Consider the following 57,671-nt stretch of genomic DNA (forward strand, 5'->3'; position numbering starts at 1 on the left):
TCTCCGGCCTCGCATGGGGCATCTCCAACTATGTGCCGCAGCTCGTCACCCAGGGCCGGGACATGATCAATACGATCATCCGCTTCCTCAACTCCACCGAGGGCAACGACATCTCGAAGCGCCTGTCGGAGGAGCTGGAGAAGATCGACTACAAGACGTATGTCGACCAGGCGTTCCTGTATCTCGGCAAGATCGGCAAGATGCTGGAGCTCGTGCTGATCGTCATCCTGCTCAGCTTCTTCTTCCTGCTGCAAAAGGCCAAGATCCGCGCGTTCACGCAAAAGTTCCAGAAGAGCAAGATCGGCTGGGTCTACGACGAGATCGCCTATTTCTCCGAGCGCTTCGTCTCCTCGTTCGGCAAGGTCATCGAGGTCCAGCTCGTCATCGCCCTGTTCAACACCGTGTTCACGATGCTCGGCCTCTGGATCATGGGCTATCCGTACCTGTTCGCGCTGACGATCATCGTGTTCCTGCTGAGCCTCGTTCCGGTGGCGGGCGTCATCATCTCGTTCGTGCCGATCAGCATCATCGGCTACCAGGCGGGAGGCATCACGCTCGTGTTCTGGGTCATCGTCATGATCCTGCTCATCCACGCGCTGGAGGCGTACGTCCTCAATCCGAGGCTGATGGCGTCCAAGACGAAGCTGCCGATGTTCTATACGTTCGTCATCCTCGTTTTCTCGCAGCATTACTTCGGCATCTGGGGGCTCATCATCGGCATCCCGGTCTTCATGTTCGTGCTGGATATCCTGCATGTTCCGCTTGGGGAGGAGAAGAACAAAGAAGCGTGACGGTCGGAACAAGCGGCTTCTCGCAAGCTCGGCCGATTGGAATGGAAAGCCTGTCCGACTTCGTTCGGATGGGCTTTTTTTCGACGTTTAGATCAAGAGAGGAAAGGAAATCAAGAGGCAGGACTGCATTCGGCGGGGGAAATATCTTATCGCAAAAGGGGGAGATTTTTCCTCCTTTATTTCATTTTTCGCAATCTTTTGATACTTTCCCACTTTTTCTGATAGATACGCGCTGACTCTAGGAATAGGGAAGGAAATGGCAGAAAAAGATGCGAAAATGAACCTCGTAATCAGCTCGAGAGACAAGGGAGGGACAGGCACGGGCAAAGCGTAGATAGGCAAGTCGCGAATTCATTCTTCCCCCAATCTTCCGCAGAGGTGATCGAGGTTGAACAGACGATGGAAACAGAACGTTGCCGCAAAGCTAGCCTCTCTTTTATGCTTGACCTTGCTCGCAGGGCTCATCTCCCTGCCGGCATCCGCAACCGCGGCGGAAGGCCCGCCTCCGCCGCCGACGAATCTGCAGGTGTCGGAAATTACAGGACGGACCGCCATGCTGACCTGGGATCTCAACGACCGGCATGACCCGGACAAAGGCTATGACATCTATGTCACGAAGGACAAGACAAGGCCGGACGGCAGCTTCGGCTACCAAGGCTGGTTCGCAGCTCCGCCGGTCAAGCTCGGCGGACTGGAGCCGCAGACGGAGTACACGTTCTACATCCGTCAGGCAAGCGTTTCCGGCTCCAGCGTGCCGAGCGAGCGGATCACCTTCACGACGGCAGCCGATACGGCGACCGCTCCGCCTGCTCCGCTCAAAAAGCCCCATCAGCCGAGAGTGACGGAAGTCACGTACGAGTCGCTGACGGTTAAGTTTGAAAACGTTCCCGGAGCGGACGGATATGACGTCTACAGCCGTACGAGCTGGCTGGGAGGCATCTGGAACGGCTCCGGCACCTACAAGCTGGACGCCTCGACGCTGACGGTCGGGCAAGAAGTCTATTTGCAGGTCGCCGCGCAGGATTCGACGAAAGCTCGGCCGAACTCGCCGAAAAGCGATCCGGTTCGATTGATCTGGGGCCAGCTGGACGCTCCGAAGGACGTGCAGGTCGTCACGGCGACGAAGTCCGAGGTCACGCTTGGATGGGCGACCGTTACAGGCGCGACGTATTATGAAATTTACGAAGGCGGCAACCTTCTCGGCACCTCGGCGGAGCCGCGCTATCTGGCGACGGGGCTGAAGACGAGCCAGCCGTACTCCTTCACGGTCGTGGCCAAAAATGATCTGTGGACTTCTCCGACGAGCGCGCAAGTCAAGGCGACGCCGGGCCACAACTACAATCTCGTCTACTACTATGCTTCGTGGGCTCGCGGCGAAAGCGGCCGCAACTTCCAGCCATCCGACATCGACACGAGCCAGCTGACGCATATCAATTACGCGTTCGCGGACGTCTGCTGGGGCGGATACGGCGAAAGCGGCAGGGAATGCCGGAATCCGGAAATCGCCGACCAATCCGGCTATGTGTTCGACGGCAGCATGGTGCTCGGCGCGCCGGCCGACGACATGCCGAACTTCGCCGAACTCAGGACGATGAAGCAGCAGAACCCGGACTTCAAGCTGATGGTTTCCGCCGGCGGCTGGAGCTGGTCCAAGTATTTCTCCAAGCTCGCCGCTACGGAAGAGACCCGTCTGACGTTCGCTCAAACCGCGCTGCAATACCTGCGCAGCTACGGCTTCGACGGACTCGACATCGACTGGGAATACCCGGTCGAGGGCGGGGAGGACGACAACTACCGCAGCCCGGATGATCCCCAGAACTTCACGCTGCTCATGAAGACGCTGCGCGAGACGCTGGACGCCGCCGGGCAGAAGGACGGCAAGTACTATCTGCTGACCATCGCCTCGGGACAAGGCGACAACTTCACGCGCAACGCCGACTTCACGAATTCCGTGCGCTACCTCGACTTCGTCAACATCATGGCCTACGACTACAGCGGCGGCTGGCACAGCTCCGCCTACCACAACGCGCCGCTCTACTATGATCCGGCCAACAAGCAATCGACCGCTCCGCGCAACAATGTGGCGGGCGGAATATCCGGACATTTGAACAACGGCGTGCCGAACTACAAGCTCGTCATGGGCGTGCCGTCCTACGGCAACGGCTGGATCGGCTGTGCAGGCGAGTACGGAGCATGCACATCTCCATCCACGGACGGCACATGGGAAGCGGGCAAGTTCGACTTCACCGATCTGGAAGAGAACTACGTAACCAAGTCCACCTACAAGCGGCATTGGAACGACAAGGCCAAAGTGCCTTATCTGTTCAACGAAGAAACAGGCGCATTCATCTCCTATGACGATGAGGAATCCATCACGTACAAGGCGATCCATGTGCGGACGCAAAACCTGGCCGGCATGATGAACTGGGAGATATCCGGCGACCGCAACCGGACGCTGACGACACGGATCTTCGAGGAGCTGCCGATCTACGGCAATCCGAGCCAGGCTCATCCGGAGCCGACGCCGACGCCAACGCCGACGCCGACGCCAACGCCGACGCCTGAGCCAACGTCGACCGCGACGCCGACGCCTGAGCCAACGTCGACCGCGACGCCGACACCTGAGCCAACGTCGACCGCGACGCCGACACCTGAGCCAACGTCGACCACGACACCGACGCCAACGTCGACCACGACACCGACGCCAACGTCGACCGCGACGCCGACGCCAGAGCCAACGTCGACCACGACGCCGACGCCTGAGCCAACGTCGACCACGACGCCGACACCGACGCCAACGTCGACCACGACTCCAGCGCCGCCGATTTACTGGACGCCGACGCCGACGCCGTCGTCTTCGCCGAGCGCAACTCCAGCTCCAAGCGCGACGCCAGCACCGAGCGCGACGCCGTCTCCGACGCCAGCCGTCGAGACGCCTAACGATGCCGTCGGCCACTGGGCACAGAACGACATCGTCAAAGCCATCCAGCTCGGCATCTTCCAGGGCTACCCGGACGGAACGTTCCAGCCGGACGGAAAGACGACCCGAGGCATGCTGGCCGTCATGCTGAGCCGATTGCTATCTCCTCCAAGCGCAGCCGCGCCTGCGACGTTCAAGGACGCCGCGTCCTTCCCGGCCTGGTCGGCCGATGCGATCGCCCAGATCAAGGCGCTCGGCCTGATTCAAGGCTATGAGGACGGGACGTTCCGTCCGAATCGAGAGGTTACGAGAGCGGAGCTGCTGACGCTGCTCGCTCGTGCCGCGGACCTGAAAGCGGCAGCGGCAAGCAAGACCTCCTTCGCGGACGACAGCCTGATTCCGATGTGGGCCAAGCCGGCCGTCCAAGCCGCAGCCGAACATGGCCTGCTGACCGGACGGGACGGCAACAAGTTCGATCCGAACGCCGTCGCGACGCGCGCGGAAACGGCCGCGCTCGTGCTCCGGTTCCTGAGCGAGCTGACGAAATAAGGTCATGAACGGGAAAGGGACGAGGCCTCGACAGGGGCTCTCGTCCTTTTCGCTCTACCAAGCGGGTTCCAGGCGGCGAAGCGGCCGCCTGCCGCCTTTTTTTCCTCCGTGACGCCGATAAATTTCCCCTTGCGCCCGGCTTGCCTTTCCTGCCACTGTGGAAGAGATCGAATCCGCTTGGAACTGCGTCTTTTGAGGGTGTCGCAAGCGGTTCCGGTATGCTAATCTTGTACTAGTCATGCAGCCAGGAGAGGATGGTAGGACGATTTGAAGCTTACATACATACGCCCGGCATTGGCGATCCTGCTGGTCGCCGTCATGGCGCTGGCCGGACGTCCGGCAGCCTTTGCGGCGACGGAGCTCGTCGTCAACGGCGGCTTCGAGACGTCCCAGGACGGATTGCCGCAAGGCTGGACCAAAGACGGCTACAAGCTGGACGAATCCGTGACGTCCTGGACGCTGGAGCAAGGGAGCGGAACCGATCCCGCGCAGTTCGTCCGGGTCGCGAGCCAGCAGCCGAACGACGCCCGCTGGCTGCAGAAGGTCGCGGTCGAGCCGGACACGCTGTACAAGCTCAGCGGCATGATCCGCGCCTCCGGCGTGCCTTCCGGATCGGCAGGGGCGAACCTGTCGGTGCTCGGCGTGCTGGATGCGTCCGCCCCGATCTTCGACACCGCCGGCGCGTGGCAGCCGGTCGAGCTGTACGGACGGACCGGACCCGAGCAAAAGGAGCTCGACATCGCCCTCCGCCTCGGCGGCTACGGCAGCGAGACGACCGGCACCGCGGACTTCGCGGCGGTGTCGCTCGTCGAGGTCGAGGGAGAAGCGGCGGCGAACGCCGTCTCGTTCGATCCGTCGACCGTCGCCGCCGGCTCGGGCGGCGGCTCCTCCGCCGGAGCCGGCGCGCCGGGCTTCCTCATGCCGCTGTCGATCGCGGGCGGCATCGCTTTCGCAGCGGCCATGTACTTGGCCTGGAGCGCGATCTTCGGCCGCAGCGCCTCCGCTGGCCTAGCGGCGGAGCTGCGGCGGCAGCCGGAGCCGGGCCGCTCCGGACGGGCGATCTGGCTCGTGCTCGGAGCCGGCCTGCTGCTGCGGCTGGTGCTCGCGCCGACGATGCAGGGCCATCCCGTCGACTATACCGACTTCAGCCTGTGGGCGCAGCGGGCTTATGAGACGGGACTGAACGGCTTCTTCGAAGACGGCGTGTTCGCGGACTATCCGCCGGGCTACATCTACGTGCTCTGGGTGCTCGGCATGCTCAAGAGCGCGCTGGGGCTCGGCTTCGGGGCAGGGCCGGAGATCCTGCTCGTCAAGCTGCCGGCGCTGCTCGCGGACCTCGCCGCCGGCTGGCTGCTGTACGATCTGGCTCGCGGCCGTTTCGGCACGAGGCTGAGCGCGTTCCTGGCGGCGCTCTACGTCTTCAGCCCGGCCGTCTGGCTCGATTCCGCGCTTTGGGCGCAGGTCGACTCCGTCATGACGCTGCTCGTGCTGCTGGCCGTGCGGGCGCTGACGCAGAGCCGCTACGCTTCTGGCGCGGCCTGGCTCGCCGTCGCCGTGCTCGTCAAGCCGCAGGCGGTGCTGTTCCTGCCGCTGCTGCTGTTCGCCCTGCTTCGCAGCCGCAAGCCGGCCGACTGGCTCAAGGCCGCCGGCGCCGGCATCGGCACCGCGCTGCTGCTGCTCCTGCCGTTCGCGATCGGCAGGGAGCCGAGCTGGATCATCGAGCATTACAAGAACATGTTCGCCTCTTATCCGTACGCGACGCTCAACGCCTTCAACCTGTACGGCCTGCTCGGCTACAACGGGATCGAGACGACCCGCACGTGGCTCGGCCTGGAGCTGTCGACATGGGGCAACCTCGGCGCGCTCGCCGCGCTCGTGGCGATGGGGCTGATCTGTTGGAAAAAAGGCCGCGAAGGACTCTATCTCGCGGCGTTCGCCGGAGCATCTCTCGTCTTCCTGCTGAAAACCGGCATGCATGAGCGGTATCTGTACCCCGCGCTCGCCTTCGCGCTGGCGGCGTTCATCGTCTCCGGCAGCAAGCGGCTGCTCGCGCTGTATGGGGCGCTGACGCTCACCGTGCTCGCGAACACGGCGCCGGTGCTGCGGGATGCGATCGAGCAGAACTTCTACCGGGCCAACGGCGACGGCCTCATGGTGACGGTCTCGCTGCTCCAGCTGCTCGCCGGAGCGGCGCTCGTCCATCTGGTCGTCCAGCTCGTCCGCGGCCGCGCCTACGGCTCGCTGGCGCTGGCCGCCGGCGGCGCGTGGAAGCTGCCGGAAGCGCCTGCGCAGCCATCCGGACCTTCCGGTGCGGCTTCCGGATCGAGGCAAGAGCAGCCGGCCGGACCTGAGCCGTACGAGGATTCGTCCCGCGTATCCAGGCGCAAGGAATGGCTCCCGATCGCGGGCCTGGTCGCGGTCTACGCCGTCATGATGTTCTGGCAGCTCGGCGACGCCAAGGCGCCGTCGACGCCTTGGACGCCGACGCAGGAGAGCCAGGAAGTGACCGTGCAGCTGCAGGGAGGGCCGCAGCCGGCCGACCATGTCATGCTGTATGCCGGCATCGGCAGCGGCACGGTGCAGGTCTCCCTGTCGGCGGACGGCACGACGTTCGGCGCCCCGGCGGAGCAGAAGGTCGACGGCGGCACGGTGTTCCAGTGGAAGTCGATCGGAGTCGGCGGCCAGACGATCCAGGCGGTGCGCATCACCGGCACGCCGGGCGTCGTCCTGTACGAAGCCGGGGTCATCGACGCCGAAGGCCGCTCGATGCCGCTGGCGGACACGGGCGGATCGCCGCTGTTCGACGAACCTTCGCTCGTGCCGGCGCAGCCTTCGTACAAGAACAGCATGTATTTTGACGAAATCTATCACGCGCGCACGGCGTTCGAGCATCTGCACCGGATCGAGCCGTACGAGACGACGCATCCGCCGCTCGGCAAGGTCATCATTATGGCGGGCGTCTCGATCTTCGGCATGAATCCGTTCGGCTGGCGGGTGATGGGCGGACTGGCGGGCCTGCTGCTCATCCCGGCGATGTACGTGCTGGCGCGGGGACTGTTCAACTCGCGCAAGGCGGGCCTGCTGGCCGCCTCGCTCATCCTGCTCGACTTCATGCCGCTCGTGCAGTCGCGGATCGGCACGGTCGATACGTATGCCGTCCTGTTCATCATCCTCAGCTACCACTTCATGAACCGGTTCCTGCAGCGCAACGTGCGCGGAGCGAGGCTGGGGCCGGCGCTGCAGGCGTTCGCTCTGTCCGGAGTCTTCTTCGGGCTCGGAGCATCGGTCAAATGGGTCGGCGTCTACTCCGGCGCAGGCCTCGCCGTCCTGTTCTTCGGCTCGATGTACCGGCGTTGGAAAGCCTCGCGCGAGGCGGCCGGAGCGGCGCGCGGATCGGACGAAGCGGCTGCGGAAAGCCGCGTGCCGGCCAAGCTTGTCGGCGCAGGCTTCCTGTTCTTCGTCGCCGTGCCCGCCGTCATCTACGTCCTGACGTACATTCCGTTCCTGCTCGTGCCGGGACCGGGCCACGGCCTGCGCAACGTCGTCGAGTTCCAGAAGTTCATGTACGACTACCATTCCAAGCTCGTCGCGACGCATCCGTTCGCCTCGACCTGGTGGGAATGGCCGATCATCCGCCGGCCGATCTGGTACTACGGCGGCTCCGGCCTCGCTCAAGGCCAGATCTCCAGCATCATGAGCATGGGCAATCCGCTCATCTGGTGGGCCGGCATCCCGTGCGCGATCGCGGCCTTCGCGGCAGCCTGGAAAAGACGCAGCCGCGCCATGCTCGTCATCACGATCGGACTGCTGTCGCAGTACCTGCCGTGGGTCGGCATTCCGCGCCTGACGTTCATCTATCATTACTACGCGACGGTGCCGTTCCTCATCCTGTGCATCGTGTACGTGCTCATCCGCCTGCCGGAAAAGATGGGCCGCAGCTCGGCCAAGCTCGCGACGGGGCTTTATGTCGGCGGCGCGGCCGTGCTGATGGCGATGTTCTATCCGGTGCTGACAGGCCTGACGGTCAGCCGCAGCTATGCGGAGCAATTCCTCAAATGGTTCGGCAGCTGGACGTTCTTCTCCTGACGGGGAAAGGACGAGGCCGACAAGGCAAAAGGACGAAGCGCCTGCCGCTTCGTCCTTTTTTTGCTGCCGCAGAGACGCATGCCTTTCTCGACAAAGCCGCCGTCTTCGCTTATCCTAAACTACGCCTTCGCCCGCGCGCAGCCGCGGCGCGAATGGAATCAGAAAGGAAGGAACTGCCTTGACCAAGCCGCTCGCTACAGCTCTTGTCCTGCTCAGCCTCATCTGGGGCGGTTCGTTCTTCTTCATCAAGCTCCTGCTGGAGGAAGCCGGTCCGTGGATGATCGCCTTCCTCCGCTCGGGCGCCGGCCTCATCGCCATCACCGCCGTCATGCTGGCGCTGCGCCAGCCGTTCTCGCTGCGCTTGCTGCCGTGGCTGCCGATCGCTGTCATGGCGACGTTCAACACGACGGTGCCGTGGGCGCTCATCCCGCTCAGCGAGACGAGGCTGACGAGCAGCGTCGCTTCGGTGCTCAACGCGACGACGCCGCTCTGGACGCTCGTCATCGGGGCGCTCTTCTTCGCCGGCAAGCCGGGTCCGAAGCAGTGGGGAGGCATCCTGATCTCGCTCGTCGGCATTCTCGTCCTGCTCGGCGTCAATCCGGCGACGATCATTTCGGTGGACGGCTTCGGCTTCCTCTGCATGATGGGCGCGACGCTCTGCTACGGCATCGGCTCGCAGCTGTCCAAGCGGCTGAGCGGATTGACGATGTACCAGTCCACCTTCGGCACGCTGCTCGTCGCGACCGTCTCCTGCGGCGCCGTCGCGCTCGCGCGCGATCCGCTGCCGGTCGAGGCGTTCGCATCGGGTCCGTTCCTCGGCGCGATCGTCGGGCTCGGCGTATTCGGCTCCGGCATCGCCTACATCCTGTTCTACTATCTGATTCAAAAAGGAAGTCCGGAGCTCGCCACGATGGTCACCTATCTGGTGCCCGCGACGGCGATCCTATGGGGCTTCCTGCTGCTCGGCGAGGAGCTGTATTGGAATCTGCTTGCCGGCCTGGCTGTCATTCTCGCCGGGGTGTTCCTGGCTACGAGGCCGTCTCGCCCGGCGTCAGCGGCGGCTCGGGGCGGAGGCGACGGGGCTTAACCAGGGCAGCCGGAGTATCCGAAGGCAAGCCCGATCGAGAGCGAGGGAGCGGTTCCGACGTCCGACGGGCGATGGAGCCGCTCTTTTTTTGATGCCATATGGAGGAGAGGGTCGATCCTACGCGCGGAAAAACCGTGCCTAGTGCTCGCAGCCGCCGTGCAAAAAAGGCCTGCGCAAGCGTGCGCAGGCCTTTCGTCTAGCCTTACTGCGACGACAGCTTCACCGGCACCCAGATCTCGGTCACGGCATCCGAATCGGGACCGCCGTCCTCCAGGTACAGCTCCAGCTCCAGACCGCCGGCGTGCTCGTAGCCGGTGGAGGGGAACCACTCCGAATAGATGCGCAGGCTGACGCTCTGCACGGACTCCGGCAGCGGCCCGACCGCCGTGAAGACGGCCCAAGTGGAAGCGGGCACCTCGCGCTCGACGAACTCGGCGCCCTCGTGCTCGAACGGCTCCGGCACGGTACCGGTCGGAGCCTCTACGGCGATCATGTAGCGGAAGCGCTCCGACTCGTCCTTTTCGCCAACGATGCGGAAGTCCGTGCAGGCGCCGATCAGCGGCTGGCCAGGACACAGCTCCAGCACGCGCCCGATGGTGCCGTTCTGCCCGCTTTCCTGCCAGAACTGCGGGATGCGGCGAAAGTTCTCCCCGTTCTCGCAGCTGACGACGATGGAGGCTCCGGCGATCGTGAAGCGATCTCGTTTTTCGATCCGATAGTTCATTTCCTCTTCTCCCTTCAGCGATAGATGGAAGCGCAGCTTCGGGAAGGCGACGAGGCGGCAGCCGGGCTGGCGCGCCATCGTCGGCGTGACGCCATGCGTCTTGCGGAACGCCTTGGCGAACGCCTCGGGCGACTCGTAGCCGTACTTGAGCGCGACGTCGACGACCTTGATCGAGCTCGCCGCCAGCTCCTGGGCCGCTCGCGTCAGCCTGCGCCGCCGCACGTACTCGCCGAGCGGATAGCCGGTCAGAGCATGGAACATGCGCTGAAAGTGGAACGGCGACGAGTAGGCCTCCCGCGCCAGCGCCTCCACGTCGGGGCGTCCGTCCAGCTGCTGCTCGATCCGGTCGAGCGTATCGTTCATTCGGGTCAGCCAATCCAATGCCTTGCGCCTCCTTCCTTGCCGATTGTACCGGGATCCGGCGCTGTCCGCCTGTCTTCTCCTGCTCTCTGCGGACAGATGCTCACAGCCCGAGCAGCCGGCGGTACAGCTTGATGACGCTCAGGTGCAGCCCTTCGTGGTAAAGGCCGAGCGACAGGTACTCCCGTGGAGTCGACAGCAGGATGCCGGTCGTGGTCGTGTACGGCTCGACGTCTTCGTCGAGCCGCCCGTCAAGCGCTTCGCGCACGCGGCCGGGCTGGTCCCGCAGCAGCTCCAGCAGCTCCTCGAGCGTCGGTACGGGCTCTTCCTGATCCATCCACGAAGCCGGAGAGCTGCCGAAGTCGAACTGCGTCCGGAACGACGGCGGCAGCGGCGACGGAATTCCCGGCGCCTTGAACGCGAAGCGCTCCAGCACGGCGACGAGATGGCCGGCATTCCAGCGGATGGAGTTGCGGAAGCCGGACGGGATGAGGTCGGCCTGCAGCGGCGTCAGATCGTCGAGCTGACGGAGGGTGAGCGAGCGCACGGCCTCAAGCTGGCCGAAGATCGCGGAGTCGGGTCGGGTCATGGATATCGTCTCCTTTTCGGAACATGAGTCGGTTGCGGCGAGCGGCGGCATGGCGCGGCAAAGGGCTAGATCGGCAAGGTCCACTCCCGTACGAAGACGGCGGACCCGGAAATCTCCACCTCGCGCTCGCTGCCGCGCGGCACGACGGTCACATGCACCTTGCCGTCGCGGCCGACCTCCTGGCCTTGCTCGACCGTCAGGCGCAGCCCTTCCGGCGGCGCCGCTTCGATGAAGCGGTCCCAGTACGCGCCGAGCACGCCGGAGGCGGTGCCGGTGACAGGGTCCTCGATCGTGCCGGAATAGGGCGAGGAAAAATGGCGGGCGTGAAGGCGAGCATCCGCATGGACGGTCTCCAGGCAGAACGGATGGAGAGAGGCGCGCGGGAGCTCGGCCAGCAGCTCGGGGAAACGTCTGTTGTCGGGACGCATGCGGGCGCAGGCGTCGAGTCCGCGCACGGGCACGCACAGCGTCCAGATGCCCGTGCTGCCGTAGACGATCGGCAGGTCGGGATGCAGGTCCTGCTCCTGCAGCCCGAGGGCGTCGGCCAGCTCCGCGCGCGAGCCGCCGAACGGCAGGAAGCGCGGCGAGGCTTGGCGCATGACGAAGCTTGCCTTGCCGCTGCCGGCATCGCGCGAGATGCGGATCGGGAGCACGCCGGCAAGCGTCTCGATCGTGAGCCGGTCCAGCCCGTCCAGCCGGCCGGCGGTCTCCAGAGCGGCGAGGCAGGCGATCGTGCCGTGGCCGCACAGGTCCATCTCATGGCCCGGCGTGAAGTAGCGGATGCGGAAGCCGGCTTGCTCCGAAGGCAGCACGAAGCAGGTTTCGTTGAAGCCGACTCGCGCGGCGAGCTCGAGCATCTGGCCGTCGGCCAAGTCCTCGGCATGCAGCACGACGCCTCCGGGATTGCCTTGGCCGGGTTCGCCCGCAAAAGCATCGTAATGAAGAATAGTCGTTTCGGCTCTCATGCGGCTCCTCCTTTTTCCGCATTATAGCATGGCGTCTGTCAGAGGAAGGAAGATTCGTAGAAAAACACCTGCTTGCCATAAAAGCGCACCTCGATCATGGAAGCGGTTGCACCCTACACTGAAAGGGAAATGGTGGATAAATCGAGGGGGTCAATCGATGAAGCGAATCAGGTGGAAGCCGCTCGCGGCGGCGCTGCTCGCGGTGCTGCTCTGGATCGGCAGCCTGCCGGCGCTGGCGGGAGCCGCGGTGGCGGCGGACAGCGCGCAGCCGGAGCTGCCGCAAGGCAAGGTCCGGATCAAGAACCTGTGGAAGAGCAACTATCTGTACGAGGCGTCCGACGGCAAGGTACGCTACGGCAAGACGAATCCCGCAGACGAGTCGTCGCACTGGACGATCGAATGGCAGGAGGGCGGCGCGTTGCTGCGCAATGTCCGCACCGGCCATGTCGTGACGGCGGCAGGTGCCGGCGAGCTCGGCGCGGCCCTTCAGGCGAAGGAAGCCGGCGCGCCGGGGGCGGAGGAGCGCTGGCGCATCGTGCCGACGGCGACGCGGGACTACTACAATATCGTCAGCGCGGCCGACCCGGCGGGCAAGCGGGCGATCCACGAGGAGCGCCAGCTCGGCTGGGCCGAGCTCGGCTCCGACGTGAACCTCGGCTTCGACAGCCCGAAGTGGGCGTTCGTGCCGCTGGACGCGCCGCAGCCGGTGCAGCTGGAATCCCGCTATCATCCGGGACAGGTGATGGTCGAATATACGGCGAAGGACGGGGAGCCGACGGTCGGCTTCGCGGCTCGGCCGGCCACGGACCGGGCCTCCCAGTGGATGCTGGAGCCGGACGCGGCCAGCGGCTCGCTCGCGATCCGCAATGTCGGCTCCGGCCGCTACATCGTGCAGCGCGACCCGGACTGGGCGGCCGTGCGGACGGGCGAGCGGGACGCCGCGTCGCCCGGACGGACGCTGTGGAAGCGGGAAGCCGCGGACGGAGGCTGGTTCACGCTGGAGAACGCGGGGGCGCCCGGCAGCCTGCTGAACGCACAGTTTCCGGACGACACGGACGTGCGCTCGAACGGCTGGCCGGGCGGCAAGACGAATCCGACGGCGCATTGGCGGGCCATGCCGATCAGCGAGATCAAGCCCGTGCGCATCGCCGCGTATACGGACGCGCAGCGGCCGACGGACTTCATCTATGAGCAGGGCAGCGAGCTGAAGCATGGAGCCGTATCGGAGGCGCTCGGCAACGAGGCCGCCTCGCTGTGGCTCGTGGAGGACTATGATGGAGCGAAGCGGCTGCGGAGCGCGGCCAGCGGACGGTACATCGCTCGCGGCGGCGATGGCGAACCGGCGCTTGCGCTGCAGGCGTCCGCCGGAGACGGCTCGACGTGGACGTTCACCGAATCGGATGAGTACGACGATTACTTGACCATCGGCAGCGCTGCGGGCGAGGCGTCCTATGTAGCCGGCGCGGCGGACGGGACGGCCGGTCTCAGCGGCGATGCCGCGTCGCTCGGCTCGCAGTGGCAGCTGGCCGACCCGGACACGCTGCCTGCGGGCGACGGACCGGTCTACCTCCGCATCCAGAACGCCTGGGGGCCGGACAATGCCTTTTACCTGTACGAGTCGGAGGACGGGCTGCTCAAGTACGGCAACGCGCGCACGGACGGCCGGGACCAGTGGGTCATCCATAAGTTCGAGGGGCGCAAGCTGATCGAGAATCGGGCGACGGGCCACCATGTCCGGCTCGGCTCCGAGTACGGCGGCCGGATCGGGCTGGCGGCGCTGGCGGCAGGCGAGGAGCGCTCCGGCGGCTTCGTCTGGACGATCCGCAACGCCGGCGAAGGCGACATGCTGGTGAGCAGCGTGCGGGACAAGCATCCCGGCCGGCAGCCGCTGAAGTACGTCTCCATCCAGAATCTGACCAAGTACGCCGAGTATGGCGTCATTAATCCGGGCTGGTCGAGCCCGCGCTGGCGCTTCGTGCCGGTCGTGCCGGACAAGCAGCGGCTGTTCCGGTTCCGCATCGCCGGCACGGACGATCAGTATCTGCTCGACGTCCAGGACGGGGCGGATGCGACGGTCGGCATGGCGACGTACGGATCGGCGGATGCCTCCGATCCGGCCTCGGTCTGGTACCTTGAGGATGCCGGCGCCACAGGCGTCGTGCGGCTCAAGAACCAGGGCAGCGGCCGCTATGCGGCGCTGGAGAACATCGCGGGCCATGAGGCCGACGACGAGCCGGCGGAGTCGCCGCAGACGCTCGCTTCCGTCGGCTCCGACTGGGCCAGCGTCAAGTGGGCGGTCGGCACGGTGGCCGATACCGTCTACTCGACGATCCAGAGCCGCTGGGCCGGGCACTATCTGCTGGCCGGACAGGCGGCCGACGGCTCGCCGGCGATCCGGCTGAGCAAGGCGGCGGGCGCGGCCGAGCGGGAGGCGGCGCGCTTCATCGCCGAACCGGCGACGAGCGGGCCGAAGGCGCCGCCGCAGGAGCCGGTGCGCATCCGCTCCGCGTCCGGCCAAGGCTGGCTGTACGAGAATCCGTCCGGCATCGTGCTGTACGGCAGTCCCGGCGAGCGGGACGGCTCGTCCCACTGGACGCTCGAGCGCTTGGACAGCGGCGGCTGGAGCCTCCGCAACCGGGCGAGCGGCCATCTGCTCCGCCTGAACGCCGACTATCCGTTCCTGGAAAGCCTGGCCGAAGGGAAGGCGGCTCCGGGAGCGGCGGCCTGGGCGGTCGAGCCGACGGCCGACGGCGGGGCGTGGCTGCTGCGCAGCCTGGACGGCGAATTCAGCGATGAATTCGTCCACATCGGCAGCGGAGCCGGCTATGCGGAGCATGGACTGGCGCTCGCCACGGCAGCGACGGCGCGCTGGCAGCTCGAGCCGGCGCCGGCGGAGATGGACGCGCCTGCGGCCGCAGAGCCGCGCCGCGCGGACACGTCGACGCCGATGCTGGAGGCGGCGAACGCGGTCACGATCGCGCCGTCCGGCGCGCCCGGCCTGAAGCTCGCCGATCGCGGCGGCAAGCCGCAGCTCCTGGCTGCGGACGAGGAGGATGCCTCGGCGCGCTGGCGGCAGGTGGACACGAACGGCCGCCAGCTGCTGCGCAACGAGGCGACCGGCTCGTATCTGGCGATGACGGCGGCGGGCGTGCCGGAGCTGCTGCCTGCCGGCGGCCTGCGCACGGCGGCGGGCGGACTCGCTGCGGAAGCGCAGTGGAGCGTGGAGGAGCGGCTCGGCTACCGCATCCTGCGCTCGATCCAGGGGGAGGGCTATCTGGCCGCTGCGGGCGGGGCTTCGCTCGCCCGATCCGGCGAGGCCGGCGACGCCGCTGTGCGGTGGAGGCTGGAGCCGGCGCGGGCGGATATCGTCTATCCCGCCGAAAAGGCGTTCAAGGCGGACGGCATGTATCGGTTCGCCGTGACGGCTCCAGAGGCAGGCGCGTATGCGATCCGCCTCGCGTGGGACGGAGCGGCGCCTGCCGCCGCCGAGCTGAAGGCGGCGGTGAACGGCTTGCCGGCTGCGGGCATCGCTGCCCGGGCGGGCTGGACGGCCGAGCTGCGTCGCGGCGTCAACGTCATCTCCGTGGCGGACGCAGGCAAGCTCCGCTCGCTGGTCGTGTCGGACAGCATCGCGCCGGACGATCGCGGCGCGACGGCGGCCTACGTCTCCTATGAAGCGGAGCACATGGATGTGAAAGGGGAGCGGATCGGCCCGTCGCGGCTGCATCGCACGCTCGCCTCGGAGGCTTCCGGCCGCGAGGCCGTGCAGCTCCGCCAGCAAGGCGACTATGTCGAGTTCGCCGCCGCAGAGGCGGCCGACGCGCTCGTGCTGCGTTATTCCATTCCGGATACGCTGGACGGCTCCGAGCAGGAGCGCACGCTGTCCTTGTACGTGGACGGCCAGTTCCGGCAGAAGCTGACGCTGACGAACCGGAACTCCTGGGTGTACGGCAGCTATCCGTGGTCGAACGATCCTGCGCAGGGCAGCGGCCACCGCTTCTATGACGATGTCCGCGCCTGGATCGGCGACGTTGCGGCCGGCTCGGTCATCCGGCTGCAAAAGGATGGCGGCGACGACGCGGCGTCCTACACGCTGGACGTCGTCGACCTGGAGCGGGCGGACGAGGCCTACGCCAAGCTGGACGGCTTCGTATCCGTGACGGATTACGGCGCGGTGTCCGGCGACGGGCAGGACGATACGGCGGCGCTCAAAGCCGCCCTGCAAGCGGCCGGAGGCGCGGACGGCGGCGTCTGGTTCCCGGCGGGAAGCTTTGATTTTACGGAGGAGGTGCTGGATCTCGGGAACGCGGTCATCCGCGGAGCGGGAGTCTGGCATACGGAGCTGAACGGCGCGCGCTTCTACGGCCACGGCGGCAAGGTCGGCGTCTATGACCTGTTCATCGACGGCAACGTGGCGGATCGCGACGACGAGGCGTTCGACAATGCGTTCCACGGCGCGTTCGGTCCCGGCTCGGTCATTCAGAACGTCTGGGTCGAGCATGCCAAGGCGGGGCTCTGGCTGACCCAGCCGATCGGCGAGAAGGTCCGCACGAAAGGGCTGTACATGGCCGGGCTGAGGCTGCGCAACCTGCTGGCGGACGGCATCAACTTCGCGGTCGGCACCTCGGACAGCCTGATGGAGCAGAGCGAGGTCCGCTATCCGGGCGACGACGGCATCGCGATGTGGTCGTTCACCGATCCCAAGCTGGCCGAACCGAACGGAGCGGAGCGTACGCCGAGCGTGAACAACGCGGCTCGCTTCAATACGGTGTCGCTGCCGTGGCTGGCGGACAACATCGCGGTGTTCGGCGGCGGGGGCAACCGGATCCAGGACAACCTGCTCCGGGATACGGTCGCGAACGGAGCGGGCATCGCCGTCTCCACTCGCTTCGCGGCGGAGCCGTTCGCCGGGGAGACGATCGTCGAGCGCAATACGCTCGTGCGCACCGGCAGCTACGACACCGGCTACGGCATTCCGCTGGGGGCGATCTGGCTGTTCGCCGGAGAGTCCGACCTGGCCGGCGGCGGGGGCAGCGTCGTCGTGCGCGGCAACGTGGCGCTGGACAGCGCGTATGCGGGCATCACGGTCCACGGCTCGCATGAGCTGGGCTCCGTGCTGCTGCAGGACAACGTGCTGGACGGCATGGGGACGAACGGCCTGGAAGCGGCGAAGACGAAGACGGACAACGAGCAGGGCTATCCGACCGGCAGCATGCGGATCGACAACCTGATCGTGCGCGGCGAGCGGATGAAGGACGCCTTCGCCGGTCCGCCGGCAAGGCTGACGTTCGAGGAATGGAACGAAGGCTTCGCTTCGCGCGTCAAGCCGTTCTCGGTCAGGCTGGAGGACGGACAGGATTCGCGGTTCGTCCTGACGGCCGGAGCATCATCGGCTCTGGCCGTGCGGGATGCGGCCGGGACGGACCGGACGGCCGATGCGGCCGTCACCGTCCAGCCGCCGGCCGCAGCCTCGTACGAGGACGGTCGCCTGACCGCGCTGGCGGCCGGTCAAGCGGCGGTGACGATCCGTCTCGGCGGCGCCGAGCGGAAGTACACGCTGACCGTGAGGGAGGCGGACGCTGCAGCGACGCCGACGCCGGATACGGGAGCGACGCCGACGCCGGATACGGGAGCGGGTCCGTCCGCGACGCCGACGCCGAGCGCGACGCCGACGCCGACGTCGGCACCGGCGCATGCGGCGGAGCAGGCGCTGCTCGCCGCCATCGCGGACGGCAAGGCGGAGGTGCTGCTGCCGCTCGGCGCGGACGGCAGCCTGCGGCTGAGCCTGGACGCGCTGTCCCGCGCGGCCGGGGCCAAGCCGCAGCCGCAGCTGCTCGTGCAGGCGGGAGGCGCCGAGCTGCGCCTGCAGCCGGACGCTCTGCTGCGCGCGCTGCGCACGACGGCGGCGGTAGCGGGCGCGAAGCCGGAGCTGGAGCTGCGGCTCGGCGCGGCGGATGAAGCCGCTGCGGCGGCGCTCCGCCGCGCCGCGCTGGCGGCCGGGTTCCGCCTGGCGGGCACGGCGGTGGAGGCGAGCATCGACGCCGTCTGGGCAGGCGGCTCGCAGCCGCTGGCGTTCCGCCCGGCCGACCGGCCGCGGCTGAGCATCGGCGCGGAGGCTGGCGCGAGCGCGCTGCTGCGGCTCGCCTCGGCGGACGGCGCAGCGGCGGGGCTGCCGGCCCGCTTCGCAGGCGGCAAGGCGTCGGCGGCTCCGGCCGGCGGAGGCGCGTTCGCCGCCGCCGCCCGCTCGGCCGCGGCGTTCGCCGACACGGCCGGCCACTGGGCTGCGGCCGACATCGCCCGCCTGGCCGGGCTCGGCCTGGCGCAAGGCGCGGGCGGCCGCTATGAGCCGGCGCGCGCCATTACGCGCGCGGAGCTGACGGCGCTGCTCGTCCGCGCGCTGCAGCTGCCGGCCGGCGACAGCGAGCGCGCGCCGCGCGACGTAGCGGCAGGCGCCTGGCATGCCGAGGCAATGCGCGCGGCGCTGGCCGCCGGCCTCGCGCAGGGCGATGCGGACGGACGCTTCCGTCCGAGCGCGCCGGTGAGCCGCCAGGAGCTGGCGGCGCTCGCCTCGCGGGCTGCAAGCCAGCTTGGCGTGGCGGCTAAGGCTGCGGGCGCGGCATCGGCGGCTTATGCCGACGCGGGCGCCATCGCGCGCTGGGCGACGGAGCCGGTCGCCGACGCGGCCCGCCTCGGCCTGATGGCCGGCGATGGCGGTCGGTTCGAGCCGGCCCGCGCCGTCACCCGCGCAGAAGCGGCGGCGGTGCTCGTCCGCCTGCTGCGGCTGGCGGAGCTGATCTAGCTCGGCGCCGGGCTTGCGCCCGGCCCGCAGCGAGCGCAAGCAAAAACGGGATCAAGCGGAGAACATGCCGCTTGATCCCGTTTTGCTTGCCGATGCGAAGCTTTATACTGAAGATCACGACATTTCGAACAAAGGAGGGAACGCCATGATGCCGATCAAGCTACCGCTGGAGCAGAAAAAGGAGCTGGCGGAAAGCCTGCAGGACTTCGCGGACCGCGAGCTCGACTTGCCGCTCGGAAGCATCGCCGCGGAGGCGCTGCTCGACCATATGATCGCCGCGCTGGCTCCGCATCTGTACAACAAGGGCGTCGACGACGCGATGAAGCTGCTCGGACAGCGGATGCTGCAGGTCGAGGACGACCTGCATGCGCTCAAGCGGACGATCCGCTGAGCGGCCGGCTGCGGGAATCCGCAGGCATGCTCGGACGAACGCTCGAACGAACGCCATCCGCAGCTCGAACCAGCCGCGAGCATGCCGAAAAGGGACCCGACAGCCTGAGCTGCCGCGTCCCTTTTTGGCATGCGTCTTGTTGTCGGAGACTCATGAGCCGATCCGGCCGGACCGGCTCATGAGCACGCAGGCGGCGTCTCAAGCTCCGCTTGCGGACTGCTCGAATTCCGCTTCCCCTCAAGCTCCGCTTGCGCACCGCTCGAATTCCGCTTCTCCTCCAGCTCCGCACGCGTACCGCTCCGAGTTCCGCTTTCGGATCAAGCTCCGCTCGCGCTCCGCTTCCGATCTGCTTGCAGTCAGCCCGGCATGCGGGCCAGCTTCGTCCGGAGCATCGGCGCATAGTAGGCTTTGAGCGACTCGAACTCGGGCATGATGCGCGCCAGATGCTGGACGGTGCCCATACCGGCATGGCGGCGGTACAGCGTGAGCGGCTCGTTCAGGTAGTGCATGCCGACGTCATGCAGCGCGATCCGCGCCCACAGGTCGTAGTCATGCGCGTAGGGCAGGCCGGGGTTGAACCATCCGACGTTCTGAATCAGGCTTCGCAGCATCATGACGGTGCAGCCGTTGACCGGGCAGAAGTCGAGCATGGAGGCGATGAACGCTTTTTCCGTCGGGAACTTGACCATGCTGCACAGCTGCGTGATCTGTCCGGTCTCGTTGATCGTATTGAAGTCCGTGAAGCAGAACTGGGCGCGCTTCTCCAGCATGTAGGACACCTGGTTCAGCACCTTGTCGCGGGTGAACAGATCGTCGGAGCTGAGCCAGGCGACGTACTGGCCGGTCGCGCATTGCATGCCGTAGTTGAGCGCGGTGGCCGTTCCGCCGTTGGCCTTGCTCAGATAGACGATGCGATGGCGGTACGGATCGAGCAGATGCTGGTTCGAGGTCGAGCCGTCGTCGACGACGATGATCTCGATCGACGGGTAGGACTGATCGAGCACGCTCTGGATCGCTTGCGGAATGTACGGGCAGTTGTAGAACGGTATGACAACCGTGACTAACGGCAGCATAGCGGGCATCACCTCATCGGATAAGCTGTCACCTCTATCCTATGAGCCTCGCGGCGCCGGCGATAGGGACAGCTGACGCGAGGCGGCAGCCCAAGTTGCCGTTGTTTCCCATCGGCCGCTTGAAGGAAGTCTCGGCCCCGTCGACGCGCCCTCCTATAACCGCCGCGCCTGATGCCGACGCAGGAGAGGAAGGCCTGCTTGGCTACAGCGTCCAGCGGAGCAGCAGCCCCGCCTGCGTGAGCCCGCCGCCGAAGCCGTACAGCAGCACGAGCTGGCCCGGCTGCAGCCTTCCGTCGGCGGCCGCTTCGCGGAGCGCGATCGGGATGGACGCGGCGGAGGTGTTGCCGGTGCGCGCGAGCGTCGTGACCGTCCGCTCCAGCGGAATGCCGGTGCGCCCGCTCATCGCCTCCAGGATGCGCATGTTCGGGTTGTGCGGCACGAACCAGTCGATCTCCTCCGGCGACACGCCCGCTTCGTCCAGGAAGGCTCCGATCTCCTCCGGCACGCGGGAGACCGCCCAGCGGTAGACGGCCCGGCCGTTCTGCACGAGCTTGCCGCCGATGTCCACGGCCTGCCCGCCGATCCGATCGGCGGTCGCCGCGCGGTACAGCTGATGGCCGTCCAGGCCGTCGGTGGCGGCGTGGGCGGCGAGCCAGCTGCGCTCCTCGTCCGGCTCGCCGGCCTCGACGAGCACGGCGCCCGCGCCGTCGCCGAACAGGATGCAGGTCGTGCGGTCGGTATAGTCCGTGATGCGGGACAGCGTCTCCGCCCCGAGCACGAGAATCTTGCGGAAGGCCCCGCCGGCGATGAGTCCGCCCGCCATATGGAGCGCCGACACGAAGCCGGCGCAGGCGGCCGACAGGTCCGCCGTTCCGGCTCTCCGCATGCCGAACTCCGCCTGCACGAGCGCGGCTGTCGAAGGGAAGCTCATGTCCGGCGTCGCCGTAGCGACGAGGATGTAGTCCACATCGTCGATCGCCCTCGGATAGCGCCGCAGCAGATCGCGCACGGCCTCGATGCAGAGCGAGCTCGTGAACTGGCCGTCGGCGGCGATGCGCCTCTCGGAGATGCCGGTGCGCTGCACGATCCATTCGTCGTTCGTATCGACCATGCGCTCCAGATCGGCGTTGCTCAGCACCTGATCGGGGACGTAAGAGCCGATGGCGGTAATCCTTGCGGGGGTGGACAGCGCGCCGGCTGGACGGGTTCGATTCATGAGAGTGCCTCCTTTGAGTGATGAATGCCAATCAATATTAGTATCTGGTACTAGTACCTACCATAACTTCATCGGCGGCATCCGTCAAGGAGCGTCTCTTCTTGCAAAAGCTTGCGTTCCTCAGGCTGCCCTTGACTTCGCCTCTCGTTTACGTCCGCATGCTTGTCCGTTAGAATAGACAGAATAAAAAATGGAGAACCGTAGAAAGGGTGCGTCGGCTTGAGCGAACTGACCTGCAACGTATTGATCGTGGATGACGAGCTGCTGGCCCGTCAGGGCATCAAGCATCTGCTCGACTGGGAAAGCGAGGGATTCCGCATCGTCGGCGAGGCGTCCAACGGCAAGGAGGCGCTGGAGCTGATCGAGCGGCTGTCCCCGCATATCCTCATCACCGATATCGTCATGCCAGTCATGGACGGGGAGGAGCTGGCCCGGGAAGTGCGGATCCGCCATCCGGAGATCCGCATGATCGTGCTCAGCAGCTTCAGCGAGTTCGACTACGTGCGCTCGACGTTCCAGAGCGGCGTGCAGGACTACATCCTCAAGCCCAAGCTCGATGCCCAGAAGCTGCTGGCCGCGCTCAAGAAAATGGCCGCCGGCATTCCCGAGCTGCGCGGCATGCGGATGGGCGGCCCCAAGCAGCAGTCGCTTCGCGCCTTGCTCGACAAGGCGGCCGCCGGCTTTCCGCTCGGCGACGGCGCCGACGGAGCGAGGCTGCTGCAGGAGCAGCTGCCGCATCCCGCCTTCGCGGTGTTCGGCGCCAGGCTCGATGCCGACAGCCCTGCCTCCGGCACGTCGGCGGCGTGGAAGGAGCGGCTCGAAGCCCAGCTCGCCGAGCTGCCTGAGGCCGGCCGTTTCGCGGCCGCAGCGGAGCTCGGGGCGGGCCGGGACCTGGTCCGGGCGCTGCTCAACTTCGACCCGGCGGACCTGCCGCTGCTGGAGGCATGGCTGGAGCGGCTCGAAGCGTCCGCAGCGGAAGCCGGCTGGCCCGTGCTCGGCGCGCTCGCCGGGCCGTTCGACTCCCTGAGCGGACTGCATGCGGCGATCGAGCGGCTGCCGGACCTGATGGAGCGCCGCTTCTTCCACCCGGAGCGGCGGTTTTTCGCGACGCTTCCTTCCAGCGCCGGAGCGGATGCCGGCGCTCCGTTCGATGCGTCCGCCTTCGAGGCGGAGCTCGGCGGCCAGCAGTTCGAGGCGGCGTTCGCCCGGCTGCGCGTGCTCGCCGCGTCGCTGGACGGTTTTCAAGGCATGCGCGTCCAGGAGCTCAAGTCCTTCATCGGCCATCATCTGTTCCACGTCATCGTCGCGCTGCTCCGCCATCAGTACCCGGCGGCCGCTCTCGACGAGCGCAAGTACGCCTATTTCCGCGACATCCATGAAGCCCGCTCCGCTCAGGAGGCCGGGCAGACGATGCTGCGCTTCCTGGAGGAAGCCGAGAGCTGCGTCGCCGCGCGCCAGCGGCCGGGCGGAAGCCAGGCGATGCAGAAGCTGCTCGCCTACATCCAGGAGCATTATGCCGAGCCGCTCCATCTGGCGGACGTAGCCCAGCATTTCCACTTCAGCCCGTCGTACCTGTCCAATTACTTCGCCAGCCACAACAAGGAAGGCTTCAGCGAGCACGTGAACCGCGTGCGCATCGAGCAGGCATGCCGGCTGCTCGCGGATACCGACGGCACGATCGCGGACATCGCCACCCGAGTCGGCTATGCGGACAACAGCTACTTCACCAAGGTGTTCCGCAAGTACATGGACCAGTCCCCGAGCCAGTACCGCAGGTCGGCCCAGGAAGGAAGGGACATCCGATGAAGGAAGCCGGCAGCCGGCTGTCCCGGATCGGCCTGTTCGGCAAGATGTTCCTCATCATGGTCGTCAGCACGATCGCCGTCGGAGGGATGACCTCGTGGGTGACGGTGCATGTGTCGCAGCAGCTGTTCCTGGACACGTTCAGCCTGACCAACGCCAAGGTCGTCAGCCAGATCAAGCGCAACTTCGAGGCGTTCCACTACTCCATCCTGAGCGCTTCGAACGAGGCGGCGCAGAGCAGCACGATCCGCAGCTTCCTGACGCAGAAGGAAGGCAATTCGCTGAACGAGCACAAGGCCTACTACTCCATGACCGCGCAGATGACCCGGATCGCCGCCGGCCTCGATCAGAACGAGGTCGGCACCGTCATCCTCGGCGAAGGCGCGCGCAGCTTCTTCAGCGAGCGGTCCTACTGGACGAAATCGGCCGCCGCGCTGAAGCGGCAGGCGCTGGCCGAAGCTCAGCCGGAGAACGCCAGCCGGCTGACGTACCGGCTGCTGCTGGAGCAGGACGGGACGGCGGGCGAGCCGGTGCTCACGGCGACGCGCAAGCTGATCTCCCGCACGACCGGCAAGCCGTACGGGACGATCTATTTCATGCTGCCCGAGCGCGAGTTCAGCCGCTTCTACAGCACGTTCGCGAGCACCGGCAACGACCTGCTCGTGCTCGACCGCGACGGCACGATCGTCTCGAGCAACTTGACCGGCCGCATCGGAGGCCGCGACGCGCAGCTGCTCGCCGGAGCGGAGCGGATCCGCGTGGAGGGGCTGGACTCGCTCTCCATCGGAAGCGGGGAGGGCAGCCGGCTGATGGTGTCGCAGCATCTGCCCGAGTACGACTTCTACATCGTCAATCTCGTCGACAAGCAGCTCATCCGCGACATGCTGCCGGTGACGCAGATCGTGCTCATCGGCGCCGCCATCGTGTCCGCGGCGCTGCTCATCCTGCTGCTCATCTCGCGCCGTCTCACCCGCTCGCTGCGCCTGCTCGTGCGGCAGATGTCGAGCGTGACGAAGCGCAACTTCCACAACTACATGCCCGTCAGCGGCAGCTACGAGACGCGCCAGCTCGGGACGGCGTTCAACTACATGCTCGACGAGCTGAATGCCTACATCATGCAGCTCGTCCAGACCCAGCGCGAGCAGCGCAACGCCGAGCTCGCCGCGCTGCAGCGGCAGATCAATCCGCATTTCCTGTACAACACGCTCGCCTCCGTCAACATCCTCGTCCAGCGGGAGGACAAGCAGAAGGCGACCGAGACGATCCATGCGCTCATCTCGCTGCTGCAAAACTCCATCAGCCACGTGGAGGAGACGATCACGGTGGAGCAGGAGGTGCAGAACCTGAAGGACTACGCCTTCATCAACGGCATCCGCTACGGCAGCGGCATCGCGGTCGACTACTTCATCTCGCCGGACTGCCTCGGCGCCGAGGTGCCGAAGCTGATCCTGCAGCCGTTCATGGAGAACGCGTTCTTCCACGCGTTCAAGGAGAGGGAGAGCGGCTACATCTACGTCATCGTCGCCCGCGAAGGCGGGACGATGCTGTGCGAGATCGTCGACAACGGCGACGGCATGGACCTGCAGGGAGGGCAGGACAGCCTGCCGGACTCCCAGAGCAACCGCCAGCTGTTCAGCGGCATCGGCATCCGCAACGTCCATGCCCGCATCCTGCTGCTCTACGGCAAGGACTACGGCGTCACGATCCGCAGCAAGCCGGGCGAGGGGACGCGCGTGCAGGTCCGGCTGCCGTTTACGGAAAAATCCGGGGCCGGGCCTGGCGAAAGCGAAACATAATCCAAAAAGCCAAAAAAAAGACCAATCGCAACCGCCCCTTCCGGGGCGGTTTGCTCTAAAACCACCAAACTCCATAGAGATCGTCCTAACGGCGGAATTCCGGTTTTTGATAAGATTTTTGGTGAAGGCAAGCGCTTTCCTAAAGCATGAGAAGGGGGATCTGCACGATGAAGAAACAGATGGCATTCGCCATGCTCGCCGGCGTCATGGCGCTCACGGCTTGCTCCAGCGGCAACAATGGCGATCAGGAGGGCCAAAGCCCGGACGGCGGCGACAACATCACGGTCTGGGCATGGGATCCGAACTTCAACATCGCGGCGATGAAGCTGGCGAAGGAAGCTTACGCGGCTGAAAATCCGGACGTGAACGTCGACATCATCGAATACGCCCAGGCGGACATCATCCAGAAGCTGAACACGGGCCTCAACTCCGGAACGACGAGCGGCCTGCCGAACGTCGTGCTGATCGAAGACTACCGGGCGCAAAGCTTCCTGCAAGCCTATCCCGATTCGTTCTACAAGATGTCCGATTTGATTCAATCGGATGACTTCGCGGAGTACAAGATCGCCTCGACGAGCCTCGACGGCGAGCAGTACGGCGTGCCGTTCGACACCGGCGTGACCGGCCTGTACGTGCGCAAGGACCTGATGGAGCAGGCCGGCTACTCGGTCGATGACCTGCAGAACATCGATTGGGACCAGTTCATCGAGATCGGCAAGGCCGTCAAGGAAAAGACCGGCAAGGCGATGCTCACGCAGGACCCGAACGACCTCGGGCTCATCCGCATGATGATCCAGTCGGCGGGAGCCTGGTACACGGCCGAGGACGGCACGACGCCGAGCCTGAAGGACAACGCGGCGCTGAAGGACGCGTTCGCGACCTACAAGAAGCTGATGGAGTCCGACACCGTCAAGATGATCTCCGACTGGAGCCAGTTCCTGGCCGGATTCAACACCGGCGACGTCGCGACCGTGCCGACCGGCAACTGGATCACGCCGTCGGTCAAGGCGGAGGCTTCCCAGTCCGGGCAATGGGCCGTCGTTCCGATGCCGAAGCTGAAGAACACCGCTTCCTCGGTCAACGCCTCCAACCTGGGCGGCAGCTCGTGGTACGTGCTCAACGTCGACGGCAAGGAGAAGGCGGCCGAATTCCTGGCCCAGACGCTCGGCTCGGACGCGGACCTGTACCAGAAGCTCGTCACCGACGTCGGCGTCATCGGCACGCTGAAGGCGGCGACCGAAGGCGAAGCGTACAACCAGGAGGATGCGTACTTCGGCGGACAGAAGGTCGTCAGCGACTTCGCGGCCTGGACGCAGAACATTCCTCAAGTCAACTACGGCATGCATACGTATGCGATCGAGGACATCCTCGTGACCGCGATGCAGGCTTACCTGGGCGGCGCGGACCTCGACAAGGCGCTGAGCGATGCCCAATCCCAAGCGGAGTCCCAGCTGGGCTAATCCAACCGTCAGGCAAGCAGGCCGTCCGCGAGGACGGCTTGCTTCGTCACGGTCCATTTTCCTCCTAGAAAGGAGCCGATCGAATGAAACAGACGGCTATCGTCCGCAATCGACTTCAGCCGAGATGGACGGGATGGATGTTCGTCTCCGTCGCGGTGCTGATGATCTTCCTCTTCTACTTCTACCCGATGCTGCAGGCGCTGCTGCTGTCGTTCAAATCCGGCACCGGAGCGCGGATCGACTGGACCGGCTTGGACAACTACAAGCGGCTGGCGAGCGATCCGGTGTTCTGGACGGCGCTTAAAAATACGTCCCTGTACCTGATCGTGCAGGTTCCGGTCATGATCCTGCTGGCGATGTTCATCTCCGTGCTGCTCAACGACAGCAAGCTGCGCTTCAAGGGCTTCTTCCGCACGGCGATCTTCCTGCCCGCCATCACCTCGCTCGTCGCGTACTCGGTCGTATTCAAGTACCTGTTCGGCGCGGAAGGGCTCGTCAACCAGGCGCTGCTGAAGCTCCATCTGATCGACGCGCCGCTGCAATGGATCACCGATCCCGTGCTGGCCAAGATCACGATCATCATCGCCATCACCTGGCGCTGGACCGGCTACAACATGATCTTCTACCTGTCCGCGCTGCAGAACATCGACCCGTCCATCTACGAGGCGGCCCGCATCGACGGAGCATCTCCGGTGCGCCAGTTCTTCTCCATCACGACGCCGATGCTCAAGCCGATCATCCTGTTCACCTCCATCACGTCGACGATCGGCACGCTGCAGCTGTTCGACGAGATCATGAACATCACCAAGGGCGGGCCGGGCAACGCCACGATGACGATCTCCCAGTACATCTACAACCTGAGCTTCAAGTACACCCCGGACTTCGGCTATGCGGCTACCGTCTCCTACACGATCGTAGTGCTGATCGTGCTGCTTTCCATCCTTCAGTTCAAAGCGGCAGGTGATAAGAAATGAAATCGCTCAAACGAACGCCGATCTACCTGTTCCTGACCCTCGCGGCCGGCATCTCGATCTTCCCGTTCCTCTGGATCCTCTCCAGCGCGACGAACAAGTCGATCGATGTGTCCAACGGCCGCCTGCTGCCGGGCTCGAGCCTGCTGGACAACTTCCGCAACCTGACGGAGCAGGTCGAGCTCGGACAGGCGCTTTGGAACTCCGCCAAGATTTCCGTGACGACGACGCTGCTGGCGCTGCTGATCGCCTCGCTCGCCGGCTACGGCTTCGAGATCTACCGCAGCAAGGCGAAGGACATCGTGTTCAACATCCTGCTCGTCTCGATGATGATTCCGTTCGCCGCGATCATGGTGCCGCTGTTCCAGATGTTCGCGGGCATCTCGGGGTTCTTGCCGGCCATCGGCATCAACACGATCGCCTCGGTCATCCTGCCGACGTTCACGACGGCGTTCCTGATCTTCTATTTCCGCCAGAGCTCTAAGATGTTCCCCAAGGACATGCTCGAAGCGGGCCGGGTGGACGGACTGAGCGAGCTGGGCCTGTTCTTCCGGATCTACGTGCCGACGATGAAGACCAGCTACGCCGCAGGCGCCATCATCACGTTCATGTCGAGCTGGAACAACTATCTGTGGCCGCTCGTCGTGCTGCAGACGCCCGACAAGCGCACGATCCCGCTGCTGATCTCGAATCTGGGCTCGAGCTATTCCCCGGACTACGGCATCATCATGATGGCGATCGTCGTCTCGACCTTGCCGACCGCGCTCGTGTTCTTCCTGATGCAGAAGCATTTCGTCGCCGGGATGGTCGGGTCCGTCAAGTAAACCGCAAAGGAGAATCGTACGATGTCAGATCGACAAGCAACGCTGGACTGGCTGGGCGACCCCGCCGTCTTCAAGGTGAACCGGCTGGACGCCCATTCGGACCATCGCTACTACGCCACCGTGGAGGAGGCGGAGGCAGGCGCGCCGATGAAGATGCGCCACAGCCTGAACGGAAGCTGGTCGTTCCACTATGCGGCCAATCCGTCGTCCCGTCCGGCCGATTTCCATGCCGAGGGCTTCTCGACCGCCGGCTGGAGCACGATCCAGGTGCCGGGCCACATCCAGCTCCAGGGCTGGGGACAGACGCAGTATGTCAATACGATGTACCCTTGGGACGGCGTGGAGGCGCTCCGTCCGCCGCAGCTGCCGGAGCATAATCCGGTCGGCAGCTACGTCAAGGAGTTCGACCTCCCCGCATCGATGGACGGCCGTCCGGTCCATGTGTCCTTCCAGGGCGTGGAGACGGCCTTCTACGTGTGGCTGAACGGACAGTTCATCGGCTATGCCGAGGACAGCTTCACGCCGTCGGAGTTCGACCTGACGCCGCATGTCCGCAGCGGGACGAACCGCCTCACCGTCGCCGTCTACCAGCGGAGCACGGGCAGCTGGCTGGAGGATCAGGACTTCTGGCGCTTCTCGGGCATCTTCCGCGACGTCTATCTGTACACGACGCCGGACATCCACGCGTATGACCTCGAGGTCCGCGCCGACCTCGACGAGACGTACCGCCTCGGCACGCTGTCGGCCTCGCTGCGGCTGGCGGCCGAAGCTCCCGCCGGCAGCTACGCGCGGCTGCGGCTGCGCGATCCGCAAGGAGCCGTCGTGGCGGAAAGCGCCGCGCTGCCGCTGGACGGAGCGCGCGCTTCGGCCGTGCTCGACGCAGGCGAGGTGCAGCCATGGAGCGCCGAGCTGCCGCGCCTCTATTCGCTGCTCGTGACGATCCACGCGCCCGGCGGCGAGCTGGTCGAGGCGATCGTGCAGAAGGCCGGCTTCCGCCGGTTCGAGCTCAAGGACAAGCTGATGCTCCTCAACGGCAAGCGCATCGTCTTCCGCGGCGTCAACCGCCATGAGTTCAACTCCCGCACGGGCCGCGCGATCGGCAAGGAGGACATGCTCCGCGACATCCGCATCCTCAAGCAGAACAACATGAACGCCGTCCGCACGTCCCATTACCCGAACCAGACGCTCTGGTACGAGCTTTGCGACGAGTACGGGCTATACGTCATCGACGAGATGAACCTGGAGACGCATGGCTCCTGGCAGAAGATGGGCGCGGTCGAGCCGTCGTGGAACGTGCCGGGCAGCCTTCCCGAGTGGCGGGACATCGTCCTCGACCGGGCGGCCAGCATGGTGGAGCGGGACAAGAACCATCCGTCCATCGTCATCTGGTCCTGCGGCAACGAATCGTACGCGGGCGAAGTCATCCGCAGCGTGGCGACCTATTTCCGCGAGCGCGATCCGAGCCGCCTCGTCCATTACGAGGGCGTGTTCCACGACCGCGAGTTCGACGACGCGAGCGACATGGAGAGCCGCATGTACGCCAAGCCGGCCGACATCGAGGCGTATCTGAGCGACGATCCGCAGAAGCCGTACATCAGCTGCGAGTACATGCACGCGATGGGCAATTCCGTCGGGGGCATGCACCTGTACACCGAGCTCGAGGACAAGCATCCGCTCTATCAGGGCGGCTTCATCTGGGACTACATGGACCAGGCGCTCGTCCGCAAGGACCGGTACGGACGCGAGCATCTCGCCTACGGCGGCGACTTCGGCGACCGCCCGACGGACTACAGCTTCTGCGGCAACGGCATCGTGCATGCCGACGGCACCGTCTCGCCCAAGATGCAGGAGGTCAAGTTCCTGTATCGGAGCTACCGCCTGACGCCGTCGCGCGAGTCCGTCGCGATCCGCAGCGTGGCGCTGTTCGCGGGCACCGGCCATCTGGAGCTGGTGAGCCGCCTGCTGCGGGACGGGGTCATCCTCCATGAGGAATCGGCGGGGCTCGACATCGGACCGGGCGAGGAAGCCTCCGTGCCGATCGGGCTGCCGGAGGGCAGCATGGACGCGCCGGGCGAATACGTCATCGAGGCGTCGCTGCGGCTGCGGGACGATCAGCTCTGGGCCGATGCCGGCCATGAGGTGGCGTTCGGCCAGACGATCATCCGCGTCGAGCCTGCGGACGCCGCCGAGCCTTCGCTCCCCGCCGGCGAAGTCTCCGTCGTGGAGGGCGACGTGAACATCGGCGTCTATGGCCGAGGCTGGCAGGCGCTGTTCTCCAAGCAGGCGCATAGCCTCGTCTCGCTGCGCTACGGCGGCCGGGAGCTCGTCGAGACGCCGCCGATGCCGCTGTTCTGGCGCGCGTCGACCGACAACGACAAGGGCACGGGCATGCCGTTCACGCACGGCGCCTGGCTGGCCGCCAGCATGGCGCGCCGCTGCGCCGTCTGGGAGCTGACGCAGGAAGCCGGCACGGCCACGGTCGCGTATCGCTACGTCTTCAGCACGGCGCCGGGCGTAGAGCTATCCGTCGCCTACACGGTCCGCGCGGACGGCACGATCCGCGTGCGGACCGCGTACAAAGGCGCCGCCGGCCTGCCGGACCTGCCGATTCTGGCGCTTGCGTTCAAGACGTCGGCGGACCTGGGAGAGACGCGCTGGCTGGCGCTCGGTCCGGAGGAGAACTACTCCGACCGCAGCCATGGAGCGCGCCTCGGCACGTTCAGCCGCGCGGTCGCGGACCTTCCGTCCCGCTACCTCGTGCCGCAGGAGTCGGGCAACCGCACCGGCGTGCGCCGTCTGGACGTCCTGGACGCCGAGGGCAAAGGCTTCGCCGTCTCGGCGGCCTCCGAGCCGCTGGAGTGCAACGTCTCGCCGCACAGCGCGATGGAGCTGGAGAACGCCGCCCATGTCTGGGAGCTTCCTCCCGTCCATTTCACGAACGTGACGATCGCGGCCCGGCAGCTCGGCGTCGGCGGCGACGACAGCTGGGGAGCCCCGGTCCATCCGCAGTTCCGCATTCCGTCCGATCAGGACTACGCCTTCGAGTTCATCCTCGGGCCAAGCCAGGACTGACGGCCAGCAGCAGCCCTCCGCTCATGGAGGGCTTTTTTTCGTTGCCGGCAGCCGGCTGCTTTCCTGCCAGCGATTGTTCCGCATACGGCCGCCTGCCCGGGGCGACACTACTACAGCCGTTCCCGCGAGCGGAGCGGACGCCCATGACATGGAGGTTTTCGAATGAAGCATCCCTGGAAAGTGCTTGCGGCCGGCGTCGTCCTGACTACAGCTCTGGCGGGCTGCGGCACGCATCATGGCGAGCTCGGCAACAAGAACATCCGGAACAGCAACATCGGCAACTACCGCCTGCTGGACAAGCGCTTCGCCGACGACAACATGAACGAGATGAACCGCGTCGACGGCCGCCAGCTCAACGGCAACAACATCATCGGCAATCATCGCAACTATCATCTGAAGTCCAATCGTCAGATCGCCGGAACGGTCAAGAAGATCGACGGCGTGCGCGACGCCTACGTCATGACGACCAACGACAACGCTTATGTCGCGATCGGGCTCAAGGGCGAGAGCATCGTCGGCAGCACCAATACCCGCTCGGGAACCCAGATGGGCTATTCCAGCTCCAACACGGGCCCGATCGCCTCGAACGATGGCCGGATGACGGCCAAAAGCGGCGGCATGGGTATGAAGAGCGGCATGAGCATGGAGAGCGGCAAGAGCCGTCTGAACGGCAGCATGGACCGCATGAGCGAGCGGCTGGGCCAAGGCATGGGCCAGGCATTCGACAACACGATCGACCAATACGGCCGGATGGGCGAGAAGCGCGAGAACAACGGGTACAGCTCGCGGTCCAACGGCTCCAACGGCTACGGAGGCGCCTCGGCGACGAACCGTCGCGGGCATAGGATGGACGGCCTCGCCGACAACAACAACATCTACATGGCCCGGAGCCTGAACGATGGGTTCAAGACGCAAGTCGCCAATGCGGTCCGCAAGAGCATGCCGAGCATCGACAAGGTGTTCGTCTCCTCCAACCCGGACTTCTTCAGCCGCATGCAAGGTTACGACAATGACGCGAAGCAGGGCCATCCGATCCAGCCGTACCTGGCGGAGTTCAATGCCATGGTGGAGCGGGTGTTTCCGAACGTGGACGACGGCAGCGCCGGTACGCAGAAGAAGCTCAGCGGCCTGGACGCGCATATTTTCAAATAAAAGCAGCGAAAGCGGCCGCAGCCGATGCGCCAAGCGCCTTCAGTCGCCCCCGAGAAGGGCGGCTTTTTTTTGCAGCATTGACAAAAACGGGCGGCGCGATCACTATGTGTACATATTCGATCAAGCAGCAGGAGGCGCCAGACATGTACAAGCTGATTCTGGCGGATGACGAACCGATCGTCCGCGAAGGGCTGATGAATACGATCGACTGGGCCAGCCATGGCTTCGAGCTCGCAGGCGATTACGCCAACGGCCGGGACGCGCTGGAGGCGGTCGAGCGCATCCGGCCCGATCTGGTGCTCACCGACATCAACATGCCGTTCATGGACGGCCTCGAGCTGAGCGCGCGCATCTCGGCCAGCCATCCGGCCGTCAAGATCATCATCCTGACGGGCTACGACCAGTTCGATTACGCCCAGCAGGCGCTCCGCATGAAGGTATACGACTTCATCCTCAAGCCGATCACCGCGAGCGAGACGCGGGAGCTGCTCGATCGGCTGCGCGCGGAGCTCGACGAGGAGAAGCGGCGCAAGGAAGATGTGGACAGGCTGCGCAGCCAGCTGATCCAAAGCCTGCCGCTGCTGCGGGAGCGGTATTTGGACCGGCTTGCCGCCACCGGTGCCGGCTCCCAGGACGCGGAGGAGCGGCTGGCTTATTTCGGCCTGCCGCCGCTGCAGCCGCCGCTGGTCGCGCTGCTGCTCGACTACGACGGCGGTCCGACCGGCGGCACGGAGCCGGATCGGGAGCTGCTGCGCTTCGCCGGCTACAACATCGCCGAGGAGATCGCCGCCCTTGAAGGAGCGATCTGCTTCCGCACCCGCGAAGAAAGGATCGCCGTGCTGCTGTCGGGCAAGCCGCCGGCAGAGCTGTACGAGCAGGCCTCGCGCATCGCCTGGTCGATCCGCAGGGAGGTCGAGCACTATCTCGGCTACGCGATGTCGGCCGCGTTCGGCCGGGCTGCGGACCGCCTCGCGGAGCTGCCGGAGGCGTACCGAAGCGCGCTTGCGGCGCTCGACTACCGCTTCCATTATGGCCGCGACCGGGTGCTCAGCATCGTCGAGCTCGAGGGCGCATCGGCTCCGCCGGCCGCCAGCGAGGACTGGTCCGGCAGTCTCGGAGCGGCGCTGCGGACCGGCTCGCCGGCCGAGCTGCGCCAGCTTTTCGGCGATTTTGCGGAGCGGCTCAAGCAGTCCCGGGCGCCGTTCGTCTCCTGCCAGCTGGAGATCCAGCGTGCGCTCGTCACGATGCTCAGCGTCCTGCAGGAGATGGGCGTCGACGAAAGCGGCCTGGGCGACAGTCCCGGCAGCCTGTTCGCCGAGGCGCATCGGCTCCCGACGCTGGATGAAGTCGGCGAATGGCTGACGGCGCTCGCGGTGCGGGGCGCCAAAGCCGCTGCGGACGGCCGCAGCCGGCTCGGGCGCAGCCAGATCGGGCAAGCGCTGCTGTACATCGAGCAGAATTTCGCCGACGAGCGGCTCAGCCTGTCGGATATTTCGCGGCAGGCGCTGATGAGCACGAGCTATTTCAGCCAGATGTTCAAGCAGGAGACCGGCGAGACGTTCGTGGAATATCTGACGCGAATCCGCATGGCCAAAGCCAAGGAGCTGCTGGAGAACACGCCGCTGAAGCTGTACGAGATCGCCGCGCGGGTCGGCTACTCCGATCCGAACTACTTCAGCCTCGCCTTCAAGAAGCATGCCGGCCTGTCGCCGCGCGAATACCGCGAGCAGGCGAGGGGGCAGGCATGACGAGGCTGCGGCCTCCCGACTGGCTGAAGCGCGGGCTGCGGCCGCTCCGCACGATCCACGGCACGATCTCGGCCGCATTCTCGATCCTGATCCTCGCGGCGATCGGCATCACGAGCCTCAACAGCTACAAGCTGTCGGAAGAGGCGGTGCTGAGCAATTCCCAGGCTTACCTGGGCGAGGTCATCCAGCAGGTCGGCCAGAACATCCAGTCGTATATCGACAACATGGAGAACATCTCGCTGCTTATCTTCACCAACAAGGACGTCAAGTATTATCTGTCGGACAATCCCTTCCTCAGCCGGGAGGAGATCCGCACCTACGAGAAAAGCATCTCCGACCTGTTCCAATCGCTGCTGTACACCCGCAAGGACATCGCCTCGATCATGGTGTTCGGCTATAACGGCCGCAACGTGTCCGACCGCAGGCTGACGACGCTCAATCCGTACGTGCAGCTGCGCGAGCAGGATTGGTATGTCAAAGCGGCGCGCGCCGGCGGACGCTCGGTCATCTCGGCGCCGCATGTGCAGAACGTCGTCTCCGGCGATTACGAATGGGTCGTCTCGCTCAGCCGCGAGCTGAAGAACAGCAACGGAATGACCGGCCAAGGCATCGCGCTCGTCGACCTCAAGCTCAACGTCATCAACGAAATCTGCCGAAGCGTCAAGCTCGGCTCGCGCGGCTACGTGTTCATCGTCGACAGCGCCGGCAACATCGTGTACCACCCCCAGCAGCAGCTGCTGTACAGCAAGCTGCGCGAGGAGCCGATCGAGCGCATCCTCTCCGCGGATCAAAGCAGCTTCCTCGTCGATGACGGCGCCGGCGAGAGGCTGTATTCCGTGCAGGACAGCAACTTCGGCTGGAAAATCGTCGGCGTCGCCTATCGCAGCGAGCTGATCGCCGAACCGGACGCGATGCGAAACTCCTTCCTCCTCTGGGCCGCGGCCGCGCTGGCGGGAACGCTGCTCATCAGCCTGCTGCTGAGCCATCGCATCACCCGCCCGATCCGCAGGCTGCAAGCGGCGATGCGCCAGGTCGAGCGAGGCAACTTCGAGGTGCGCGCCGAGGTGGAGCAGCAGAGCGAGATCGGACAGCTGGAGCGGACGTTCAACATGATGGTCGGCCAGACGCAGCGCCTCATGGACGAGCGCATCCAGACCGAGGAGACGAAGCGCCGGACGGAGCTTCGGCTGCTGCAATCGCAGATCAATCCGCATTTTCTTTACAACACGCTCGATTCGATCATCTGGATGGCGGAGCAGCGCAAGAACGAGGAGGTCGTGCGGATGACCTCGGCGCTGGCCAAGCTGTTCCGCGCCAGCATCGCCAAGGACGACGAGCTCGTGCCGATCCGCATCGAGCAGGAGCATATCGCCAGCTACCTGCAGATTCAAAAGATGCGCTATCGGGACATGCTGGACTACGAGATCGACATCCCGCGCGAGCTGCACCTGTACAAGTCGCCTCGTATCCTGCTTCAGCCGTTCGTAGAGAACGCGATCTATCACGGCATCAAGAACATGCCGGAAGGAGGAGTGGTCCAGATTGCCGCCGAGGTGGACGGAGACTCCATCCGATTCACGGTGAGAGACAACGGCAAGGGCATGGACGAGGAGACGGTGCAGGCGGTCCTGAACGCGAGCGCTCGCGACAACGACGGACGCGACCATATCGGAGTCAGCAACGTCAACGAACGGATCGTCCTCACGTTCGGAGCCGGCTATGGCGTGTCGATCGAGAGCGAGCCCGGCGAAGGAACCTGCGTCGCCATCACGATACCGAAGGTCCGTTGAAGGAGGTCATGCCGATGGGAAGCAAGAAGCTGTGGCTGCCGCTCCTGCTGCTGCTGTTCGCCGCGCTCGTCGTCTGGAACGGCTTGAAGCGCTCGGAGCCTGCCGATGCCGGAGGCGGCATCATCGTCATCCTGCAGACGAAGGACGTCAACAGCTCTTACTGGCAGACGGTGCGCTCGGGCGCGCTGGCGGCGGCCAAGGAGCTGGACGTGGCGCTCGAGCTGCTCGGTCCGACCGGAGCGGAGGCGGCGGAGGAGCAGAAGGAGCTGCTGCGGGGGGCGATCGCGGCCCGGCCGGAGGCCATCGTGCTCGCGCCGATAGCCGAGGAGCGGCTGTCGGAGGAGCTGGACGCCTGCCGCAAGGCCGGCATCAAGCTCATCGTCATCGATACGCCGCTGCTGAGCCATCCGTATGACAGCTACGTCTCCAGCGATCATGTCGAGGAAGGCCGCGTCGCGGCGGACATGCTCGCTCCCGACAAGCGCAAGAAGCCCGTTTACGCCTTCATCACGAGCGACGACGACTCCGTCGTGGCGAGCCAGCGCCGCCAGGGCGTGCTGGAGAAGCTCCCGCCGGGAGAGGCGTTCAGCCTCGGAACGATCGACGTCGGCAAGTCCGAGGAGCAGGCGTACCGGACGGTCAAGTCGCTTACGGTCGCCTATCCCGGCATGAACGGCATCGTCGCCTTGACCGATGTCGGGGTGAGCGGCGCGGCTCGCGCCCTGGAGGATCAGGGACTGTCTCATAGCGTCAAGCTGATCGGCTTCGACAGCTCGCTGCCGGAGATCCAGCTGCTCGAACGGGGGCGGATGCATGCGCTGATCGTTCAGAACCCGTTCAACATGGGGTATCTCGGCGTCGAGACGGCTAGCGCCGTCATGCAGGGCAGGAAGCGTCCGCAGTGGGTGGACATCCCGTCCGCGACGATCACGTCGGCCAACATGTACGAGCCCGAGAATCAGAAGCTGCTGTTTCCGTTCGTATCATGAATCCATCGTCCGTTGAAAAGGAGGCGCTATGCCATGACGAATGACGTCGCGGGCAAAGCATCGCCGCGGTCCGCGCGCCCGCAGCGTCCCGAACCTGCGCCGGAGCGGCAGGCTGGTGCTGCCGCTCCGCTGCGGACGGCGGCCCGGCGGCGGATCGAGCGGACCGCCTGGGCGCTCGCTCTGGCCGCGCTCTTGGCAGGCTGCTCCTCGTCCTCTCCCGCGCCCAAGGTGACCGAGCCGGAGCCGCAGCAAGCGCTCATCAAGTTCGTCGCTTCCGAATACAGCACGGAGACGAAGCCGCTGCTCGAGGATATCGTAAGCGGCTTCGAGTCGCTCCATCCCGACATCCGCGTCGAGCTCCAGGTCGTCAATTGGGACATTCTTGACGGCGTCTACACGAACATGCTCGCGCAGGGCGAGCCGCCCGATTTGCTGAATGCCAATTTCTACGCGCATTTCGCGGCGGACGGGCTGCTGAACGATCTGGGAGAAATCCTGCCGGACTCGTTCCTCGACAACCTGCAGCCTTCGCTGCTCGCCCGCGACACCTACAAAGGACAGCTTGCCGCGCTTCCGTACGTCGCCTCGGTCCGCAGCCTGTACTACAATCAGGAGCTGTTCGAGCAAGCCGGCATCGCGGGACCGCCTCGCACCTGGTCGGAGCTCGTCGAGGACGCGCGACTCGTGCGGGAGGGCGGGCACGGAGAGGGCTTCGGCATCGACATGACCGACAACGAGATCCACTCCTACCTGAGCTATTTCTTTTACGGAGCGGGCGGCGGCTGGATCAAGAACGGCCGGTGGGCGATCGACCAGCCGGCCAACGTGGAGGGGCTGGAGCTGCTCAAGTCGATGTACGACGCCGGCCTCACCGATGCCGAACCGTGGCTCAAGACGCGGGACGAGAAGCAGCGGATCCTTGGCGGCGGCGGGCTCGCGATGATGATCTCGGGCAATTATTTCAGCTCCGTCGTGCCCAAGGAATTCCCGGGACTGCGATGGGGCAGGGGACCGATTCCGGTCAAGGACGGCCAGCCGCCGATGACGTTCGGCGTGCAGGACGTGCTCGTCTCGTTCAAGACGGGCCATACCGACCCGGCCGCGCTGTCCGCCTTCATCCAGTATCTGTACGAGGACGAGCGTTATGCCGACATGGTGCGCCAGGAAGGGTTCCTGCCGGTGACGCTGTCGGCGGGAAGGCTGCTGTCCGAAGGCGATGCGGAGATGCGCGCCAACCTGGACGACCTAGGCGGCGCGCGCTTCGTGCCGATCGAGCAGCCGCGCTGGAGCAACGTGATGGACGCGGCCCGCAAGCTCGGCAGCGCCGTGCTCCAAGGGCGATACTCGCCGCAGTCGGCGCTGGAGGAGCTCCAAGCGATCGCGATGAAGCAGGACGTGGATTGAGCGAAGCCAGGAAAGAGCCGCTTCCGGCAACGGAAGCGGCTTTTTCTATGGCGTCGGGAAAGACGGCGGCTGCTTATGTGCATAAAATGACATTTCCTATCAAAACGATGAAACTAAAAATCATAAAATACTAAAGATTTTACGGAAGATATTCCATAGAGCGCGCAAGCGATCCCCTTTACGATACATATAGGCGGTGGCTCTACCGGCAAGCCGTCGGAAAAGCGAGCATCGGCCAAAACAGATCCAATCGGGAGGGTTATGCCAAGATGACGTTTACCGTAAAGAAAACAGCAGCGGGCGCCATGGCGATCGCGATGTCGCTGGCCGTGCTTGCAGGCTGCGGCGGCAACAACGGCAACAGCGGCAACAACGGGGGAGCGGCCAACGAGCCGGCAGCGAACTCGGCAACGAACGCAGCGGCGGAAAACACCGCGGGCACGGGCGGCGAGACGAAGCTGAGCGGAGACTTCACGGTCCAATACTTCGTCGGCGGCTACGGCGACAAGTGGTGGAAGCAAGTCATCGCCGACTTCAAGGCGGCCAATCCGGACCTGAACATCAAGGAAGAGGCTGGCCCTCAGATCAATACGCAGAACAAGCCGAAGTGGATCGCGGGCAACCCGCCTGACTTCGTGTACATCGACGGTCCGGAACTCAACGACCGCCAGATGGCCGAAGACGGCCAGCTGGAGGACCTGACCGACTGGCTGCAGACGGCGACCAACGTCGACGGCGTGAAGATTCTCGACCTGCTCGCGCAGCAGCCTCCGCAATACGGCGGCAAAATCTACAACGTGCCGCTCGTCCTGAACTCATGGGGCATTTTCTACAACAAGGCGCTGTTCGAGAAGAACGGCTGGACCGAGCCGAAGGATTGGGATACGTTCCTCAGCTCCTCCGAGGCGATCAAGGCGGCCGGCACTACGCCGTTCATCCACACCGGCAAATACCCGTACTACATCAACAGCTCCTTCCTGTTCCCGGCGATCGTCTCCGCCAACGGCAACGACTACAAGCTGCTGCAGGACATGGGCGACAGCAAGGTCGAGGCGTTCAAGTCGCCGCAGGTGCTCGAAGCGCTGGGCAAGATCGTCGAGCTGCGCGACAAGGGCTTCATCGACAAGGCCTCCGTCTCCATCAACCATACGGACTCGCAGATGCTGTTCCTGCAGAACAAGGACGCGTACATCCCGAACGGCCTGTGGCTGCCGAACGAGATGAGCAAGGACGTTCCGGCCGACTTCAAATTCGGCTTCATTCCTTCCGTCACGCAAAAAGCGGGAGACAAGGTCGTCGCCAACACGTCGACGTCCACGGTCGCCATCGCCAAGAACGCGAAAAACAAGGACGCCGCGAAAGCGTTCCTGCAGTTCATCTTCTCCGAGAGCCAGGCGTCCAAGTTCGCCGAGCTGAGCGGCGCTCCGTCCAACATCAAGGGCGACATCAGCAGCTCCGCCGCGCCGGACTTCGTCAAGCAGGCAGCGGCCTTCCTGACCGCCGATACGACGGTCGTCGTGCCTACGGTCACGTTCAACCAGGACGTGGACAAAGCGATGCAGGACGCGACGGTCGCGCTGACGATCGGCAAGATCGATGCTCAAGGCTGGGTCGACCGCGTCGTCAAGGTCGTCGAAAAAGTCGCGAAGTAACGATCGGCTGTCCAAGACCAAGATAGAACCAGCAAAGGCCATCCTCGGGAGCGGAAGCTCCCGGGGATGCTCTCTGATGGCAGAACGAACGGGGCGGTGAGCTTGAGATGAAACTGGGAGGAGCCAAACTGCAGCGCAAGCTGTTCATTGCGGCATTTATCATTCCGACATTCCTCTATTTTTGCTTGTTCACGATCTATCCGATCGTTCAAGCTTTATACAACTCCTTTTACGACTGGTCCGGCATGTCCCAGAACAAGGATTTCGTCGGGCTGCAGAACTTCAAGGACCTGCTGCAGGACCCGATCATGCTTACGGCCATCGGCAACGATTATTTCCTCGTCGCCGGCAAGATGATCGGCATCATGGTCATCGCGACCTTCTTCGCCGTGGCGCTGACGCGCCTGCGCATCAAGGGCGCCGGGTTTTTCCGCTCCATCTTCTTCATCCCCAACGTACTGTCCGTCGTCGTCGTCGGCATTCTGTGGGGCTTCATCTACAACCCGCAGATCGGCTTCCTGAACGGCTTCCTGTCGCTGTTCACCAAGGAGCCCGTCACGATCAACTGGCTCGGCTTCGAAAGCCATTCGATCTGGATGCTGCTGCCTCCCACCATCTGGGCAGGCATCGGATTCTACATGATCCTGCTGATCGCCGCAATCACGAATATTCCGGAGTCGCTTTACGAAGCCGCCGACATAGAAGGTGCCGGACAGTGGCATCAATTCCGGCACATCACGCTGCCCCTCGTCTGGGAGCAGATGAAGATTTCCGTCATCAACATCATGATGACGACGCTGAACGGCTCGTTCGTCATCGTGACGATCATGACGGCAGGCGGACCGGACAACTCGACGCAGGTCATGGGCTCGTACCTGTATCAGCAGGCGTTCAAGCAGGCTCACTTCGGGTACGGAGCCGCCATCGGCATCGCGATTCTGACCACCTCGCTCATCACCACGCTCTTCCTGCAGTGGCTTCTGCGCAAGGATCAGGTGGAAGTCAGCTGAAGCAAGACAGATAAGGAAGGAGAGAAGCGAGTATGGTTCAACGCACCGTTCATCCTGTCGTCAAAGGATTTTTCATGCTGCTGCTCATCCTTTGGGGCATCTCGGTCCTGTATCCGCTCCTGTGGACCTTCTTGGATTCCCTCAAAGACAACCAGCAGTTCTATTTCAACATGCCGTGGGCGCTGCCGGAGCTGCCGCTGCAATGGTCGAACTTCAGCTACGTCTGGAACAACTACAATTTCGGCAGCTACTTCTTCAACTCGATTCTCGTTACGACGGGCGGCACGCTGCTCGGCCTCGTGCTCGCGTCGATGACGGCCTATACGATCGGTCGCTACACCTTTTTCGGCAGCAAGGCGCTGTTCCTGATCTACATCTCGTCGATGATGGTTCCGTTCAGCCTCGCGCTCATCCCGCTGTTCTTCCTCATGAACGATCTCGGGCTGACCAACAAGCCGCTGGGCCTCATCATCGTCTACGCCTCCAATACGCTCGCTTTCGGCATCTTCGTGCTCATCGGCTTCTTCAAGACGCTGCCCAAGGAGCTGGAGGAGGCGGCCGCGATCGACGGCGCCGGCTACTTCGGCACGTTCTTCCGCGTCATGCTGCCGCTGTCGCGCTCCGGCCTCATCAGCGTCGGCATCATCAACGTGCTGGACATCTGGAACGAGTTCATCGTCGGCACGATCCTCGTCAACGATCCGTCCAAGTACACGCTGCCGATCGGCCTCGCCGCGATGCAGGTCGAGATGCAGTACAAGACCGAGTGGGGGCCGCTGTTCGCCGGCCTGCTGTTCACGATTGTCCCGGTGCTGATCGTCTACATGTTCGCGCAGCGCCACATCGTGTCCGGCCTCGTCGCCGGCGCGGTGAAGTGACGTTTCGACCGGCGCCGGCCGGGGGCGCAATGAGATCAAGCGCCAAATGACAGACAGTTAACGAAGCCCTAGGAAGCAAGCTGAGGTCGGTATTTTTCCGGCGTCAGCTTGTTTATTTTTCGTTGTGCTCTCTTTCGTTATAAAACGTGATGTACGCTTCAATTCGTCTGTCCTACTCTCGCAATAAAAAGTACCCCCTTGAGATAGTCATTAGTTAACCCCAGTGTGTGTGGCGAGAATGTCCATTCTAAAGGGTACACTTCAAATCTAGTGTTATTCGTTATGACTAAGAAAGCGCAAAAATTCGTTACATACAGCTTCAGCCCTAACGAACAAGCCACTGACGGTGTTTAACCGGTGACAGTTTGTTAATTTTATAGAAATGTCGGGGGCTTGTTCAGACCTGGTGATGGTTAGTGGGCTTGGATTGAGCTTTAGCACCATTTCGATCAGTTGTTCTCTATCTACAATCCTGACGCCGTTTGAGCAAGCTTGCGTCCGCGCCTTCTCTGTGTAACCACGGTTGCTGACGCCCCAAGCTTATGAGCACTATAGTAATCAACCGCCGTAAAGGCCTCCGGCACGGCTCTGAGCCAGACGGCCTTGCTGAATTGCTTGGCTTGGACGATGATCTTCTTGCTATCCTTCTTGACGACTAGTCGGCACCGTAGTCGCCAGCAGCTTGTGTTAACTCATTCGTACAGCTGTGCGATTTGAACAGGTAATCCAGGTGGAGCTCGTACTGGCAGCCTTCCTCATTTAAATGTCCTCAATTTCGGAGCGCTTGAGGTGCTCTTACGCTTCTGCTTGATTGTTTGAGCGATTACCACGATGACGGCCAAAACCAATCCGAGCTGATTGCGTCTCTTATCGTTGTACCCGTCCCAATATTGCCAAGCACAAAGAAATTCATCACTGCTGCAGATTCAAGCTCGGATTGTCTCTATATTCCTTTTCCTTCTTCGCTTTAACAAATTATTTCATTTTATTAAGTGGAGAGCGAACAGAAAAGTTGAGTTTGTTGTATACAAAAATGCAAACTATTGATATTATGTAAGCATAAATACCTAGGAGGAATTACCCAGATGTGGATTTCGTTAGTCGTAGGTTTAGGTTTTTTTGCATGTTTATCTTTGCTGGCTCTTAGCATTCTATTCTTTGTTCTAAAGAAAAGAAGTAAAGCCAAAAAGTCAATTGCTTCATCCATAGTCTTGTTCGCCTTGTTGTTTATAACGGCTCAAATCTTTGGTGAAGAGAAACAGGCAGAAGCAGAAAAAATGGTTGCCTCAACAACTCATTCCTCGCCAAGTTCCACGTTATCTCCATCACCGTCTTTAAGTCCTGCTCCAACACAAACACCTTCACCTACGCCATTAGCCACGGCAAGTGCATCACCAAAACCAACATCAGCTCAAAATGCAACAACTGTAAACACGCAAATGTTTGACTTCGCAAAGTCTGTTGAAGTTGTGGACAATCTAGCAGAAAAAAAACATCTGGACCTTACAGTTAATATGGTTGGCGAGCCTGATGGGCCTAATCCAGGATTAGCAACTGAACATGTTTTAGTTCAAACATATGAATTCTTGCAACAAGATGAATTGAGTGGAGCAAAAACAATCACAATAAAAGTTGCACAGGATAATGAAATAGTAACTCAAATTACCGTCAATAAAGAAAAATTTGTAGCAGGAGAGTACCTTATTGACTCGATATTAGATGCTTCGAAAATCGATTTAATGAATGAAGATGTAATAGAATATGGGAAGATATTGGAAAGATGGTAAATAAAATTATTAAAATAAAAGAATTTTTATGCACCCCTTCTTTACGTATTCCATTATCATCCTCATGGATAGCCGCCGAGCTGCAGGCACGCCCGCTTAGCTAATGAAACTGGTGTTCTTGAGTCCGTTTTCACTGAGCAGGCTGAGGTGTTCAAGCTGCAGCGGGCGCTTCTCTGCTGGCTCGATCTGTCCCGCTTAACGGCGCAGCCCCACTATGTGGTTTTGTATCTTTCATGCTTTCCTTCCTTTCTCATTTCTTGGTATGAAAAAAGGCCGCTCTATTTGAGTGGCCTCGCTGTGATTGTTCAGTAATTCATGTGAACCTTTCGACCAGATTGCCACGACCTTTTATACTGATCAAGTCGGTGAAGTGTATAGACAATCTCGGAAAGCATCTCGCGACGATGCCCATTCTTCTCCTCTTGCATGAGCACCAACACATCCAGATCGGACCATTTTATGGTCCCCCCTTGCCTTGGAACCGAAGATAATGAATTCACTTCGTTGAAAAATAGAAGCAAGTCGGAGTTTCAATTGAATCAAAGCTTGTTTTTCTTGAAGAGTGAGCGAGCTTAACTCCGATGGAGCATTCGTACGCATAGGCTTGTTCCACCTTCGCAAGGTCTTTGCCCTAAATGTACCATATTCGTGACTACCCCTGCACGACCTCCCGGAAGAGCGCTGCCCGATGAAGCATCTCAAGGCACATCCCGAATCATGAGCTGTTGTCGAGGGAGCTTGCGGCAGCTTAAAAAGCCTTCCCCCCGCATTCGCCAATAGCGGATGCGGAGCGGGAAGGCTTATCAAGAGCGCCGACCAGGCGGATCAGATCGTCAGTTCTCCAAGCTTAATCAGTTCGACGACAGCCTGCGAGCGGCCTTTCACGTTCAACTTCTGCATCACGTTGGAGATATGGTTGCGGACAGTCTTTTCGCTGATGAACAGCTGTCCGGCGATATCCCTCGTCGTCTTGTCTTGCACGAGCAGCTCGAAGACTTCACGTTCCCGGTGAGTCAGCAGAAACTTGTTCTTGTGGTCAGAGCCCTTCAATTTCGTCACCCCTCCTTGCACGGGTTTTTGTGGAATACAACAAGGTTAAAGGGATACAGTCAACGTATCTTATGAATCCGCCTCGGCATGGGTGCGGTCATTTCTCCATTTGGGCGCAAGTCAAGTGGAATAATGCGCGCCATTGGCGGACATGCCTTCCAGAAGCCCCCTTGATTTCCGTTTTCACCCTCGTCTGCGTGTGATAGAATAGGGGCGTCCATTTCACGAAAGATTGGAGCCGCCATCATGAAAATCGCGCTTTTGTTCGGCCTGTTCTGGATGCTGCTCGGCAACCCGCTGGTCGCCTTGCTCGTCCTGCTGGCCGTCCTTTATTTCCTCGACCGCCGCTTCGTCGGCCTGACGCCGAGCTTCACCAAGCCGCTGCGACGACGCAGCCGCATCGCGGCGCTCCGCCGGGAGCTGGAGGCGAACCCGAGCAACAGCGGCTCCCGCCTCGAGCTGGCGCGGCTGCTGCTGGAGCGCAAGTCCTACGCGGAAGCGAGGAGCACGCTGGAGCCGCTGCGCGAATCGCTGCTCATGGAGGATTCGGCCGAGTTCTGGGACGACTACGGCACGAGCCTGCTCCATACCGGCCGCGTGGAGGAAGGAGAGGCGGCGATCCGCAAGGCGCTGGACCTCAATCCGCGCGTCAAATACGGCGCGCCGCATCTGCGGCTCGCCGCGCTCAAGGCCAAAAGCGACAAGGCGCAGGCGCTGGCCCAGCTGGAGGCGTTCTCGCGCATCCAATCCTCATCCTGCGAAGGCTATTACCGGATGGGCAAGCTTCTGCAGGGGCTCGACCGCCGGGCGGAGGCGAAGGCCGCCTTCGAGGAAGGGCTGCGGCTGTACCGCCAGCTGCCCAAGTACAAGCGCCGTCAGGAGCGGCGCTGGGCGCTGCTGTGCTCGCTCGGCAAGAACGCTTCCTGACATGCCCGCCTGCGCGAGAGCGGCTTCCGTTTCGCCAGCAGGCGGGTTCATTCGCCTTCCATGCAGCGGGGCTGTCCCGGCCGATGACTTCGGCGGGGGCGGCCCTGTTTGCCGTTTTCGGAGCAAGCTGCTGCATTTTTATGAAGCGGGACAGGACGGTTTCCGCTTTTATTTGGTATAATGATAAGAATGCCGAAACAGAAAAGCGGGGGACAGCCATGCGAGCGGACGGGATCTCGGAAACGTTGCTGAGCGATATCGAGCGGAAGATCTCCGACTACACGCGAAAGGAAATCATCACGCGCGGCTGGGATTACTACGCAAAAGGACAGGTGAAGTCGGTGCAGGCGGCCGGCTCGCGGCTGCTCGCTGCCGTCGAGGGCTCGGAGCGCTACCATGTCGGACTGGGCGCGCGGTTCGACGACAACGCATGCGACTGCCCGTACTCGGGCTGGTGCAAGCATATGGCGGCCGTCTACTTCGCCGCGCTGGAGCAGCAGGGCGGCGAGCCGAAGCGGGCGCTCGAGCGGATGACGGGAGCCGGTCCGGTGACGGTGAGCCGTCTCGAGAAGCAGCCGGCGGCCGACCTGGGCGAGCCGCCCGCGCAAGCGGGAACGGGAAGCCTCGGCGAGCAGTCGAGTCCTCGGGAATGGATGGAATGGATGGAGCATCGGTTCGGCCGGACGTGGCAAGGCTGCCGGCATACGCTGCATCCGCTGCAGCCGGTGCTGTCGGCGCTCAAGGGTTCGGCGCGCGACTGGCCCAAGCCGCTGCAGGCGATGCACTGGATGTACAGCATCCTGTTCATCCTGGAGCAGGCGGAGCGGGCGATCAAGCTGTCGGATCCGTTCAGCCGCTATTATCAGGAGATGAGCTTCACCCGCATGGCGGAGCCGTGGATCGAGCACTACTACTCGCTCGCCGAGCGCCAGGCCGCGGAGTCTGCGGGCGAGGAGGGCCGGGCGTGGCAAAAAGAGCTGGCGGCTTACTTGCGGGGCCAGGCTGCCTCGCCCGAGGCGAAGCTGTTCCGCTGGGATCAGCTTTACCTCGGCTTCATCTCCCCGCTGCTGTCCGATCCGGACTGGCCGATCGGCGAGCGCGCGGAGCTGGAGCGGCTGCTTGAGCATGCCCGCGCCGCGCGCCGGGCTGCGGCGCAGGCGGCGCCTGCCGGCGAAGCGGCCGCGGAGGAGGAGCGAGGCTTGGCCTTCGCCCATGCGGCGCTTGCCTATCTCGACGCCGCCCAAGGCGAGGACGCCAAAGCGGTGGAGCGTCTGGGACAGACGCCGCCGGATGCGGCCGCCGGGCTTGCGCTCGACTACGCCCGCACCCGGCTGGAACAGCGCGGCTGGGAGGCCTTCTCGATCTGGATGGACTTCCTTGACCCGATCGCCGGCGCCAAGCGCGGCAACCTGCTGACTTCCTACCTGCAGCTCTGCCGCGAGGCCGATCTGGCTTCGCCGTCGGACCCGTCCTGGCAGCGCCGGATGTCCGACAAGCTGCCTTACTCGTACATGTCGCTGGCGGACCTGCTGCTCGAAAAAGGCTGCTTCGAGGAATGGGCGGACCTGCAGCTGGCCATGGGACTGCGGCCCGACGAGCTCGATCCGGCGGACCTGCGTCTGATCTCGAAGCGCGCTCCTTCCGTCATGATTCCGCTGTATCATCAGGCGGTGGAGGGCTGGATCTCGATGCGCAACCGCCAGAGCTACCGGATGGCCGTCAAGCAGCTCAAGAAGCTGGAGAAGCTCTATGCCGCCGAGAAGCGGACGGAGGCTTGGACGGCGTATCTCGACCGGACCGTCTCCAAGTACCAGCGGATGCGGGCGTTCCAGGAAGAACTGCGGAAAGGAACCATGCTGAAATGATGAAGGGATTCTCTGCCGCGCGACCGATCGTCGTGGACGGCTATTGGAACGGAAGCGGCATCGTGCTTCAAGCGGAAGACGCGGGCGAGCTCGAAGCCCGGCTGAAGGATCTGCTGTTCGCCTGGCATGAGCCCTCCTGGTACGGAGCCGACATCGATTACGTCGAGTCCGATTCGACGCGCAAGGCCAAGCCGATGCTGCTGCGTCCGCTGACCGCGCTGGACTACTTGCTGTCTCCGCAGCCGGTGCGCATGCTCGCGATCGCCTGGTCGAGCCAGGGCGAGCAGCTGCGGGCAGGAGCCCTTCGCATCCGGGAGGCGCTGGAGAGCGGCGGCTTCGAGCCGGATTGGAGCCGCTGGGCGGACGGGGAGCGCGGCTGGCGCTTCCGCGACAGCCAAGGCCAGATCGAGGAAGCTTCGGCGTGGCTCGCCGGCTGGCTCGGCGCGTGCGTCGAGCAGCTGCTGCAGGAGGATGCCGGCGCGCAAGCGGCCTGGAGCGGCCTCGCGCGGGCGCTCGGACCTGCGCTGGAGCGCCGTTCTCCGGATGAGGAGGACTGGTATATCGGCCTCGGTCTCAAGCAGGACCGGTTCCCGTTCCGCATCGCGCTGCAGCTCGCGGAGCCGGGCGACGACGGCGTCTGGCGGCTGCGCGCGGCGCTGCGCGGACGCGCGCCGGACTCCGCCTGGATCCCGCTCGAGCGCGGCGCCAAGCCCGGCAGCTGGCGCCCGGCGGCGGGCTCGGAGCTGAGCCTGCCGGAGGAATGGCTGCCGCTGCTGGAAGAGCGGCTCGCCAAGGAAGAGGGCAAGTGGCGGACGGCGCTGCCGGATTGGAGCGGCGAGGAGGACATGGTCAAGCGCGAGCTCGCGGACGAGGAGGCTTGGCGGTTCCTGGAGCAGGCGAGCCTCCAGCTGCTCGACGCCGGCTCGGCGGTGCTGCTGCCCGGCTGGTGGGATGCGGTGCGCAAGCGCCGCGTGCGGCTCAAGGCCAAGCTGCGCTCGGCGACCGGCTCGGCGGAGCAGCCGATGTTCGGCCTGTCGCAGATCGTGCAGTTCGACTGGAAGCTGGCGCTCGGCGGCGCCGACCTGTCGGAGGAAGAGTTCATGCAGCTCGCGGCGCAGAACAAGCGGCTCATGAAGATCGACGGCGAGTGGGTCCATCTGCATCCGGAGGACATCACCCGCATCCGCAGCTGGATCAAGAAGAACGGCGGCAAGAAAGGACTCAGCTTCCGCGAGATCATGCAGATGCATCTGCAGGGCGGGGTCGTCCTGGACGACGAAGCGGAGGAGGGCGAGGAGCTGCTGAAGGCGGAGGTCGAGCTGAACGCGCATCTGCAGCAGCTCATGACCCGGCTGCAGGACACGTCCGAGCTGCCGCTGGTCGACGTGCCGGGCTCCTTCCGCGGCCAGCTGCGGCCCTATCAGCATCAAGGCGTGTCGTGGCTCGCCTTCCTGCGGCGGTTCGGACTCGGAGCGACGCTGGCGGACGACATGGGCCTCGGCAAGACGATCCAGTTCACCGCCTATCTGCTCCATGTGCGGGAGACGGGAGCCGCGGCCGGCGAGCCGGTCCGGCCCTCGCTGCTCATCTGCCCGACGTCGGTCATCGGCAACTGGGAAAAGGAGCTGCAGCGCTTCGCTCCGGGGCTGGAGGTGCGGCTGCATTACGGGCCGCGCCGCGCGCGCGGCAAGGAAGCGTTCCAGGCGTTCGCGGACGGCGCCGATCTCGTCATCACCTCCTACGCGCTCGCCTCGCTCGACGAGGAGGAGCTGGGCGGCTTGGAGTGGGAGAGCCTCTGCCTCGACGAGGCCCAGAACATCAAGAACGTCTACACCAAGCAGTCCTCGGCCATCCGCAGCCTGCCGAGCCGCCATCGCATCGCGCTGACGGGCACGCCGATGGAGAATCGGCTGAGCGAGCTGTGGTCGATCTACGACTTCACCAATCCGGGCTATCTCGGCACGTTGCCGGAATTCAGGCGTGCGGTCATCCTGCCCATCGAGAAGGACCGCGACGCAGAGCGGATCGCCTCGCTGCAGCGGCGGATCAAGCCGTTCATGCTGCGCCGGCTCAAAAAGGACCCGGCCATCCAGCTGTCGCTGCCGGAGAAGAACGAAGGCCAGGTGTACGTGACGCTGACGGCCGAGCAGGGGGCGCTCTACGAGACGATCGTCTCCGAGCTGCTCGAGAAGCTCGATACGCTGGCGCCGATGCAGCGCCGCGGCCTCATCCTCGCCTCGATCACGAGGCTCAAGCAGGTATGCGACCATCCGGCGCTGCTGCTCGGAGAGGATGCGTCCGGAGACTGGTCGCCGGAGCGCTCCGCCAAGCTGATGCGGCTGGTCGAGATGTGCGAGGAGATCGCCGCCGAAGGCGAGCGCGCGCTTATCTTCACGCAGTTCGTCGACATGGGGGCGGCGCTGCAGCGGCTGCTGCAGGAGCGGCTCGCCCTGCCGGTGCCGTACTTGCATGGCGGCGTGCCCAAAGCGCGCCGCGACGAGATGATCGAAGCGTTCCAGGACCCGGAGCGGCCCCACGGGGCGTTCGTCCTCTCGCTCAAGGCCGGGGGCACCGGCCTGAACCTGACCGAGGCGAACCATGTGTTCCATTTCGACCGCTGGTGGAACCCCGCCGTCGAGAACCAGGCGACGGACCGCGCGTTCCGGATCGGCCAGCGGCGGCAGGTGCAGGTGCACAAGTTCGTCGCGCTGGGCACGCTCGAGGAGCGCATCCACGAGATGATCGAGCGCAAGCAGTCGCTGAGCGAGCAGGTCGTCAGCCAGTCCGAGCAGTGGATCACCGAGCTGTCGAACGAGGAGCTGAAGGAGATTTTCACGCTCCGCAAAGAGTGGCTCGAGAGCTGAGCCGGGGGTACAGGAGGGGGGCGGCAGGATGAACGAAGAACTCGAACCGCGTCCGGAACGGCCTGCTTCGATGGACGAAGGCGCCGAGCCGGCCGCCGGCGCGCAGCCGGCTGCGGCCGGCTCGCTCTCTCCGGAGTGGGAGGCGTTCTACGAAGCGGTGCGCCAGGCGGCGCGCCGCTTCGGACAGCGCTAGCCGGCTGGCGAATGCCGGTCCCGCCGGATTCGATGCCTGGATAGGCCAAGACCCGCAGAAGCGATTCGCTTCTGCGGGTCTTGGTCTTTTTCGGCATGAAACTTGTCGTAAAAATCTATCCCTTGACAGTCTATTTTTCATCCTGCAAGCCCGGGGCCATTGGCCTATAATGAAAGCAGGACATAGACTGTCATGCGGTCAGACAAGGGGAGGTCTGTCTATGGGCAAGAAAGGGCTGCGCGCGCTGCTGGCGCTCGGTCTGCTGCTCGGTCCAGCCGGCTGCTTCGGCGGCGGAGCGGGCGAGAACGGCAATCAGCCTGAGCAGGGAGACGAACCGGCAATCGGCGGAACGACGCATGTCAATCTCACGATTCGCCATACGCAGATCAAGCAGTCGGTCAAGGCCCGGCTGAAGATCCTGCAGGACGTGCTCGACGAGACGGAGCGGACCAATCCGGGCCTCAAGTTCCAGCTCGAGGGCATCGACGAGATCATCAATCGCGACCAGAAGCTCAAGGCGGAGATGGCGACGGGCTCGACGCCGGACATCTTCGAGGTGTTCGGCGGCTCGGACCTGCGGCTGTACGTCAAGGCGCAGCGGCTGCTCGACCTGACGCCGATCATCGAGGAGCTCGGCATCGGGCAGCAGTTCCAGAGCCTCGAGGAGTTCACCGTCGACGGCCGCGTCTACGGCTTGCCTTTCGGCGGCTACAGCGAGGCCGTCTATTACAACAAGCGGATTTTCCGCGAGCTCGGGCTCGCCGTGCCGGCGACCTGGGAGCAGCTGATGGAGGCGTGCGAGCGCATCCGCCAGGCGGGCTACAGTCCGTTCGCCTTGTCCGCCAAGGATCCTTGGCTGGCCGGGATGATGTGGAACACGATCATGGACCGCCATGCGGGGACGGACAAGCTGCGGGCGATCGCCTCCGGCACGGCCAAGTGGACCGATCCGGACGTGCTGGCCGGCTTCAAGGCCTACGCCGAGATCGTGGACAAGGGCTATTTTCCCGCCGACGCGCTGAGCCAGGAAGAGAAGCAGCAGGCCAAGGACCTGCTCACCGGCAAGGCGGCGATGCTGTTCACGGGCACCTGGGACTTGGCCGGCCTGACCGACGACAATGCCGGACCGTTCAAAAACGACATCGGCTACTTCAGCTTTCCGTCGGTGACGGGAGGCAAAGGCGATCCCGGCGCGCTCAACGCCGGCTATTCCAACGGGTTCGGCTTCTCGTCGAGCCTGAGCGAGGACCAGCGGCAGATGGTCAAGAGCTTCATCCGCAATTATTTCAACGAGCAGGTGCAGAAGCGGATCCTGCTGGAGGACAAGACGCTGCCGTCGATGAAGCTGAGCGATTATGCGGGCATCGATCCGCTTATTTCGGAGGTGCTGCAGGTCGTCGGCAACGCAAGCCGGTCGTTCCCGGCCTTCGACTCCATCTTCTCCCCCCGCATGAACGCGGAGATCGGCATCGGCCTGCAGGAGCTGATCGGCCAGGTCAAGACGCCGGAACAGGTCACGAAGAGCCTTCAGCAGCAGCAGGAGAGCGACATCTCGCCCGCCGGAGGAAGCTGACGAACATCTTAGAGAGGAGCTGGAGAAGCCGTGAACCTGAGACCGAAGCTTCTGCTCGCCTTCATCCTGCTCATCGTCGTGCCGGTTGCAGCGTCGGGCGTCGTGTCCTTCCTGTATTACGAGCATCTGATCGAGAAGAAATACAACGAGCAGACAGAGCTGACGATGAACGCGGTCGGCCGCAACATCACGAACTTTTTCGACGAAATGAACCGCTTGACGGACGTGAACCTGACAAGCTCCGTCGTCCAGCATACGCTCAAGATCAACGCCGATCCGGGCGGAGGAGCCAGCTCCCTGATCGCGATCGGCCTGGCCGAGAAGGAGATGGGACCGCTGCTGTTCCAGAATCCGGCCATCAGCTACATCGCCCTCTACGCCAACAACGGCGCGCTGTTCCGCTCGACGAGGAACGATCCGACGACGTTCAAGCCGATCGGCTACGACCGGCTGAGGCGCCACCCCTCCTATGAGGAGGCGGTCAAGCTCAACGCCAAGCCGCTCTGGATCGGCCCATACGAGCAGGAGGAGCTGACGGGCAAGGAGTTCGCGCTGTTCACCCAGATGAGGCTCGTCAAGGACCGCGAGAGCCTGAGCGACCTCGGCATCATGGTCACCCAGTTCAAGTCGTCGGGCGTGGACGAGATCCTGACGGACTTCAAGGGCAGCGAGGACGACGGCTCGCGCTACTATATCCTCAACCGCAACGGGCTCGTGCTGCTCGACAGCGAGACCGACATGGAGGGCAGCTACATCAGCAGCTCCAGCTATGCGGCGGCGAGTCCCGGCACGCCGTATGTGAGCGGACGGGCGGAGTTCCTCCACGTCGACAGCCTCGTCTCCTCCTACTGGCTCGGCATCAACGACTGGATGCTCGTCTCGGCCAAGCCGTGGAGCTCGCTCATGAGCGAGAACATCGCCTTCGTCAAATGGATCAGCCTGCTGACCGGCCTCAGCCTGCTGTCGGCCGTGCTGTTCAACGTCTTTTTCGTCAATCGGGTCGCGAAGTCGATCATCCGCGTCGTGCGCAAGATGCGGCTCGTCGAGCAGGGCCTGCTGGACATCCGCGTGCCGGTGCAGGGCAAGGACGAGACGGTGCTGCTCGGCAACAGCTTCAACAGCATGACCGAGCGGCTCGGTCGGCTGCTGACCGAGGTGAGGGAGGAGCAGATCCGCAAGCAGCGGGCCGAAATGATGCTCATGCAGGCGCAGATCAAGCCGCATTTCCTGTTCAACACGCTGGAGTCGATCAACGCGCTGGCCGCGCAGAACGAAGGGGCCAAGATCATGCTGATGGTGCGCCGGCTCAGCCAGCTGCTGCGCACGAGCATGCACCAGAAGGAAGAGATCACCGTCCACGAGGAGCTCGAGCATGTCCGCAGCTACCTCGAGATCCAGAAGTACCGGTTCGAGGATCTGTTCTCGTACGGAATGGACGTGGACGAGGGCGCGCTGGAATACCGCATCCTCAAGCTGACGCTGCAGCCGCTCGTGGAGAACAGCATCCAGCACGGCTTCGACGGGCTGGAACGTGCCGGCATCATCACGGTGCGGGTCGAGCTGCGTCCGGGCGCCATCATGCTGACGGTCGAGGACAACGGCATCGGCATGGACGGACCGACGCTGCAGCGGGTGGCGGAGGGCAAGAAGGACGAGAAGTGGAGTCCGATGGAAGACGGAGAGCGGGGAGGGCTGGGCCTGCGCAACGTAGCGGACCGGCTGCGGATCCACTACGGACCTTCCTTCGGCATGATGATCTGCAGCAGCCCCGGCGAGGGGACGATCATCCGCTGCACGATACCGCGCAATAAGGGGGACCTCGAATGACGGGCAAGGTCATGATTGTCGACGACGAGCCGCATATCACGCGCAACCTCGAGAAGGTCATCCCGTGGGAGATGCTCGGCCTCGAGGTGGCGGCGACGGCCAAAAATGGAAGGGAGGCGCTGGAGGCGCTGCAAGGCGGCGGGTTCGACCTGCTGCTCTGCGACATCCGCATGCCGGTCATGGACGGCATGACGCTCGTCAAGACGATTCGCGACACCGGCATGGACCTGGACATCATCATGCTGTCGGGCTATCAGGATTTCAGCTACACCCGCACGGCGATCCAGTACGGCGTGCAGGACTACATCCTCAAGCCGATCCCCTACGACGAGCTGACCGGCGTCATCGCCCGCGTCATGAGCCAGCGGCGCGCCCGGCAGCGGCAGCAGCAGGACGAGCGCGTCCGCATGAGCGCCGTCCTCGACCTCGCCAACGAAAAGGTGCTGTTCGACGTGCTCAAGGACTACACCGACGTGTCGCACAACCACTGGCTCGTCGCCGAGGACGAGCATGAGCTGTCCGGGCGCTCGTACCTGCTGCTCGTGCTGGACATGGATGCCGGCGCGGAGGAGGCCAAGGATTGGCGGGAGTGGAACGACAAGGAGCGCAAGCTGTGGAACTTCGCGGTCGCCAACGTGCTGCGGGAGTCGCTGCGGCGCAGCGGCATGCGCCATGCCGTCATTCAGATGCGCGACGGCGAATGGTGCGTGCTCGCCGCGATGAAGGAAGGCTATCTTTTCGACAGAGGCGAGACCGCCCAGTGGATCGAAAAGCTGCTGGAGGAAATCCGCCGGCATGTCAAGCTGAGCCTGCATGCCGGCGTGTGGGGCGACCTCGTCGACATGAAAGGGCTCTCGAGCGCTTACAAGCGGGTGCACCGTTCGATGCAGCTCGATCCGGAAGCCGAGCGGATTCGCTTCTTCAGCGGGGAGGCTCTGCCGCAAAACGTTTCGCATGAGGTGCTCTGGTCCAGCTCCGAACGGATTCTGGAGGCGCTCAAGCGCGGCCATGCGCAGGACGTCAACGAGGAGATGAAGCTGCTCTCCTCGCGGCTGCAGTCGCTCGGCACGCCGGAGCTCGGCCGCATCAAGCCGGTGCTGCACTACTTCGCGCTCCATCTGATGCGGGAGATGAAGGAGATGCAGCTGCTCGGCAAGGAGCAGGAGGAAGCGCTGTGGCGCAAGCTGGACCGGCGCATCAGCGCCAAAGACCTGCTCAGCGTCATCCGGCAGACGGCCGACGCGGGTCTCGCCGGCTCGAGCGACAAGAAAAAGCATTCCGAGCGCACGATCGCCGAGGCCAAGGCCTACCTCGACCGCAACCTGTACCGGGACATCGGCGTCGAGGAGGCGGCGACCCGCGTCGGGCTTAGCACCTCGTACTTCAGCCTGCTGTTCAAGCAGACGTACGGGGAGACGTTCATCGAGTACGTCACGCGCCAGCGGATGGAGAAGGCGAAGCAGCTGCTGGAGCATACGTCCAAGAGCGTCGCCCAAATATCCAAGGAAGTCGGCTACTCGGAGCGCCGCTACTTCACCAAGGTCTTCATGAAATATACCGGAGAAAACCCGACCGACTTCCGCGCAAGGCTCCAGCAGCCCGGATGAAAAGGCTTCACTCCCGTCTGGATTATGATCGAACGTGCTGGTACAATCAGGGGTGACGATCTTTATTTCGATCATTTTTTGAAGAAGGGCAGGCAAAAATCATCATGAACATGATTGAATCAGTCAATTCTTCATCGAAGCCATACGCCGGCTGGACGCTGAAGGAGAAGGCGGCCCAGCTGTTCGTCTTCGGCTTCCACGGCAAGCAGCCGTCCCAGGACATCCTGGACATCATCGAGGGGCATGGCGTCGGAGGCGTCATCTACTTCACGCGCAACATCGACGATGCCCGGCAGGTGCACGAGCTGTCCTCGCAGCTGCACCGGGCCGCTTCGGAGGCGGGACGACCGCCGCTGCTCGTGAGCATCGACCAGGAAGGCGGCATGGTGGCGCGCATCGTCGACGGCGTGACGCTCATGCCGGGCAACATGGCGCTCGGCGCTGCGGCTTCCCGCGATGGCGCCTATGAAACAGCGCGCATCTGCGGCGAGGAGCTGCGCCTGCTGGGCGTCAACCTCAACTTCGCGCCATGCCTCGACGTCAACAACAATCCGGACAATCCGGTCATCAACGTCCGCTCCTACGGCGATCGTCCGGAGCTCGTATCCGAGCTCGGCGCGGCCGCAGTCCAAGGGTTCCAGTCCTCCGGCGTGGCCGCTACGGTCAAGCACTTCCCGGGCCACGGCGACACGAGCGTCGACTCGCATCACGCGCTGCCGGTCGTCGCGCACGACCGCCAGCGTCTGGAGGAGATCGAGCTGCCGCCGTTCCGCGCGGCCATCGCGGCCGGCGCCGACGTCATCATGACCGCGCATATCTGCCTGCCCGCCCTCGACCCGAGCGGCGTGCCGTCCACGCTGTCGAAGCCGGTGCTGACCGGACTGCTGCGCGGCGAGCTCGGCTATGACCGCGTCATCGTCACCGACTGCCTGGAGATGGACGCGATCGACAAGACATACGGTCCGGGCGAAGGCTCCGTACGCGCGATCGAGGCCGGAGCGGACCTCGTCCTCATCAGCCACAACATCGACAAGCAGCTGGCCGGACTGGACGCGGTCGTTCGGGCCGTCGAGGAAGGGCGCTTGTCCGAGGAGCGGCTGGAGCAGTCGCTGGACCGGATTCTTTCGCTGAAGGAGAAGCTCGGCGCAGCGGAGGCGCCGGCTCCGTGGGAGCAGAGCTCGCCGCGCATCGGCACGCCGGAGCACCGGGCTGTCGCCGAGCGCTGGAGCGAGGCTTCGTTGACGCTCGTCAAGAACGAGGGCGGCCTGCTGCCGCTGCCGGCCGAGGGGCGCACGCTCGTGCTCTGGCCGGAGATCAAGGCGGTATCGGTCGCCGACGAGATGCTCTCCGGCGACGGCACGCTCGGCAGCTGGCTGTCGAAGCTGCTCCCGAACGTCGAGGAGCGCCGCCACGACGACGCCACTGCGCTCGACGGACTGGATGCGTTCGACCGCATCGTATTCGTCAGCTACGACGCCTCCAAGCATCCGCAGGAGCTTGAGCTCGCCGAGCGGCTGCTCCAGGTCGCCGGCGACCGCACGGTCGCCGTCTCGGTGCGCAATCCGCTGGACTTGACCCGGTTCCCGTCCGTGCAGGCTTTCCTCGCCGTCTACGAGTGCCGTCCGCTGGCGCTCCGCTCCGCCGCCAAGGCTCTTGCGGGCGAGCTGACGCCGGCCGGCAAGCTGCCGATGGCGCTGAGCGAGGCGTATCCGTTCGGCTTCGGGCTGTAGGGCGTCGGCATCAGCTCAGCTAGGATATGAAGTCTTTTGGAGTCGTTTAAGTCCTTCCTTCGGGCAGGACTTTTTTTTGTAGCCGAGCAGGCCTTTGCACGAGCTTAATGGGAACGGCCGAACGGGCCGCTGCGCGAGCTTAATCGGAA

Annotated in this window: 35 protein-coding genes (1 of these 35 cut by a window edge); 29 read left to right on the top strand and 6 right to left on the bottom strand. The window is 64.1% G+C overall.

Going from position 1 to position 57,671, the window contains the following annotated elements:
* From HGI30_RS07550 to HGI30_RS07565, 4 genes are all read left to right on the top strand, one after another.
* Nucleotides 1–791, top strand: the 3' portion of a protein-coding gene (locus tag HGI30_RS07550) for an AI-2E family transporter (RefSeq protein ID WP_168907066.1). Its footprint begins 229 nt before the window's first position; 791 of the gene's 1,020 nt are visible here — the last part of the coding sequence; the start codon falls outside the window, past its left edge; it ends in the stop codon at nucleotides 789–791.
* 448 nt (nucleotides 792–1,239) lie between these two features.
* Nucleotides 1,240–4,260: a glycosyl hydrolase family 18 protein gene (locus HGI30_RS07555; protein ID WP_328805279.1), complete on the top strand. Its 3,021-nt coding sequence runs from the start codon at nucleotides 1,240–1,242 to the stop codon at nucleotides 4,258–4,260.
* Between the two features lie 267 nt (nucleotides 4,261–4,527).
* Nucleotides 4,528–8,346: a glycosyltransferase family 39 protein gene (locus HGI30_RS07560; protein ID WP_168907068.1), complete on the top strand. Its 3,819-nt coding sequence runs from the start codon at nucleotides 4,528–4,530 to the stop codon at nucleotides 8,344–8,346.
* Between the two features lie 178 nt (nucleotides 8,347–8,524).
* Entirely contained in the window at nucleotides 8,525–9,433 is a 909-nt protein-coding gene (locus HGI30_RS07565; protein ID WP_168907069.1) for a DMT family transporter, read from the top strand.
* Nucleotides 9,434–9,635: 202 nt separating this feature from the next.
* On the opposite strand, the gene HGI30_RS07570 is transcribed toward HGI30_RS07565, so the two are convergent.
* From HGI30_RS07570 to HGI30_RS07580, 3 genes are all read right to left on the bottom strand, one after another.
* The gene (locus tag HGI30_RS07570; protein WP_168907070.1) at nucleotides 9,636–10,538 is read right to left on the bottom strand and encodes an AraC family transcriptional regulator; all 903 of its coding nucleotides are present in this window, start codon (nucleotides 10,536–10,538) and stop codon (nucleotides 9,636–9,638) included.
* Nucleotides 10,539–10,620: 82 nt separating this feature from the next.
* Nucleotides 10,621–11,106, bottom strand: a complete 486-nt coding sequence (locus tag HGI30_RS07575; protein ID WP_168907071.1) for a DinB family protein — start codon at nucleotides 11,104–11,106, stop codon at nucleotides 10,621–10,623.
* A 65-nt stretch (nucleotides 11,107–11,171) separates the two neighbouring features.
* Nucleotides 11,172–12,071, bottom strand: coding sequence for a PhzF family phenazine biosynthesis protein (locus HGI30_RS07580; protein ID WP_168907072.1), 900 nt, complete (start codon nucleotides 12,069–12,071; stop codon nucleotides 11,172–11,174).
* A gap of 157 nt (nucleotides 12,072–12,228) precedes the next feature.
* Here HGI30_RS07580 and HGI30_RS07585 point away from each other — a divergent pair, with 157 nt between their 5' ends.
* The gene (locus HGI30_RS07585; protein WP_168907073.1) at nucleotides 12,229–18,870 is read left to right on the top strand and encodes an RICIN domain-containing protein; all 6,642 of its coding nucleotides are present in this window, start codon (nucleotides 12,229–12,231) and stop codon (nucleotides 18,868–18,870) included.
* Between the two features lie 145 nt (nucleotides 18,871–19,015).
* Nucleotides 19,016–19,261, top strand: a complete 246-nt coding sequence (locus HGI30_RS07590) for a DUF2164 domain-containing protein (RefSeq protein WP_028597766.1) — start codon at nucleotides 19,016–19,018, stop codon at nucleotides 19,259–19,261.
* 356 nt (nucleotides 19,262–19,617) lie between these two features.
* Here the strand turns inward: HGI30_RS07590 and HGI30_RS07595 are convergent, their stop codons facing one another.
* Together HGI30_RS07595 and HGI30_RS07600 are read right to left on the bottom strand one after the other, a co-directional pair.
* Complete coding sequence (locus HGI30_RS07595; protein WP_168907074.1) at nucleotides 19,618–20,334, bottom strand: glycosyltransferase; 717 nt, start codon at nucleotides 20,332–20,334, stop codon at nucleotides 19,618–19,620.
* Nucleotides 20,335–20,536: 202 nt separating this feature from the next.
* A complete protein-coding gene (locus HGI30_RS07600; RefSeq protein WP_206110042.1) occupies nucleotides 20,537–21,550 on the bottom strand; it encodes a ketoacyl-ACP synthase III in 1,014 nt (337 codons plus the stop codon).
* Nucleotides 21,551–21,769: 219 nt separating this feature from the next.
* Between HGI30_RS07600 and HGI30_RS07605 the strand changes: the two genes are divergently transcribed.
* The 15 genes from HGI30_RS07605 to HGI30_RS07675 all read left to right on the top strand — a co-directional run bounded on the left by HGI30_RS07605 (nucleotide 21,770) and on the right by HGI30_RS07675 (nucleotide 43,886).
* Nucleotides 21,770–23,356 (top strand): response regulator transcription factor, encoded by a 1,587-nt coding sequence (locus HGI30_RS07605; RefSeq protein ID WP_168907075.1) that lies wholly within the window; start codon nucleotides 21,770–21,772, stop codon nucleotides 23,354–23,356.
* Nucleotides 23,353–25,149 (top strand): cache domain-containing sensor histidine kinase, encoded by a 1,797-nt coding sequence (locus HGI30_RS07610; RefSeq protein ID WP_168907076.1) that lies wholly within the window; start codon nucleotides 23,353–23,355, stop codon nucleotides 25,147–25,149. The genes HGI30_RS07605 and HGI30_RS07610 overlap by 4 nt, the downstream gene beginning before the upstream one ends.
* Before the next feature lie 167 nt (nucleotides 25,150–25,316).
* Entirely contained in the window at nucleotides 25,317–26,609 is a 1,293-nt protein-coding gene (locus HGI30_RS07615; protein ID WP_168907077.1) for an ABC transporter substrate-binding protein, read from the top strand.
* Nucleotides 26,610–26,692: 83 nt separating this feature from the next.
* Nucleotides 26,693–27,583, top strand: a complete 891-nt coding sequence (locus tag HGI30_RS07620) for a carbohydrate ABC transporter permease (RefSeq protein ID WP_168907078.1) — start codon at nucleotides 26,693–26,695, stop codon at nucleotides 27,581–27,583.
* On the top strand, nucleotides 27,580–28,404 hold the full coding sequence (locus HGI30_RS07625; protein WP_168907079.1) for a carbohydrate ABC transporter permease: 825 nt from the start codon (nucleotides 27,580–27,582) through the stop codon (nucleotides 28,402–28,404). The genes HGI30_RS07620 and HGI30_RS07625 overlap by 4 nt, the downstream gene beginning before the upstream one ends.
* A gap of 21 nt (nucleotides 28,405–28,425) precedes the next feature.
* Nucleotides 28,426–31,476 (top strand): beta-galactosidase, LacZ type, encoded by a 3,051-nt coding sequence (locus HGI30_RS07630; protein ID WP_168907080.1) that lies wholly within the window; start codon nucleotides 28,426–28,428, stop codon nucleotides 31,474–31,476.
* Nucleotides 31,477–31,638: 162 nt separating this feature from the next.
* A complete protein-coding gene (locus HGI30_RS07635) occupies nucleotides 31,639–32,628 on the top strand; it encodes a YhcN/YlaJ family sporulation lipoprotein (RefSeq protein WP_168907081.1) in 990 nt (329 codons plus the stop codon).
* 143 nt (nucleotides 32,629–32,771) lie between these two features.
* Nucleotides 32,772–34,376 (top strand): response regulator transcription factor, encoded by a 1,605-nt coding sequence (locus HGI30_RS07640; protein WP_168907082.1) that lies wholly within the window; start codon nucleotides 32,772–32,774, stop codon nucleotides 34,374–34,376.
* On the top strand, nucleotides 34,373–36,166 hold the full coding sequence (locus HGI30_RS07645; RefSeq protein WP_168907083.1) for a cache domain-containing sensor histidine kinase: 1,794 nt from the start codon (nucleotides 34,373–34,375) through the stop codon (nucleotides 36,164–36,166). Before HGI30_RS07640 ends, HGI30_RS07645 begins: the two co-directional genes overlap by 4 nt.
* Before the next feature lie 14 nt (nucleotides 36,167–36,180).
* Nucleotides 36,181–37,155 carry a substrate-binding domain-containing protein gene (locus HGI30_RS07650; RefSeq protein ID WP_168907084.1) on the top strand — a complete coding sequence of 325 codons (975 nt, stop codon included), beginning with the start codon at nucleotides 36,181–36,183 and terminating at the stop codon, nucleotides 37,153–37,155.
* 33 nt (nucleotides 37,156–37,188) lie between these two features.
* Complete coding sequence (locus HGI30_RS07655) at nucleotides 37,189–38,559, top strand: extracellular solute-binding protein (RefSeq protein WP_168907085.1); 1,371 nt, start codon at nucleotides 37,189–37,191, stop codon at nucleotides 38,557–38,559.
* 269 nt (nucleotides 38,560–38,828) lie between these two features.
* Nucleotides 38,829–40,211, top strand: a complete 1,383-nt coding sequence (locus HGI30_RS07660) for an ABC transporter substrate-binding protein (RefSeq protein ID WP_028597774.1) — start codon at nucleotides 38,829–38,831, stop codon at nucleotides 40,209–40,211.
* A gap of 107 nt (nucleotides 40,212–40,318) precedes the next feature.
* Nucleotides 40,319–41,221, top strand: coding sequence for a carbohydrate ABC transporter permease (locus HGI30_RS07665; protein WP_028597775.1), 903 nt, complete (start codon nucleotides 40,319–40,321; stop codon nucleotides 41,219–41,221).
* Between the two features lie 32 nt (nucleotides 41,222–41,253).
* Complete coding sequence (locus HGI30_RS07670; RefSeq protein WP_028597776.1) at nucleotides 41,254–42,099, top strand: carbohydrate ABC transporter permease; 846 nt, start codon at nucleotides 41,254–41,256, stop codon at nucleotides 42,097–42,099.
* Between the two features lie 1,085 nt (nucleotides 42,100–43,184).
* Nucleotides 43,185–43,886 (top strand): hypothetical protein, encoded by a 702-nt coding sequence (locus tag HGI30_RS07675; RefSeq protein WP_168907086.1) that lies wholly within the window; start codon nucleotides 43,185–43,187, stop codon nucleotides 43,884–43,886.
* Nucleotides 43,887–44,711: 825 nt separating this feature from the next.
* On the opposite strand, the gene HGI30_RS07680 is transcribed toward HGI30_RS07675, so the two are convergent.
* Nucleotides 44,712–44,936, bottom strand: a complete 225-nt coding sequence (locus HGI30_RS07680; RefSeq protein ID WP_028597779.1) for a helix-turn-helix domain-containing protein — start codon at nucleotides 44,934–44,936, stop codon at nucleotides 44,712–44,714.
* A gap of 246 nt (nucleotides 44,937–45,182) precedes the next feature.
* Here HGI30_RS07680 and HGI30_RS07685 point away from each other — a divergent pair, with 246 nt between their 5' ends.
* From HGI30_RS07685 to HGI30_RS07720, 8 genes are all read left to right on the top strand, one after another.
* On the top strand, nucleotides 45,183–45,863 hold the full coding sequence (locus HGI30_RS07685; protein ID WP_168907087.1) for a tetratricopeptide repeat protein: 681 nt from the start codon (nucleotides 45,183–45,185) through the stop codon (nucleotides 45,861–45,863).
* Nucleotides 45,864–46,108: 245 nt separating this feature from the next.
* Nucleotides 46,109–47,728, top strand: a complete 1,620-nt coding sequence (locus tag HGI30_RS07690; RefSeq protein ID WP_168907088.1) for an SWIM zinc finger family protein — start codon at nucleotides 46,109–46,111, stop codon at nucleotides 47,726–47,728.
* On the top strand, nucleotides 47,728–50,592 hold the full coding sequence (locus HGI30_RS07695) for a DEAD/DEAH box helicase (protein WP_168909786.1): 2,865 nt from the start codon (nucleotides 47,728–47,730) through the stop codon (nucleotides 50,590–50,592). Before HGI30_RS07690 ends, HGI30_RS07695 begins: the two co-directional genes overlap by 1 nt.
* A 28-nt stretch (nucleotides 50,593–50,620) precedes the next feature.
* Nucleotides 50,621–50,785, top strand: coding sequence for a hypothetical protein (locus HGI30_RS07700; protein WP_168907089.1), 165 nt, complete (start codon nucleotides 50,621–50,623; stop codon nucleotides 50,783–50,785).
* A 220-nt stretch (nucleotides 50,786–51,005) separates the two neighbouring features.
* Nucleotides 51,006–52,358, top strand: coding sequence for an ABC transporter substrate-binding protein (locus HGI30_RS07705; protein ID WP_168907090.1), 1,353 nt, complete (start codon nucleotides 51,006–51,008; stop codon nucleotides 52,356–52,358).
* Between the two features lie 30 nt (nucleotides 52,359–52,388).
* On the top strand, nucleotides 52,389–54,185 hold the full coding sequence (locus tag HGI30_RS07710; RefSeq protein ID WP_168907091.1) for a cache domain-containing sensor histidine kinase: 1,797 nt from the start codon (nucleotides 52,389–52,391) through the stop codon (nucleotides 54,183–54,185).
* On the top strand, nucleotides 54,182–55,792 hold the full coding sequence (locus tag HGI30_RS07715; RefSeq protein ID WP_168907092.1) for a response regulator: 1,611 nt from the start codon (nucleotides 54,182–54,184) through the stop codon (nucleotides 55,790–55,792). Before HGI30_RS07710 ends, HGI30_RS07715 begins: the two co-directional genes overlap by 4 nt.
* 104 nt (nucleotides 55,793–55,896) lie before the next feature.
* Nucleotides 55,897–57,522, top strand: a complete 1,626-nt coding sequence (locus HGI30_RS07720; protein ID WP_235680362.1) for a glycoside hydrolase family 3 protein — start codon at nucleotides 55,897–55,899, stop codon at nucleotides 57,520–57,522.
* The last annotated feature ends 149 nt before the right edge of the window (nucleotides 57,523–57,671 follow it).

It is taken from the genome of Paenibacillus albicereus, from assembly GCF_012676905.1.
GTDB classification, from domain to species: Bacteria; Bacillota; Bacilli; order Paenibacillales; family Paenibacillaceae; genus Paenibacillus_O; species Paenibacillus_O albicereus.

Excerpts from the sequence above, each read along its gene's own strand:
- HGI30_RS07575 (WP_168907071.1), bottom strand. The coding sequence starts at position 11,106 with ATGACCCGACCCGACTCCGCGATCTTCGGCCAGCTTGAGGCCGTGCGC.
- HGI30_RS07580 (WP_168907072.1), bottom strand. The coding sequence starts at position 12,071 with ATGAGAGCCGAAACGACTATTCTTCATTACGATGCTTTTGCGGGCGAA.
- HGI30_RS07585 (WP_168907073.1), top strand. The coding sequence starts at position 12,229 with ATGAAGCGAATCAGGTGGAAGCCGCTCGCGGCGGCGCTGCTCGCGGTG.
- HGI30_RS07590 (WP_028597766.1), top strand. The coding sequence starts at position 19,016 with ATGATGCCGATCAAGCTACCGCTGGAGCAGAAAAAGGAGCTGGCGGAA.
- HGI30_RS07595 (WP_168907074.1), bottom strand. The coding sequence starts at position 20,334 with ATGCTGCCGTTAGTCACGGTTGTCATACCGTTCTACAACTGCCCGTAC.
- HGI30_RS07600 (WP_206110042.1), bottom strand. The coding sequence starts at position 21,550 with ATGAATCGAACCCGTCCAGCCGGCGCGCTGTCCACCCCCGCAAGGATT.
- HGI30_RS07610 (WP_168907076.1), top strand. The coding sequence starts at position 23,353 with ATGAAGGAAGCCGGCAGCCGGCTGTCCCGGATCGGCCTGTTCGGCAAG.
- HGI30_RS07615 (WP_168907077.1), top strand. The coding sequence starts at position 25,317 with ATGAAGAAACAGATGGCATTCGCCATGCTCGCCGGCGTCATGGCGCTC.
- HGI30_RS07620 (WP_168907078.1), top strand. The coding sequence starts at position 26,693 with ATGAAACAGACGGCTATCGTCCGCAATCGACTTCAGCCGAGATGGACG.
- HGI30_RS07625 (WP_168907079.1), top strand. The coding sequence starts at position 27,580 with ATGAAATCGCTCAAACGAACGCCGATCTACCTGTTCCTGACCCTCGCG.
- HGI30_RS07630 (WP_168907080.1), top strand. The coding sequence starts at position 28,426 with ATGTCAGATCGACAAGCAACGCTGGACTGGCTGGGCGACCCCGCCGTC.
- HGI30_RS07635 (WP_168907081.1), top strand. The coding sequence starts at position 31,639 with ATGAAGCATCCCTGGAAAGTGCTTGCGGCCGGCGTCGTCCTGACTACA.
- HGI30_RS07640 (WP_168907082.1), top strand. The coding sequence starts at position 32,772 with ATGTACAAGCTGATTCTGGCGGATGACGAACCGATCGTCCGCGAAGGG.
- HGI30_RS07645 (WP_168907083.1), top strand. The coding sequence starts at position 34,373 with ATGACGAGGCTGCGGCCTCCCGACTGGCTGAAGCGCGGGCTGCGGCCG.
- HGI30_RS07650 (WP_168907084.1), top strand. The coding sequence starts at position 36,181 with ATGGGAAGCAAGAAGCTGTGGCTGCCGCTCCTGCTGCTGCTGTTCGCC.
- HGI30_RS07655 (WP_168907085.1), top strand. The coding sequence starts at position 37,189 with ATGACGAATGACGTCGCGGGCAAAGCATCGCCGCGGTCCGCGCGCCCG.
- HGI30_RS07660 (WP_028597774.1), top strand. The coding sequence starts at position 38,829 with ATGACGTTTACCGTAAAGAAAACAGCAGCGGGCGCCATGGCGATCGCG.
- HGI30_RS07665 (WP_028597775.1), top strand. The coding sequence starts at position 40,319 with ATGAAACTGGGAGGAGCCAAACTGCAGCGCAAGCTGTTCATTGCGGCA.
- HGI30_RS07670 (WP_028597776.1), top strand. The coding sequence starts at position 41,254 with ATGGTTCAACGCACCGTTCATCCTGTCGTCAAAGGATTTTTCATGCTG.
- HGI30_RS07675 (WP_168907086.1), top strand. The coding sequence starts at position 43,185 with ATGTGGATTTCGTTAGTCGTAGGTTTAGGTTTTTTTGCATGTTTATCT.
- HGI30_RS07685 (WP_168907087.1), top strand. The coding sequence starts at position 45,183 with ATGAAAATCGCGCTTTTGTTCGGCCTGTTCTGGATGCTGCTCGGCAAC.
- HGI30_RS07695 (WP_168909786.1), top strand. The coding sequence starts at position 47,728 with ATGAAGGGATTCTCTGCCGCGCGACCGATCGTCGTGGACGGCTATTGG.
- HGI30_RS07700 (WP_168907089.1), top strand. The coding sequence starts at position 50,621 with ATGAACGAAGAACTCGAACCGCGTCCGGAACGGCCTGCTTCGATGGAC.
- HGI30_RS07705 (WP_168907090.1), top strand. The coding sequence starts at position 51,006 with ATGGGCAAGAAAGGGCTGCGCGCGCTGCTGGCGCTCGGTCTGCTGCTC.
- HGI30_RS07715 (WP_168907092.1), top strand. The coding sequence starts at position 54,182 with ATGACGGGCAAGGTCATGATTGTCGACGACGAGCCGCATATCACGCGC.
- HGI30_RS07720 (WP_235680362.1), top strand. The coding sequence starts at position 55,897 with ATGAACATGATTGAATCAGTCAATTCTTCATCGAAGCCATACGCCGGC.